This is a genomic window from Poriferisphaera corsica (genome assembly GCF_007747445.1).
In the GTDB taxonomy this organism is placed as follows: domain Bacteria; phylum Planctomycetota; class Phycisphaerae; order Phycisphaerales; family Phycisphaeraceae; genus Poriferisphaera; species Poriferisphaera corsica.
In genome coordinates, this window is the sequence record NZ_CP036425.1 from 3,055,764 (window position 1) to 3,113,434 (window position 57,671).

Here is a 57,671-nt window from a genome sequence, read left to right on the forward strand (position 1 = left end):
AGCTAACTCGTACAAACCGTGACTTCTCGCGCAACTCATCAATCGTACGTGTACCACAGTACCCCATACCTGCACGTAAGCCGCCAATCATCTGATAAACAAAATCGCCTAACGGGCCACGATAGGGAACACGGCCTTCAACACCTTCAGGCACAAGCTTATCTCTCTTGGTGACACCCTTCTGCGAATAACGATCCGCACTTCCCGCCATCATCGCACCCTGTGAGCCCATCCCACGATAGGTCTTGTATCGCCGCCCCGCATGAATCACCAACTCACCAGGTGACTCGTCAAGCCCTGCAAAAAGTGAGCCGAGCATCACCGTATTCGCACCAGCAGCAATCGCCTTTGTAATATCACCACTCTGCTTGATACCACCATCTGCCACAATCGGAACGCCTGAATCCTTAGCTGCCTTAACCGCATTAAACACAGCGGTAATCTGAGGCACACCAATGCCAGTCACAATGCGTGTCGTGCAGATCGAGCCGGGGCCAATCCCCACCTTGATCGCATCAGCACCAGCTTCAATCAAATCTCTTGCACCCTCTTCCGTTGCGATATTCCCTGCAATGATCTGAATGTCATAGCGTTTCTTTACCTCACGCACGGTTTCAATCACGTTCTCACTGTGACCATGTGCAGAGTCAACTGTAATCACATCCACCCCAGCTGCAATCATCGCTTCAACGCGTTCATATTGGTGAACACCAACAGCAGCCCCAACAAGCAACCTTCCACGCTGATCGCGGCAAGACCGCGGATACTGATTCATTTTCGCGATATCTCGCATTGTAATCAGACCCGTCAAGTACCCGTTGTCATCTACAAGAAGCAGTTTCTCAACCTTGTTCTTATACAAAATCTGCTCAGCATCCTTGAGTGTCGTGCTCGGTGCTGCCGTTACAAGGCGATCCTTGGTCATCACCTCCCGAATCGGACGGTCATCGTCCGTCAGGAACATCATGTCCCGCCTTGTGAGTATCCCAACCACTTTTCCATTCGGCTGCCCATTCTCTGTGATCGGCACACCTGAGATATTCTGCTCTTCCATCAACTCCCTCACCACGCGGCAAGTAGCTTCCGGAGCCAGTGTCACAGGATCTGTAATCACCCCATTGGCGCTACGCTTAACCTTCACAACCTCACGAACCTGCTCCTCAATCGCTAGATTCTTATGAATAATCCCAATGCCGCCCTCCTGAGCCAATGCGATAGCAAGCTGACTCTCAGTCACCGTATCCATCGGAGCCGAGATCATCGGGATATTAAGCCTAATTTTCCGGGTTAGCTGCGTCGAAAGATCGGTTTCACCCGGCACGACATCACTTCGGCCTGGCACGAGCAGCACATCATCAAACGTGATTCCATCAGCAATAATCTTCTGTTCCATGTATAAGCAATACCTGACCTACCCCCAAACGTCAAGTTCACCCCACCCTGAATACGACTTTCCCCACAATTCATCCCGCCAAACCGCCCCACAAAATAGACAAACCTCAAATCAATTCATGACATAAAACAAGCCAGCCACCTAAAAGGTGGCTGGCTTTTTCGATCTAGCACATTAAATGCCGATCAGCAGATTAATTTAACCCGCTGCTTAACACTTATGGGGCTTTGTTTTGATTGACATATTCTTCAAAATCGTGGAAGACCCATGCAGCCTGCGCATCTTCGTCATGCACATCGTTTGTCTTGTCTGAATTGACTGTGCCACTGAATGGAGCGTCAACCTGACCTTCAACGTCGCCATCAGCAAACAAGCTGTCAGAATCATTCTGATTGCCTTTGCCAAACTTAGTTACAGGACGCCAGTCAGATTCAAATGAAACGTGGTTATCGTTCCAAGCAACTGAACCTTTCCATTCGTCACCGTCTTTTTCAGTATGGATAGAACTGATACCAGAATCGTTATCTGCATCACCATCATCAACAGCAACTTTACCAGTGTTACGGTCACCGAGAATAGGTGCGAGCGTATTCAGGGTTTCTTTCCATTCAGCAGATACTTGCGAATAGCCGTCCCATTTATCACCGCGAGTATCACCTGATGTTTCAGCTTCTGCAATACGGAGCATCGCATATGAGAACTTATCTGCATTAACCAGATTATCTGCATCTGTCATGTCAGCGTTAGGATCAAATTCCTTCTTAACTTCAACAGGGCTGATCATGAACTCAGGTGCGAAGAAGTTACCTTCAATCAAAATCGCATAACGAGCAGCTGGATCGCCACCAAACTTGTCAGACAATTCTGTTTCAGGGTTCGTTGCATCATTACCCAGAGTGAGCTGACGCTTCGAGTTGATACCTGCAAACTGGCTGCGGTTCGACTGTGCGTGCACGACCATTGACTGGTGGATACCACGAATACGTGTGTTACTCTGCATCTGACGAGCTGTACGGCGGGCAGCACCGAGAGCTGGCAGAAGGATACCGATCAGCAAAGCAATAATGCTGATCACGACGAGAAGCTCGATGAGCGTAAATGCGCGACGTTTCATGTCTGCATCTCCATCTGTTTAGAATCCGTCACAATCAATCGCTTCTTAAATCCAATTTCTATCGCCGACCCCGGCAACAGCATGAATAATCAGATTTAGTCAAACAATCTCCTGTTACAAATCCTAAAAGCTTTAACGTGTCGCGCTCTTGAAATGTCTGTTTCGAAATCCCGTTGATTATAGATTAACCCCGCAGCAATACGCCACGAAGCCAAACAAACGGTTTTATATGATGAACGATTGCATATTCTCTGGAATTCACGAAACAAGCTAAATACAAGAACGCATTTCACAGAAGTAAACGCTACTCCTGCATTGATTAACCTCTTCAATATTGAAATGACTGCCGATGCTACGTCATTTCCAAACCCTCGCCCCATCATGATTAGCAGCCTCAGCTATTCGCTACAGTCAAAATCTCTCAGAACGAGTCAAAAGAACGATTGCTTACTTAACGTAAACCCTTGTAGCGACTTTACTTGCCAATCTCCAAGCGGCACTGCTTAAAATAATTTCAAAACAGAACACGCCTCAATGAGCCCATCTTAATCGCTCTCATCACCGACTGTCAAGGGTATATTCCTACCGGATTTAACTAATTATAACTCACTTTTTCATTGCACTTTACAAACACACAACCTCTCAACAACTAGCCCCTCCGACTCCCTTTTTTCACCCCCTCAATATCCCCTTGCCGATAGCCTGTATCAGCTACCCGCCTCGCGCAAATCAATACTAAACCGCCCATATGAGCCAAAAACTTAAATCCAGGTTTCTCATCATCGCTGCCATCTCACTGGCCTCGTTCATCTTATTCTTCGTATCGCCTTACATGATCCCAGTCAACGACTCCCCGGGTTTTACGTTCTTCTCCGCCACCGTCGGCCCGCTATCTGCAATCTTCCTCCTCACACTCTTTCTCCTCCCCTCACTCGGCCTCTCACTCTTTATTTCTGCAACCAACAACTACCTGACCGCGATCCTCATCCCAACCATCGCCCTCCTCTTCCTCACCTCTCATCTCGGCTCCCCCATCGGCTTCTTCCAACGCGCCATTCTTCCAGACCAATACGCCGCACTCATCATCGAATGCCTCATCTGGGGCACATTCCTCTTCATCAACCTCTACCTTATCCAGCTCTCCAGCAGCAGCCTACGCGCCTTCCTCCCCAAATCACTCAGCCCTCCCACCGCCGACGAAGCCTCCGAATCACCCCCACTTTTCGCCAACCTCAACACAAACACACTCATCGCCTTACCCATCACCGCCCTCATCGGCACCACCATGACCTACCTCACCATTCAATCTACCGACACCGCCCAATCAATTTGCAGCCTCATTCTTGCCTTTGCCATCGCATCCTTCATCGCACGCCTCGTCTTCCCAACCGCAAACCCCGCTATCCTCCTGTTCGCCCCGCTACTCACCGCCATATCAGCCTACACCTTCATTTGGCTTAGCCCCGCACAATACCCATCCTCCGATACCATCCTCAAGCTCATCTACACCGATCAATACCCACCGATCGCTTACCCACTCCCCATTTTCTACGCCTCCGCAGGCACACTCGGCATCATCATCGGCATCTCCATCTCCAATGGACTCGAAAACATCACCTACCAGCAAGCAACCACCTGACATCACGACTTTTGCACCGCCCTCCTTCATCTCACCCTCACTTACCACCCCTTATCATATTCCGTTATATTGTCCTATGAGCAGGCAACATACGCGATCCATTCGCCACACACATCGCCGCTCAATCTTTGGGTCACATCCTCACTCCATAACAAGACGAGGAAACAAATCCGCAGCTCGCTGCACCATCCCTGTTAAGCGCCACCTCCTTTGCCTGCCCATATCCTCTGCCTCACAGCTGCGCCAAGATACTTTCACAACCAAACACTCACCAGAGCGTTCCGCGCCATGAACCTGCACGGCAAGTCATCACGCAGCATGCTCAAAACCAACTAAAAGCTCGCCTAACCGCGATGCCTCGGCTTCACGCAGCCTCAATTTCCGCAATCATCTGTCCCATAAGCCAACTCACCCACGCAAAATCGCGCTGACAACCCTCTTTTACCGATAACCTTACTGTTATCCCTCACCACCACATCGCCACTCATCCCAAACGGCATAACATCAACACAATCCACTATGGCACACCTGATCCAATTCCGTAACAAATTTCACCGCACGATGGTCGCCGCCGGCTTCCAGCGTGACTGGTTCCTCATCCCCCTCGCCGCCGTCATCGGCTGCTTCTCAGGACTCGTTGCAACTGGCTTCGACCACATGGTCACCACCTCCTCTGCCACATTCTTCGGCGATATCGACGGCACCACCGACATCTACTTCCGACTCCTCCTCCTTCTCGTCCTCCCATCATTCGGCGGCCTCCTCGTCGGCGTCATCCAACAATTCATCGCACGCACAAAAGCCTCCCACGGTGTCCCCGAAGTCATGCTCGCCATGGCACGCAAACACGGTGATATCCCCCTCAAAGTCGGCATCTTCAAAGCCATCAACTCCTCGCTCACCATCGGCTCCGGCGGATCAGCCGGCGAAGAAGGCCCCGTCATCCAAATCGGCGCAGTCGCTGGCTCATTCATCGCACGTACCGCCAAAGTCTCACGCGAACACATGGCCACACTCACCGGTTGCGGCGCTGCCGCCGGCCTCGCCGGTATCTTCAACGCACCCATCTCCGGCGCAATCTTCGTTCTCGAAGTCATGCTCCGCGACTTCTCCATGAAGTCCTTCATCCCCATCATGATCGCCACCGTCTTCGGCGTCACAACCTCTCAACTCATCCTCGGCGGTGCCGAAGGCGGCGAAGCCATCTTCAACGTCCCCGCGGCTCTCAAAGACTACGACCTTCAAGCCATCGAAATCCTCCCATATCTCGGCCTCGGCGTCCTCTGCGGTTTCATCGGCGTCATCTACGCCAAAGGACTCAACTTCACCGAAACGCTCTTCGAAAAAATCAAAACCGCACCCTTCATCAAACCCGCCATCGGTGGCGGCCTCCTCGGCATCATGGGCATCATCTTCGTCCTCACATTCAGCCAGCCCTTCGAAGGCGTCTACAAACCACCCGCCTTCTACTCCAACGGCTACCCCGTCGTTGAAGCCATGCTCAACCCCGATTCATACGAACTAGAGCTTGAAAAACAAGCCGTTAAGCAGCAGATCAAAGAAGCCAAACGCGAAGGCAAACCCGCCTCCGAACTCGAGCAACTCAAAGAAGCCATGCCCACACCCGATACCTTCGAAATCACACGCAACTCCGACTACCCCGTCGGCAAACTCACGCTCTGGCTCCTCCTCGCTGCATGCGCATTCAAAATCATCGGCACCTGCCTCACCCTCGGTTCCGGCGGCTCTGGTGGCATCTTCGCGCCCTCACTTTTCATCGGCGCCACCCTTGGCGGCGCCTTCGGACTCTCACTCGAATATCTCGGCCTCCTCCCCGCCGACACCCCTGCCCCATTCGCACTCGCAGGCATGGCCGGTGTTCTCGCCGGCGCGGTCCGTTGTCCACTCACCGCCTTCCTCCTCGTCTTTGAGATCACCCAGGACTATAAGCTCATCCTCCCCACAATGCTGGTCTCCGTCCTCGCCACCATGTGCGCTCAATTCTTTGTCCGCGACTCCATCTACAACGCCCAGCTCCGCCACCTCGGCCTCCGCATGGGCTCCATGTCCGACATGACCGTTCTCCGCCGCCTTGAAGTCATCGACGTCCCACCTGTCCCCGCCATCATCGTCAACCCTGAAGAGCCCGCCACCAAGCTCATCGAACTCGCCAACACCTGCGCCGCCACCGATTTCGTCGTCACCGATGTCAACAACAAGTACCTCGGCATGATCGTCGGCCAAGACGTCCGTACAACCCTTCTTCAACAAGAAGCCATCCCCCTCATGATCTGTGGCGAACTCATGCATTCAGAAATCCCAACCGTCCACCACCGCGACACCCTCGACCTCGTCCTCGACAAGTTCTCCCAGTACGATTCCGCCACCTTCGCCGTCGTCGATCAGAACAACACCGTCAAAGGCGTCCTCACCCGCGCCCGCCTCTTAAAGAAATACCAACGCGCCCTCGACGAGCCCGGCTAAATCCCCCCCCGGAAGTAACGACTGCTTTCAACCAACACAAACTGAAAACCCATCAAGCCCCACACCGCCGGTGTGGGGTTGTTTTTTCATTATCTCGTCATCCCCTCTTCACTCTAATCCAATCATGCAATAAGCTATCAAACATGCCAAAAATCACCAGAGACATTGTCGGCGACTTCATAGATGCTTGTGAACTTGATCACGATAAAGCCACACGAATGGTTCAGGATTATCCAGGAATCATGTATTCAACCGTATTCATGAGCGAGACACCCTTTCATTTCCTCGTCACAGAAAATTTCATTAATGCCATCCGCTTCCTCATCGAACAAGGACAAGACATCAACGCGCTCGACGAATTTAAAAGCACCGCCTTCGAGACCGCTGTTCAAATTGATCGATATGAAATATCAAAACTATTACTCAAGCACGGCGCGGATCCCAATCAACCACCATCCCCTACAGGCGAATACCCTTTTGCCAAAGCCGTAATGAACAAAAACGATCAAATCGCTAAACTTCTACTCGAATACGGAGCCAACATAGATCTCTATGATTCATGGCATATTCTCTATTCGCTGGATGAACAAAACCGTGATTATCAACCCTTCTGCCAAGCAGTAAACCTACTCCCTGAAAATACCGACTTCGTCGCGTACACAAAACAACTTCTTGATCAGCCAACCATACCAATACCTAAAGTTTTCACATTCAAAACAACACTCATTTACTTGACGATCAATAATCATTTTCAAGCCATGAAATACCTGCTACAAACTGAGCAACATATCTATCAATCACAAGCCGACCTTGATACCGCACTCATATACGCAGCCAAAAACAATCACCTAAATCTTGCACGCCTACTCATCGATTCAGGCGCAAACCCAAACGCATGCGTAGTGGTATTTGATCACGATTTATCCTTCACATACACCCAAAACTGCCTCAACGAAGCCCTCCAAACCAACCACTTTGAAATGTTCAGATTCCTCCGCGATAGCGGCGCCAACATCGAGCATAGCGGCGACTACGGCAAACAAATCCTCCCCGATCTCGATCAAATCATCGAAGATTCAAGATCCTAATATAGCCCCAACCCCACAATTCCGCATTTGCCCAACATCCACAAAACTTCCCTCCCCCCTCATACTCAGTTAACCTATCTCACATGCCCCCAGCCCCCCACACATTCTCCTTCCCCCGCGCCCACCGCCTCAGTGGCAACAATCAATTTGCAGCCGTATACCAAGCCAAGATGCGCAAAAACGCCGGCCCCATCGCCGTCCTCACAAAACCCAACGACCTCCCCCACAACCGCCTCGGCCTTTCCGTCTCACGCAAAGTCGGCAACGCCATCATCCGCAACCGCATCAAGCGTCTCCTCCGCGATGCCTACCGCCTCACCCAACACGATCAACCCAAATCCTACGACATCATCATCGCTCCTCGCCCCACCCGAAAAGGTACCGATCCTAAATCTCAAATCCTCACACTCGTTGAATACCAAACCCACCTCCTCACTGCCCTCACCGAATCACATCAGAATTGGCAACGCCGCCTCAAGTGAAACAAACACAACACCTCACTACAATTCATATACCCACATAACCTCGCCGCTCCCACCTAACCCAGCACCAATCCCTAGCACTTTGACACCATGATCGCCTTCCTAAACAACCTCCTCTCTCGTTTCCTCATCTTCCTCGTCATGATCTATCGCTACACACTCTCCCCCGTCATGGGCCGCCACTGTCGCTATCAACCCACCTGCTCGCAATACATGATCGACGCTATCAAAAAGTACGGCCCATACCGCGGCACATACCGCGGCATCAAACGCATCTTTCGCTGCCATCCCTTCTCCAAACACGACCACTACGACCCCGCATAGCGACCCAGGAGATCCACTATGCTCACCCGTTACTTCAAATCGCTTGACCATCTAAACAACATGATGACCTTCTTCATCATCCTCTTCTATCTCAACCTCTTCCTCCTCCGCAACGACACACTATTCCTCATCAACCTCATCACCATACTCTTCATCATGCCCTTCCACGCCTTCCGCATCTACCAACGTGCACAAAGCAAAATCGACCGCCACTACGCCATCCGCCACATCATCCTCTACTTTTTCCTCATCATCCCCATCCCCTTCCTTGGCCAAATACTTATCCCACTTCTATTAAAATCCGACATCAAAAAAATCGCAGCACACAACAACTCTTCTGACTAATCCTAGACCTCCCCGCCAAAATCCCCGATACTAACACTAAGCTCATGCTATCCATGCGCTTATCGGAAACAACGACGCATTCAACCTAAACCCCAAACGCAATGCCCAACCTCACCAACATCCTCACCGCAATCAAGCGAATCCTCTCCACACCTGTGGATGAACTATCACGTGCACAACTCCACCTCCGCAACACCATTGACCTCGTCTTCTTTTGTGGCCGCAAAATGAAAGAGGACCGCGCCACACAAATGGCAGCCGCCCTCACCTACCGCACCATCTTCTCCCTTGTCCCCCTCACTGTCCTCGCCCTGCTCATCTTCAAAGCCTTCGGCGGCTTCGCCGCACTCGGCGACAACACTCAGGAAGGAATCTACAACTACCTCGGCATCGACTTCGCCACACAAACACATACCCCCCCTGATAAGACAGCAGCTTCCCAAGACGTCAACCAAACCCAACACCTCGACACCGCACCCTCACCACCATCTAATCAACCACTACACACCTCTTCAACGAACGCACCTCCCCCTCTAACCACAACAACCACGACTACGACGACAACAACGCAAACCGCACCGTCCAATCAAACTCAACAAACCGTCGTCACCTTCTTCGAAAACCTCGACGATCAGGTCTCCGATATCAACCTCGCCGGCTTCGGCGCCATCGGTATCGCCGTCCTCATCTGGGGTGCTGTCTCACTCCTCGTCACCGCTGAGCGTTCCTTCAACACCATCTACCAATGCCCCGCCGGCCGATCTTGGCACATGCGCATCACCATCTACTGGGCCATCATCACTCTCGGCCCCGTCCTCCTCTTCATCTCATTCTTCGCCGCAACGCAAGCTCTCGACTTCGCCAACTCCATCCCCGGCCTATCCACCCTCTTCTCCCTACTCTCAACATTCACCGCACTCATCACCACCTGGCTTCTCCTCCTCATCCTCTACATGCTCATGCCCAACACCCGCGTCGCCTTCCGCCCCGCACTCATCGGCTCACTCGTCGCCGCAACCCTCTGGGAACTCGGCAAGTCAGGCTTCCGACTCTACGTCACCAAAGCACTCTCTGCAGCTTCACTCAACGTCGCCCTCTACGGCTCACTCGGCCTCATCCTCATCTTCCTGCTCTGGATCTACATCACCTGGCTCATCATCGTCTTCGGCCTCGAAATCACCTCCACACTCCAACTCCTCCCCGGCCAGCGCCTCAAAAACCATCAACAACAATCTGACGCCAACGCCGTCCTCTCCACCGAACACCTCCTCCTATTCCTCGCCGCCACCGCACACAACTTCTGTCATGCCGAGCCCACGACCGCTCAATCCCTTGCCCAATCCCTCTCACTCTCAGCTCGATCTATCCAGCAGTTAGCCGACTTCCTCATCACTCACCACCTCATCCATCGCCTCGATACCTCCGACACATCCGTACGCGCCTTCTCACTCGCTAAACCACCACAAGACATCCCGCTCTCTCACATCATCGACCTTGCCCACGAACAAACCACCAGCCGCCTCAAAGACACCCCCGACTTCCCCACCTCGCGCTATCTCAACAAACTCATCAAAGCCCAAAAATCCGCCACTCATTCCCAAACCCTCGCCGACATCATCGCCCACAAATAAATCCCTCCCCCCCCTTCCCCCCTACTTCAGCATCTCCCACGTCATCTTCAAGCCTGCCACCGCCGGTGGCAGGGTGTTTGGAACATAAACAATCAAGAATTGCACAACGCCAATTGCATAAAAACATTTGATCAAAAAAACCGCAGACATCCGTCCACGGCTTCTTCTCATTCAAATCATTCTCAAGCTAATCATTCATGCTCATGTCCGTCCCCATCATCCCCATGCACATCATGCGTCTCTTCATCCATCTCTCTCGCCTTAAAATACAGTTCAAGTTTCAACTCACTCAGCGGCACATTCCCAAACAGCACCGCCATATCCTCATCATCCGGATCAATCATTAAGTCCACCACATCCCCCTTATCAACCGACTTCGTAAACACGATCCGTTCACCCCCAGCATCCACCAGATACACGTCGCCTCGCCCCGGCGCCACATATTCAATCGCAACACCACCACCCACCATCTCCGTATCATCTAAAAACGACTTCAGCTTCACGCCATCATCCGGCTTAAAGAACATCGCAAAATCACAGTTCTCAAACATCCCACCCCCAAACAATGTATCCACAGTGTGTTCATTCATACTGAAAGCTGAACCATGATTTGGAACTAAATATTCTGTTTTGATAATTTTTGCATGATTCAATTCCACAACATAAATCACCCCGCCAACACTAGATCGAAACACCATATTATACCCCCGCGCCACTTCCTCAGCCCCTTCAAGCACTTCTGGTATTGCTTGCGCATTCCACCCTTTCCCGATCGTCCTCCTACTGACTTCATGCTCAACCTTCTCAATCGGTTTCGTCTCTTTCTTCACCACCTCGACCCGATTCCCGACCTGACACCCACTCATCCCGCCTGCCATCAACCCCAAAACAATACTCATACCCACGATCTGCCCGCGTCTAATCATTGCCCGTACCTTTCAATTGATATGTAACAGGTGAAACACTCACCTCAGAGCAATCTAACCCCGCCTTCACAACCCCGCAAGACTTTTCTTCTTCATTACTAAAAGTTAAACCTCAATTTAGCTATCTAATCAACCGCTACAACCTTGATCCAAAATTCAATCACCATACAATCACACAAAATCCTCCCCGCATTAATCCCTCCAACATCCCCCCCCTAAATCATGCCACAAACAAGCACACCATCTACACCCTCCTCTCGCCGCATGCACTTCGGCCGCTACGACTACGCCGCATTCTCCGCATTCCTCGTCTACGCTGCCGGCTCACTTGCCATCCCCATTGCACTCGTCAATATCGCCGACGACCTCCATTTCCCTCTCGCCGAAGGCGGCCTCTCCGCTGGCGGCCTCCTCTCATTCGCACGCACCATCCCCATGATCCTCACCATGCTCATCTGCGGCTTTCTCGCCGGCCATCTCGGCAAACGCAAATCCCTGGGCCTCTCCGTTGCCGTCATGTCTCTCGGCATCTTCCTCTGCGCTTTCGCCCCGCAATACGCACTCCTTTTCCTCGCACTCGCTATCGCAGGCCTCGGCGAAGGCATCATCGAAGGACTCGCCACACCCTTCATCCAAAACCTTCACGAACACGATCAGCCCGGCCGCTACATCAACTTCGCACATGGCTTCTGGTCAGTCGGCGTCTTCTTCACCGTCACCATCGCCGGTCTACTCCTCACCCTCGGCGTACACTGGCGCATCATCCTCGCCTTCATCGCCCTCCTCGGCCTCATCCCCACCGCACTCTTTCTACTCCCCCAAACCCACAAAAATCCATACCCAGAATCCACCGAGCCTTACCACCCCAAAACCATCATCAATCACGCCAAACGCATCGTCAAAGTCCCACGCTTTTGGCTATACTTCGCCGCCATGTTCCTCGCAGGCGGCGGCGAATTCGGCCTCACCTTCTGGGCCGCCAGCTACATCCAACTCAACTTCACAACCACCGCACTCGCCGGAGGACTCGGCACAACCTGCTTCGCCGGCGGCATGATCCTCGGCCGAACAGGTTTCGGCTTCTACCTCAAACAACACCAACTCCCAAACCTCATCACCATCACCGCCGCACTCGCCGTCATCATCACACTCCTACTCCCCTACACCAACTCGCTTCTTCCCTTCATGCTCGTCCTCTTCTTCGCAGGCATCGCCGCCGCCCCACACTGGCCCTCCATCCAAAGCTACGCCACAGACCGGCTCCCCCATCTCAACACCACCATGATTTTCATCCTCCTCTCATGTGCCGGCATCCCCGGCTGCGGCACCGTCACATACCTCATCGGCTACATCGGTTCTCTCACCGGCTCGCTCCACACCGCATTCCTCATCATCCCCCTTTGCTTCCTCATCGTCACCCTCCTCATCGGCATCGATTGGCTCTTCTTATCTCCCAAAGATCTCACCCATCGCACGCCCGAACCTCAAATAAAAAACCCGCCACTCGCGTAACGGGTCTATCTCTTCAATCGTTATCTTCGCACTCAAGCGCGTTGTCTGCGGCGTAACAACATCGGCAGTAAAAAGGCACCCGCGCCTAACGCCGCAGGTGTCGGCACAACAACAGGTTCCTGCCCTGCAATCACTTCACCCAGTTCAATCTGAAACCGCGTATTCTCAAAACCCTCACCCGCAATTGTGAAGAAACCAATCCCCTCAGCCAATCCTGCAATAGGAACACTTACATCATCCCCAATCTCGATCGTGTCTGCTGGATACTCAAACTCCAAATCAACACGGTCACCACCTGCAAAAGTAACAGGATTAATCCTCTCACCCCACGCTAAAATCACTCGGTCATTATCGCCTTCTAAATTCGTTTGATCTTGCTGCAAAATATAGTTCGCACCTGAATCACTCAGATCAAACGTATACGAATCGCCGTTGATAGACAGTTCAATCGCTTGAACTGATGATGACGCTGTCAACCTTGCGCCGCCATCTAAATTCAGAACGTTGTCTGGATCCACCTCATAAACAAAACGTACGATTGCTTCGTCTCCAACTGTCGCATCGCCCGGAGCATAATTTGTGCTCCCATTACTTGTCAAAGATGTAATCCGACCACTTGTCTCTACATACACCGGAGCCGCTTCCGCAATGCCCGCAATGCCCACAAATGGGATCAGACCAAATGCGCCCTTGTACACATAACTTAGTGAAAATTCCATAGTGATTCTCTTTCTTAACCAATGCGTCTATCTGAAGTAACCAAAATCTCGTCCGACTGCGATGCACCGTAAACGTAGATGCAAGAACGTAGATGCAAGCGAACCAATACTTCACCACTCCGCGGCAACAATAGGCCCATACAATGACGCGACTCCAATGCATCTCAAACTTTCTTTCATACCCAACAATCTCACATCGCTCACAGCGTTCAAACGCACTTCCACTATCGCTTCACCTAACCGTTCAATGGATATCCATCGCGCGTGAGCATTTGAGGACAACAGAACAATTCAGACACAACCTACAACTATGCTCCTAAATAAAAGACTCATACTTTTAGATATGAGTCTTTTCATCTCAAGGACAATACGCCATCCGCTGTAAATCGACTCACCTCTGCATTAACTCAAACGTCACAGTTGACGTATTAATCAAGCTCATCCCATCCCCACAACCACGAAGTTGAAAGATAGTCATTCATCTCGTTCTCTAACGCCATTTCAGCATTAATGACAACAACAATCCAACCACACCAAATACTGTCGGCGTCGGTACAGCAACTGATGTATCACGATATATTCGATTAATCCTACCCCGATTTCACCACTCATATTTCGGAGCTTGCCCCTTTTTACCTTGTTTTACCGATCCTGTATCATTGAGCCATGACCAGAACGCTTACACCTGCCGCGACCCCCATCCCGCCACTTCTGCAATCGACCGCCCGGTTTTCAGATTGCCGCAAGTACCGCTATACGCTGCACCGAATCTGGGAACCTGAGAAACCATACTGCATGTTTGTCGGCTTAAACCCCTCGACTGCGGATGAGATACAGAACGATCCGACGGTGCGCCGCTGCATCGGATATGCCATCGACTGGGGGTTTGGCGGGTTGGTGATGACGAACATTTTTGGTTTTCGCGCGACTGACCCCAAAGATATGAAAGCTTGCCCAGAGCCGATCGGATCGCGTAATAATTATTGGCTTAAAAAAGTGTCTGCTGGCGCAGGACTTACACTTTGCGCGTGGGGGAATCATGGGTCACATCTGTCACGATCTGAAGATGTTTATCCGTTGCTTACGAATCCGCATGCATTGAAAATTACAGGTACAGGCGAGCCTTCACATCCACTCTATCTGAAAAAAGATCTAGAACCCATCCCCTATATCCGCGACTAATCTTTGCATCAATCCAGGTCGATATGAATACCTGCATTTAAGTCTTTATTTCTTAACAACGGTTTTGTGCGCATCAAACCGATCACTTGAAGATGCGCCTTTGTGCGCGGGCTGCCAATTCCGAGCTTAAGCGTGCATTTCTTGGGTCATTTCTTTCCGAAGTTCTTAATTTTTCCGGATTTTTTGATCAAAATGGGCTGTTTTTGCATCGCCCACTTTTCAGTTCGTATCATTTCACAACCCGCGTCGGCGTAAGCACTTGCTCAATGTTGCTCTTTAAAATAAGACGTATTTGCGCGCACAGTCAATATTAATGTGCGCACGTTTTGCTCAGTTTTCTGCAAGTCACATGCGCAATAAATCATCCACAGACCAACATAAATATTTGCGTGTGAATTAAAAATCAGATGATCGTAATTAATCGCCGACAGACCAGCGGTTGTCGTAACGCTGGGCGATAGGCATGCGGCGTCCGAAGCCGAAAGCGCGGCCAGTGATTTTGAGGCCCGGAGCGGCTTGCCTACGCTTGTACTCGTTAAGATCAATAAGCCGCACCATACGCAGGACGATATCTTTGTCGAAATCTGTCTCATCAATGATATGAGCTGCAGATTGTTCCTTTTCGACATAGCGTTCAACGATCTCGTCGAGGATTTCGTAATCGGGGAGAGAATCCTGATCTTTCTGGTCGGGGCGAAGTTCGGCTGATGGAGGTTTGGTGATTGTGTCTACGGGAATGACGGGGAGGTTGTATTGTTTGAGAAGCGGCGAGTCTGGAGAATCGTTGATCCAGCGAGATAGGTCGTAGACCATCGTTTTAGGAACGTCACAGAGAACAGAGAAGCCGCCACACATGTCGCCGTAGAGAGTGCAATAGCCGACAGCCATTTCAGACTTGTTACCGGTGGTGACAAGGAGTGCGCCAAATTTATTTGAAATGGACATCATGACGTTGCCACGGATGCGGGCCTGGATATTTTCTTCGGTAACGCCTTGCTGGGTGTCTTTGAACAAATCGGTGAGCATGGATTCCAAGGCGGTGTGGGCTTGCTCGATGGGGATGACGTGGAAGTCTATGCCAAGGTTAGACGCGAGGATTTCAGCATCGGAGACGGAACCGTCGGATGAGTAGCGAGAGGGCATGCCGATGCCGATGACGTTCTCTTTCCCGATGGCGTCAACGGCGATGGCGCAGGTGAGTGCGGAGTCGATGCCGCCGGAGAGTCCGAGGACGATTTTGGTGAAGCCGCATTTACGGACATAGTCGCGTAAGCCGAGGGTAAGCGCATGATAGACGGAGTTGAGGCCGGTCTTAGGTTGTTCGATGCGGCCTTCAAGGCGATCATTTTCACTATTTTTGTCCGGCAAATCGGCGATGAGCAGATCTTCTTCAAAGTCTTTGGCGTGAGCGATGATTTCGCCACTCGCGTTGATCACACAGGAGTTACCGTCGAAGACGAGTTCGTCGTTGCCGCCGACCTGGTTGCAGTAGACGATGGGTTTGTGGTGCTTTCGCGCGACGTGGCGCATGAGGTTGAGTCGAAACTCGTGCTTGCCGAGAACGTAGGGAGAGGCGGCGGCGTTGATGAGGATGTCGGCGCCGAAGTCGACGAGTTGGTCGACGGGGTTGAGATGATAGAGGGGGCGTTCGAAGACGTCGTGTTCGTTCCAGAGATCTTCACAGATGGAGATGCCGAGGTTTTGGTTGTCGATGGTGGTGAGGGTTGGGGTGTCGGCGGGTTCGAAGTAACGACGCTCGTCGAAGACGTCGTAGTTCGGGAGGAGGGTTTTGACGTGGTGATTTTGGATTTGGCCATCGGCGCAGACGGCGACGGCGTTTTGAAGGAGGTGGCCGGCACCTTTGGGTGAGGCGATGGGGTAGCCGATGAAGGCGGTGATCCCAGTGCAGGATTGAGCGATGTGTTCGACGAGGTCGGCACATTGCTTGATGACACGGGGCTTGAGGAGGAGGTCTTTGGGGGGATAGCCAATGAGGGCGAGCTCGGGGAAGATGATGATCTGGGCGTTGCGGTCTTTGGCGCGGCTGATATCACGAAGGATAAGCTTGGTGTTGCCACGGAGGTCGCCGACGGTGGGGTTGATTTGTGAGATGGCTATTCGCATGAGGGGTATTGTATTCGGGAATGGAGGAAATCTCATATTTCAGTGTGGATTTGGAGATGTTGAAGGGGATCTGTGTGGAGATGTGAAATGAGGTAAAGGGTAAGGGTTATGCGGTGATGGGATTTGGGATGAGGCGGCTAGAAAGGCAGAAAGTAGCACAATTAGGAAAAGGATCGTTTATGATATTGCGGTATGTAGTTCTGTGTTTTGAATGATGTCATAAGTAGTGCATGCCCGTTCGGGATTAAGGTTGAGCGTGATGAACAGGTCAACGGTTTTTTGGAAGCGTGGGGTGTTGGTGTGTGCGTTGTGTGGTGTGGTGATTGTGATGGGGATGAGTGTGGGCTGTGTTGCGAGTCAGGAAGAGCGTGAAGAGGCGCGGCTGTTGGCATCAGCGGAGAGACGGGCGGATGAAGCGGAACAGTACATGGCGATGGGGTATATCGACACGGCGCTGGCGGAATTTGGGATGGCGTTGGAGGAGAATCCGGATCTGATTGAGGCGCATATGGGGATGGGGGATGTCTACCGGGAGATTGGGAATTATGAATTAGCGAAGCGTGCTTATACGCGGGCAACGAAGGTTGATCCGAATCATTTCGATGCGCAGTATTCATTGGCGGTCATGCATCATTTGCTGTCGGAGTTTGGTGAGGCGGTGAAGGTATATTTGAGAGCGTTGGCGATTGAGCCGAGCTCGTTTGTGGCGAATCGTGATATTGCTGGGGCGTATATGCAGATGGAGCAGCCAGAGATTGCATTGAGATATGCGAAGCGTGCGACGGAGCTTGATACGGAACATCAGGAGGCATGGACAAATCTTGCTTCGATCTATGCGATGATGAAAGAATATCGTAAGGCGATTGATTGTTATCGTGAAGCGGCAGAGCTTGGTGATTTGAATGAGCGTGTGTTGCTGGGGCTGGGTGATGCACATATTCATTTGGGGAACTACAAGCGGGCTATCACTGTATTAGAGACTTATACATTGCGAGAGCAGTCGTCGACGGCTCATGAGCGGATGGGGTATGCGTACTTTAAATCGAAACGATTTGTGAAAGCGTTGGGACATTACCGCAAGGCGTTGGTGATTGATGAGAATGATACGGCGGCGATGAATGGGATTGGGGCGTGCTTGATGACGCGATATATTCAAGAGGGGCGCGAGAATAAATTATGGCGAGATGAGGCGGCGGAGATGTGGCGTAAATCGCTGAAGATACGGCCGGTGCAGCCGCATATTGCGGATTTGCTGTCGCGGTATAACCGGATGTAGAGATGGGCATGCGGAAGAAGTGAGGGTGGGATACAATGCGTTCTTTGGTGTATTTATTTGAAGGATGCATAAGCATTGCGTGAAGCACAGATACCCATTTATGCGGGACTAACTGACGAATTGCTGGAGCAGGCGGGGCTTGCGTATGCTGATCCGCGACAGGCGACGGCGCGGATATCGCAGCTTAGAAAGAAGTATGATGCGGATTCTGTAAGAGCGGCGATTGAGTTGGTTACGGCGAGGGCAAAGGCGAGGTTGAAGTTTCCTGAAATCAGTGAGAGATTTTACGGAGATGTGGCGGGAGTGGAGATGGCATCATCGTGGGCGGTGGGAAAGCATAAAGCGAAGCGATTTACGGGGCAGGCAAGGGTTTGGGATTTATGTTGCGGGATTGGTGGGGACATGTTGAGCATCAAAGGTGTTGCGGGTGAGGTGATTGGCTATGAGATGGATGCGCTTCGAGCGTGGATGTGCGAGAAGAATACGGGGTGTGCGGTAGAGGTATGTGATGTCATAGAGCGGCAGTGGGTGGATGGTGTATTTCATCTGGATCCGGCGAGACGGGAAAATGATTGGGGCGGGAAGCGGATGTGGCATTATGAAGATTTACAGCCGGGGCCGGAGTTTATTGAGAGATTGGTTGAGAAAAATCGTGGTGGGTGTATTAAGTTGGCGCCGTCGGTGTATGCGGAGGATTTGCCGTTTGAATGTGAGCTTGAGTATGTGAGTGAAAGGGGGCGATTGGTGCAGGGGATTGCTTGGGTGGGAGAGCTTGCTGAGTGCGAAAAACGGGCAACGATGGTGGATGGAGAGGAGGTGCATGAGCTATGTGGCGGAGAGGAGAGTCTAATCGCTGATTATATTGGTGGTGAGAGTCGATACTTATATACGGTTGATCCGAGTGTTGAACGTGCAGGGCTTATGAATGAGCTGGCTGAAAGAACGGGGTTGAAGGTTGTGCATGAGAAGTTGGGACTGCTAACGGGGAATGCTACAGTGAGCGATCCGTTTATACGGGGATTCGAGTTAATTGAAACAATGGGGTGGAAAGAAACACGAGTCAAGCGGTGGTTAGCGGCGCATGATGGGGGATTAGTTGAGGTAAAAACAAGGGGTAAAGTGGTCAACCCTGATACTGTGCAGATGCGATTACGAGGTAAAGGCGAAACAGTTTATACCGTGTTCATCCTGCGAAAAACGAAGCAAATTATTGCCTATATCACGCGGCGATTGGGATCGATATAAAAATCTGAAGAAGATTCATACATTTTTGGTAGCAGGTTACAAATTCACATCTTTCCAAATAAATCTAATGGATGATTAGTCCATGATTTGCCCAAAGCCAATATCGTAGCCGTCAAGATCCTGGATTCCGAATTCTTGGATGCCATAGGGTGTATTGGTGATACCGTAGTCGATCGTGGCTCCGCGTGATTGCATTTCGCTATAGAGTTGCTGAACGTTATCGACCCAGAAATACGCATTCCAAAGGCGATCGACAACGCGATAGTGAGGAATGATAGATTGTTTATCGTTGGTTTGACAGAGCATGATGGAGCAACCGTCACGGTGGATAATGCAGAAGTTGGCGGGCTTGCCGAAGAAAGATTCGTATTCGAAACCGAGTTTTTCACGGTAGTGAGCGGCGGCAGCACGAACGTCCTCAACTAAAAGTACGGGAGCAACACCGAGGAGGCGGGCTGATATGTCGACCTGACGGACTTCGTAGACCATGTGATATCTCCAGTTCGGATGTGACACATCGAGAACGTTGCTTGAGAAACTAACAATGGCGATTACGTAGTTGCGGCGGCGAGTTTATAGATATTCTAACTGTCTGATAGATTGAATATATATGTCAATGTAATTTAAACAATAAAAAGCCGACGATGCGAACGATGCATAGTTTGATTCATATGACTAGGTTTTATTATAACGCGTGACTATTTGGCTGGATAGACAATTGGCAATTCGATACTGGTGACGTTGTCGACATCACGTTTGGAGGCGGCTTCGAACTGATCAGGCGGCGTATCGAAGTACATTTCAGCTAAGCGTTTAGCGCGTTCCATTTTAGGGTAACGGACTTCACGGTAACCGCGGACGTCTTCGGGGACATTGAGGATTGAGAGCCAACGTTGGTAATCACGTTCGCCATGCCAATCGAGACGATCGACGAGTGTTTCGTACCAGTCACGGAAGGCTTTCTCGCGTTTATGCCATTGAGGCATAACGGATCGGAGGAAGCGGCAGCCGGACATGAGACGAAGCATCCAGTCACGTGTTTTGATTTCGAAAGAAATTGGACGGCCAAAGAGATCGAATTCGGGCTTGTTGTGGTGTTTGTAGACGATGCGGTCGCCGCGCTCAGGGTTGACGTTGAAGCGTTTACGATCGCGACGGTATTTCTCGGGGTTTGTGAGAAGAGCTGCGACGTAGATTTCGTCCTTGATGAGCATCACTTTGCCGAGATTGTGGGCAACGGCGCGTGTGATTTCAAAACCGTATTCGGGGTGATCTTTGTGGAAGATCTGCTGAAGCCTGAGGCAGTAACGCTCGGCGTACTCGATGCCGCCCCAGATGAGACAGTCGTAGGTACGGATGATGACGTCACGGAGGAGTTGATCGGGGACACGCATGCCGCGAGTTGCGCGGAAGGTGTGCTTCATGAGTACTCGGAATTGCTTGGAAAGCTTTTCGCCCTTCGAGCCTTTGAACCAGAGGCGGAGCGTGTTGACTTTACGTCTAAGCGCCTGTTTGGCAGACTCATATTCGTGGCGGGCAAAAACTTCGAACAGTTCGGGGTGCAGTGCGAGCTTGCGGCCAATGCCGAAAGCGCGGAGGTTGCGGTCGGCTTCTTTACCTGCGACTTTGCGGATGGCCAATTCGAGGGCGTCACGTTTAAGTGGGAGATAGCCAAGCTGGAAGGCGATGCCGAGCATCATGACGTTTGCGTAAACTTTGTTGTCGAGGACACGTTCACAGAGGTCGCCGATGCTGGCGGAGAAGAAGTGATCGGATTGTGAGTTATCGCGGAGAGATTTTTCGAGTTTCTCTTGATCAAGTTCGTCACGGCCCATCATGGCGAGAACCGTCGGGGTATCGGTTGTGTTGAGTACGACTGAAGTTTTGTCGGATGAAGCTACGCGGTATGGCGCTTTGGGGTCGATAGCGCGGCAGGCTTCGAGCATGTCGAGGCCGAGCAGAAGGTCGGCTTTGCCGTAGGGGATAACGGGAGTAGTGAACTGATTCGAGGCGCGGAGACGGAGGCCTGCGGTACCGTTGTCGACGACACCTTCACTTCGTGTGTAGACGAGTTGACCGAAAACGCCACCGGAGCGAATGGCCATACCCTTCTTGTCGAGGAATTGAACGTTGTAGCCCATTTCCTGACCTGCGAAAAGGAGGATCGCACGGCAAAGGCCGATACCCATACCACCAACACCTGCAAGGTGGACACGCCAAATATCTTGATCCGCGTGAACGGGTTTTGGGGGATCGGGAAGCGAATCTAGATCCACAAAGAGATCACCCATACGTTCTGGGGACTGACGAATGACGGTGACTTCTTCAAAGGATGGACAGGCGGAGATGCGTGCGCATGCACCGTCGTTCACACAGGTCGAGAAGTCGGTTTGGATTTTGGCGCCGTAGTCAGTGTCAACTTTTTTGAGTGCTGGACAGCCTGTGGTTGAGGTGCATTCGAGGCAGTATTCACAGACTTCTTCGGCAACATTCATGTAGGTTTTCTTGGAGAGGAAACCTTTCTCTTTGATTTCGGCACGTTCGGCGGTGCGAGCGCGGCGATGGTATTTGATGCCGCATTCTTTATCGGCGATGACGATTTTGACGCCATTGGATAGCACGGTCTGTTCGAGGAGATTGCGGTAACGATCACGATCGGCTGGGTTGATGCGAACGAGCTTAACGTCGTTGGTGATCTCTTTGGGGATGAGGCCTTTGATGATGCGTTCGATGTCGAGTGCGTTAGTGACGCGGCCCATGATGTCGGCGTCGTTTGATTCATGAGGCTGGTGGCCGGTCATGGCGGTGGTTGAGTTTTCGAGAATGATGTAGGTGATGTCTTGGCCGTTATAGATGGATTGACCGATGGCGACCTGACCGGAGTGGTAGAAGGTGCCGTCACCCATGAAGACGATTTGTTTGTTATCGATGAAGGGGTCGACACCCGCACCGGTTGCGCCCCCGAGGCCCATGCCGGAGTAGTTCTGCATGAGTGGCTCGTTGGGTGGGAACATGAGCATGGTGTAGCAGCCGGTGTCGCCGTGAGCGACGAGATCGACTGGCTTGCGGCGGTGATGACGTTCCATGTAGTCTGCGTCAAGGAGATCGGCGCGGAGCTCAAGCAAGACGTTGGATGAATCACGGTGCGGGCAACCAGGGCAGAAGGTTGGTGAGCGTGTGGGGAGATTTACTTTGATGTTGTTTGCGGCTTCGATGCGTTCGAGTTCTGTGGTGAGGTTGCCGTTGGTGAACTCAATGGGGAGAGTTGGGTGTGCGCGGAGAAGCGGGACGAGGATTTGGATGATGAGTGATGGGTTGAGGCCGCGTGTTGCTGGGAAACCATCGAGGCCGAGCGGGAAACGCTTGCCGTAGATTTCACAGTTGATGTTTTGTTCTTGACGGAGTTGGGCAGCGATGGCCTGAATGTGGTTCTCGACGAAGCCGCGGCGTTCTTCAACGACGATGGCCTGATCACATTGGCTGATAAATTCACCAACGATATTTTCACAGACAGGGTACGGCATGCCTAACTTAAGGATAGGGATGCGGCCGAGAAGGTTCATTTCGCTGAGCGCGTGGGCAAGGTAGCCATAGGCGTTACCGGAGGCGATGAAGCCGAGCGGAACGCGTTCACCACGCTGTGTGGGGTAGAGGATTTTGTTGACGCCGAAATCGCGGGCGGATTTTTTAACGGCATCGTGACGTTCGGTCATACGGATTTCTTCCAGCCATGTACGTGGCGGAAGCAGGACGGTGCGATCCACATTAGGGAGCACGTCTTCTTCGTATGAGAGAGCGACTTTGTGTTTTTCGTTGACGACGGGATATTGATTAGGCTGAACTTCAACGGAGCCGCCGCCGTCAGCTTGGGCGGTGGTGACGAGGAGGCCCATATAGATGCGTCCGGCTTGGCCGATTTTGAGACCAATGCTGACCCAATCTTTCATTTCCTGGCCACAACTTGGCTCAAGGATGGGCATGCGAACGTGTTCGGCGAGATAACGAGAGTCGGCAGGTACTTGTGTGGAGTCCGACCAAGGGTCGTCACCCGTGACAATGATGCCGCCGCCTTCAGGTTTGGTTTCGGCGAGGACGCCGAGGGCGAGTGCGTCAGAAGCAACGTGGAGGCCGACGCTTTTCATGAGAACCATACCACGACCCCCGACCATTTGCAGGCCGTTGAGCATGGCGACAGAGATTGCTTCATTTGCGCCGAGGCGCGCGACGATACCGTTTTCTTCGAGCAACTCGGAGAGGCTGCCCATGGTATCGAAGACGCCGCTGATCGGTGAGCCGGGATATCCGGTCACCAGATGCATCCCGCCTTCCACCTCAAGAGCGCCTTTAACCAGCAGCTCATTCCCCGTATAGACAGCGTGACCAGATTCCTTGATAAATCTTTGGTCGAACTTCATCAGCACCAAACTTTCATGTGTTAGGAGGAGGAGCAGTCAGCAGCATAGGCTGATTACCAGCAGATTCATCGCTACAAGTGAATCTGCTTGACGGTCGAATGGGCATCACACAGGCTTGTGGTGATTTGAGAACAACAGCGTATCCCCACCCGTGTTTGTTCTGGTTTAACGCTGCTTGCCGATTCATGACCGTCGGCTCCCGGGTCGGTCGATCCGACCCTTCCTCGTGTCAGTTAGGACATCCTGTCCGAACATGGCGACATTATAGTTGCGAGTTGCAACCCAGAGCAAAAGGAATTTCTTCACCTTTCCAATGAGTAAGATCGCAAATTCCACCTGTCGAAATAAACAGATGATCCGCGATAGTCTCACGCGTGAGAAGTAATACTCGGCTGGTTTATTAATGGTTCAGTAAATCCGCTACAATATGTGCCTGAGATGCTCAAACCGGGCATCTTCCCGCCCCTTGAATCACTCCAAAACAGGCTTTTTCGAGCAGTGAAGGCTGATTTCTGTAAAAATACTGAGTGTGAACTCCCCCGGATTGTGATTTCTGGCATGGGGTTAATAACGCCGCTGGGCTTATCGGCGTGGGAAAGTTTTCGATCGCTTTTAGCTGGCCGCACGCTTCCAGAACGGCTGGGCGAGTTACCCACAAATATCGCGCCGGTGGATCTTGTTCAAGCTGTCGGCAGTGTCTGTGTTGCCCAACATAACGAAATTGACCCTTCTTTGGAGCTGGCTGAACGGGCAGCGAGAGAAGCGGCGGCAGGTGCGGGAGTCCCTTTGGAGGGGTTGCCGACATATATCGCGACATCAAAAGGTGCGGTACATGCGCTGGCTAAGGCAACCAAATCACACGATGACGGGGTGCTTCTGAGCGGGAAACGGAAATATCCTGAAGTCTATTCAACCGCTGCAATGGGCAAGTCGGGTTTTGATTACCCATTGGCGGTAGCGATGGGGCCACAACAGTATTTGAATTACCACTTGGCACGTCGACTCAAAATTCGGCCGGTATCGCATACTGTCGCAGCGTGCGCGTCTTCGCTGACGGCATTACACTTTGCGAGGAACGATTTGCAGCATCGGTCGGAATTGCCGGATGCTTGTATGATTCTGACAGCAGAGGCAGCACTAACACCGCAGTTTATTTACTCGTATAAGCGGCTGGGTGTTTTAGCGAAAACAACAGTGGATGACTACCGGCAGACGCCGCTGAATGAAAAACGTGGTGGGTTTATGCTGTCTGAGTTTGGCGCGGCGATTGTGTTACGGAGATTGAAGCCGGGTGAAAAACCAAAAGCAGGTGAGATTGAGCTAACGGATACGGGGATCAGCGCGGCAGGGTATGACATGATCCGATCAAACCCGACCATGCCGGAACTCGCTCATGTTGCAAAAAAAATGTTTAAGGGGCGGCAAATCGACGTAATTCATCCACATGCGACTGGAACGCCTGATCATGATCCGGCTGAACTGGCTGCTCTAACCCATGCATTGAAGCAGACTGATCATAATCAAGACAAAATACCGCTATATGCGATCAAGGGCGCGTTAGGGCACGGATTAGGCGCAGCGGGGTTGGTTTCACTTGTGACGGCGGGGCTGAGCTTGCAGACAGGCAAATTGCCGCCAATGCCTTGGATTGATCAACCACTTCAGGTTGACGATGCACCTCTGCATATCACAGCAGAACAGAAAACGATTGCCAGAACAGGCTCGCATGCCGCATTTGCAGCTGGATTTGGTGGACATACCGCGGGTGTTGTTATCACACGGCACTAATCAATGAATAGAATTTAACAAAACAAAACCCCCATCATCAAGATGGAGGTTCGTTTTTGTGTTCAATTTCAAGACGATTTACTCTAACTCAACTTCAATCTCAACGATCTCAATTTCACGTTGAATATCTAGACGAATGACATCGCCATCTTTCAGTTTGTCGAGAATCTGCATGTAATCGCCAACGTTTTTAACGGGTTCACCATTGATTGCGGTGATGACATCGCCAATCTGCACCCTGCCCTGTTTACGGACAAGGCCGGTCAGACCCGCTGCTTCAGCCGTACTGCCTTCTTTGACTGCAAGAACCGCAACACCTTCAATGCCAAGCCGTCGTTGTATCTGAATATTAACACGTTGATCGACGGCAATCCCGAGCTGCGCCGGCTGATATTTACCGGTCTCAATGATTTGAGGAACGACACGCTGAACCGTGTCAATAGGAACAGCAAAACCGATGCCAGCACTTGACCCGCTGGTGCTTACGATCATGGTGTTGATGCCGATGACTTTGCCACGGCTGTTGAGCAGTGGGCCGCCAGAATTGCCGGGATTGATAGCCGCATCCGTTTGGATCACCCCGTCAATGGGCATACCGCCGGCACCGCGTATTTCACGGCCAAGCGCGGAGATGATGCCCGTGGTGAGCGTCTGATCAAGACCAAAGGGGTTGCCGATCGCAAAAACATCCTGCCCAACTTGAAGATTCTCGCTTAGCCCGAGTTCAAGTGTAGGAAGCGATTCACCTTCAGTGTCGATTTTCAGAACGGCAAGGTCATGGTTGGGCGATACACCGAGCAAATCCGCTTTGTATTCCGTACCGTCATTGAGAACGACTTTGGCGGATGTGGCTTGCCTAATCACATGATAGTTGGTGATGATGATCCCATCTTTGCTCCAGATAAAGCCGCTGCCCGATCCTTGGGGGACTTCGTATGCGCGCCTTGTCCAAAGATCGACTCTGCGTCCCATCGTATTGATGTGTACGGTGCCCGCGGATGCTTCTTTAAAAAGATTGACAACGTACTGTTCATCCGATCTCAGCGTTTCGGATTGCGTAAGCTCATCGCTAGCTGCAACGGCGGATTGAGTGAACATTGAGCGTTGCTGTGAGTTGCTGTTTGAGCTGAAGTGATGCCCCAGCATGCCGCCGATAGAAAGCAAACCGACGGTAACTAACACCTGAATAGACCTATTCATAAAATCATTCCTGTTGAGTGAAACGGGTTGCCCCTGTAAAGAATTTTTGGTTATTGTGGCTGCTGCTTCGCCATCATGATGGTTGCATCATGGCCGTTGGGGAAATAATCCTGCCGATAGCTGACGAGTGGCGTTTCGCTGAGCGCCCAATCGAGAAGCTTTAGAGCGGGTAGACGACGAGCGGGCCAACCTTGTTTGGGCGCATCTTTGCTCACACGGTCCGAGAGAAAATTGAAGAGAAGCGTTTGTGAGGTGGCATTCCATGCAGCATCGAGAACGCGTAACGCTTCCTTATCGCTCATGGTGTTGAGTGTGCCGGAGATTGTGATGACTTGAGGGTCATTTTGCTTGAACAGAGAGCCGTCTGCCACAAAATCACCGGCGATGAAGGTGGTATTGCCCAGCTTACGATTTTGAGCAAATTGAATGACATCTTCAATACCGTCAATGCCGGTGTAATGTGCGTAATGGAGTTCACGTTCTATGAGATAGGCCGCCAAATCGCCGCGGCTGCAGCCTGCATCAAGCACACGCTTGCCTGCCATATAACACATTTCTGTGAATACCTGAAATCGCAGACGCTGGGTTTTCTCGTTAGCCCAGAGCGTAACGCCGAAATCACTTCCACATTGTTGAGCAGCCTTACGGTAAGGCTTCAGATACTCATCTCTCATACAAAATCACTCACATTCCTTTTGATGCGTGTTTTGAGCAGATCGCATCGGTTATTGGCCACCAATATATCGTAGCGATATTCACGTGGGTCATAACAACTAACGTTAAAATAGCCAGTTTTGTTCGCCAATAATGGTGTGTGACGGAGAAGTTATGAAGTGGACTTGAGACAGCCGATAAAAACGCAATTTTTTGCAAAATTATTCATGATATCCCAGGTTCACGTCCGATTAAAACTACCAACAAGGATGAAAGTTTGTTCCCGGTTCATAGATTCTCCCTGCCTCGAGAGTCCAGGCAACTTGGCGTCGCATCTAGCCTCCCCCCATGCCTGAGCCACATCCCCATACATTGTGAATATCTGATTCGTTCGATGATCTAGTCGTCCCTCTCGGTTGATGTCTCGGCTTTTGCGGTGATTTTGCGTAAAATGACGTTCACGACACACCCACCAGTTGCATATCGAGCGTATGTTTTTGCTCGAATTTAGTTGTTCGATTCATATAAGTGATTCAGTAGTACCTGTATCGTGGTGCAGGGGGTCCAACCACGGGTAAAGAGCTTGGCCAAGCCTATTCGTACGCTTCGCCAGGCTCTTTTGCCATATTTACCGGAGCATCAGGCCCAACATCCACCCCCAAATCTTGCACTAAAACCTTCACTACTTGCCTATTTTTCCTGTTTTCCAGTCGAATCATGCGATAAATTCCACATTCGGAGGCTCATTTCGCTCCCGCCTGCAACAGCTAAAAACTTCGGATATCCTTGTTAGTATGAGTAAGAGCAAGAAGAAGGACGCTTCAAGCAAATGGGTTTACAACCTCCGATCCCGATTCATCGTCTTTGACGGCCCGGATGGATCCGGGAAATCTACGCAATTTCGCCGCCTATCCGAATTTGTGCATGACAATGGCATCGAGACTTGCGAAGTCCGTGAGCCTGGCGGGTCATCCATTGGCGAAAAAATCCGAGAAATCCTGCTCGATCCCGCGAACGATGAAATGGTGCTCCGCTGTGAGATGCTGCTTTATATGGCCTCACGCGCGCAGCTTGCGGAAGAGTGCATCAAGCCTTCAATGATGGACGGGCAACTGATCCTCGTCGACCGATTCATATCCTCCACACTCGCGTACCAAGGTGCTGCGGGCGGCCTTGATCCGTCTGACATTATGGCCGTCGGTGAGTTTGCGCTTCAAGACGTTTGGCCCGACCTAACGGTCATCTTCGATGTCGACGAACTGACCGCACAGCACAGACTCGTCGGCAAATCCAAGCGAAAGAAACATCTCGAAACCACACAAATGTCCCTGTTCTCTGATCGCATGGAGCTTAAGGGTGCAGACTACCATCGCAATGTACGGCAAGGATTCCTCGACCAAGCCGAAGCTAACCCAGATAAATATCTCGTCATTGATGCAACTAAAAAAGAAGAGGTTGTTTGGAAGAACTTCATCACGCAACTCAAAAAACGTGTTGAGACATGGTGATCACAACTAATTTATTTAGTAGATATGGCAGATAATTTAGTCCAAACTTTAGCTGTTTTTTTGCGACATAATCGGTTTACATTTCTAAGTATTAACCCATAATTATTAAGCAATATTTTGCGCTCTTTCCGTCAAGCACAATCTCAAAAAAAGAAGACTTGGGTTTACAGACATTATAAGTGGTTTTCATGCTATCTTGCGTGGTATTAATGAGATGCTGTGTTGGTCTCTTGGTATGGACAAAATCCATATTCAACAAACATGCAAATATGCTTCTTATTACGAGTTAACACGCCGCTTCTATCTTCCCAATCATCTCATACAGTGACACCTTGACGAACTTATACCGCTGAAATATTCTGCCAAAGGTTGATCTGTAGCCTGTATTCATTTTTTCTGCTCATATTTTTTATTGCTGCAATCACATGTTTGTTCACAGCACTCACACATTGAAAGTAGGGTCAAATGCTAACAATTATTTCGTTCATTTTTTTTACAGCTCTCGTAGCAATCATTACGTGGTTCATTACTCATAAAGATGATCACGCTAGTTCAAAAGGCTACTTTCTTGGCGGCAGATCATTGACCTTCCCCGTGATTGCAGGTTCATTACTTCTAACCAATCTCTCGACAGAACAGATGGTCGGCCTGAACGGTATTTCATTCCGTGATGGCATCTCCGTCATGTCGTGGGAAGTGATTGCCGTAGTCGCACTCGCGCTCATGGCCACCTTCTTCTTACCACGCTTTCTCAAAGCTGGTATCACAACTGTGCCTGAATTCCTTGAAAAACGCTACGATCGCGGCGCGCGCACCATAACGAATCTGATCTTCTTAGGTGCATATGCTCTCATCCTCTTGCCGATCATTCTTTACTCGGGTGCGAAAGGCCTTGTGGGCATGCTCAATATCGCCGAGATCACCGGCATACAAAGTGCTTCCGTAAACCTTTGGCTTCTCATCTTCATCATCGGTATCATCGGCTCAATCTATGCGCTCTGGGGCGGCCTTCGTACTGTCGCAGTCTCCGACACCATTAACGGCCTCGGTCTACTGGTCGGCGGTTTCATGATCGTCATCTTCGGCCTGCAAGCTGTTTCTGACGGCAACATCTTTCAGAATTTCCAAATACTTAAAGAGGCTGCACCACCAAGCACATTCAACTCCATTGGTGCGGCAACGCACGATACGCCTTTCGACACACTCTTCACCGGCGTCATCCTCCTCAACCTCTTCTACTGGTGTACCAACCAGCAAATTATTCAACGTACACTTGGCGCATCATCATTAAAAGAAGGTCAAAAAGGTGTTCTTCTAACAGGCGGTCTTAAACTGCTCGGCCCGATCTACCTCGTCCTCCCCGGTATCATCGCGGCCTATCTTTTCGCAGGTCAAGGTATCGCACAAGACGATGCTTATGGCATGCTCGTTCGCAAGGTTCTCCCTGCTCCACTCACAGGCTTCTTTGCAGCCGTCCTTGTTGGCGCCATCCTCTCATCCTTCAACTCCGCACTCAACGCAACCTGCACCCTCTTCTCACTCGGCCTCTACAAAAATACACTCCGCCCCAACGCCAACGAAAAGACCGTCGTTAAGTCAGGTAAAGTTTTTGGCTGGATCATCGCGATTGCTGCCATGATCGGCGCCGGCCTCCTGCAAGGCCAAGACAGCATCTTTGGCTACCTCCAAAAGATGAACGCCATCTACTTCATCCCCATCTTTGCTGTTGTCGTTGTTGGCCTGCTCACCAAGCGCAACCCGCCAATCGCAGCTAAGGTTGCACTCGTTGTTGGTCTGATCATGTTCTCAATCGGTTACTTCTTCGAGCCAGCCTCAACCTTCCTTCAAACATACCTACACAACTTCCACTTCATCGGCCTCGTCTTCGCTATTCTCGTTGTCCTCATGCTCATCATCGGTGCCATCGCACCGCTTAAGACGCCTTGGACATTAGAAGATTCCGGCGCGGTCGACATGACGCCTTGGCGTTTTGCAAAGCCCGTTGCTGTCTTACTCGTGATCCTCGTCATCAGCATCTATGCTCTCCTAGCCGACTTCTCAATCCTGCAAGGAGATGCCACAATTGAAACTGAGATCGTACCTCAGCCAACCTCAGAAGTAATTCAAACACCCACGCATGTCACATCCACAATTGATCACACACCAAATCAAGCCGCTCCTGTCATCGCAATGAGCAAGTAAGCCCGGACACACATCAATTGCATAAAAAAACTGCGAGCTATAAACGCTCGCAGTTTTTATTTTATTCATCTATTTGCTGCTTACTTCACAAACAGCATTGAAAGCAAACGCGGCTCTTCATCATCGTCTGCTTTCCAGTCATTCAGTTCGACAAATTCAAAACCAACGCCTTCAGCAGCCTTAGCAAATTCATCTTCTGTATGCGGATATGTCGGCAACGCAACCTGCTCACCTTCATCGTTCACATAAGTCGCGCCCTTGCCTTGAGCTTGCTTGTCTGGATGGTACTCAGCGATCAGCATGCCGCCACCATCTTTGAGCGCCCGGTGAGCTTCCTTGAAAACGTGCTTTACGTTCTCAATATGCTCGAGTACCAGATTGAAGACGATCACGTCCACAACGCCATCCTCGACCATCCACTCATCATTCAGGTCTTGCTGCAGAAGCACAACGTGCTCGCCATTGACCTTCTCTTGAGCAATCTCAAGCATCTTCTCAGAGAAGTCCACACCGACAACCTTCAGGCAGCGATCAGCAATCCATTGCGTCTTGTGGCCAGTGCCACAACCGCATTCCAAAACCACCGCATCCTCGAACAGATCTTCGTATTCTTCTAGAACCTGTTCGCCTAAATCTCGCGTTTTGTTCTCCTGTCCATCATACTTGGTGGCCCATTCTTCATAATTCTTCTTGATTTCGTCCATGTGCTCACACCTCTTGCTATACCCTCAGGGATCGACACCATCATAGCGAATTAAAAACAGTGGCTGTATTCTCACGGTCTCTAAAACGCAAGATTTTATCATTTTCCACCCTCACAATCCCCCTCAATTAACTCCACAATACCCCCATCCACCCCAATAACATCTTATAAACAGTGTCATTCACCCGGGATATAACTAATGACACCACTCCACGGACTGCTCGCAGTCGCATAAAGCTTCTTATCAATACGCCCCGCTAAATATGCATCACGCCCACCTTGCAGCGCCATTTTCATCGCTCGAGCCATCCGTATCGGCTCTTTTGCATGCGCAATACCCGTGTTTAACAAAACACCATCCGCTCCCAATTCCATCGCAATCATCACGTCGCTTGCCGTGCCAACACCCGCATCTACGATCACTGGATAATCTTCATCACCTTCTTTAAGCAACTCCAAAATGATCCGAATATTGTTCTGATTCAGCACGCCCTGCCCTGACCCAATCGGCGAACCGGCCGGCATCACACTCGCAGCACCCGCTTCCTTCAGCTTGCAAGCCATCACAGGATCGTCACTCGTATAACACAGCACCTTAAACCCGTCAGCCACCAATTCTTTCAACGCTTCAAGCGTCCCAACAGGATCAGGCAGCAATGTCTTCTTGTCGTTCAAGACCTCAAGTTTCACCCAGTCCTTACCCGGATTATCAATCTGATCCAAAATCTCGCGGCCCAATCGCGATACACGCACCGCATCCTCTGCTGTAAAGCAGCCCGCAGTATTAGGCAAAATCGTGTATTTATCCGTATCAATGAAGTCCAACAGCGAACGCCCCTCCGAATCCAACAACCGCTCACGCCTCACCGCAACCGTAATCACATCTGCACCAGAAACCTCAAGTGCATCCTGCATCTGTTCATAGTTCGCATACTTCCCCGTCCCCACAACCAGCCGGGATTTCAACACGCGGCCACCCACCACCAATTCTTTATCTGCAAATACATCGCTTTTTACTTCACTCATTTTGATATCCTTAATCGTGTTTGATCTCATCCCACAATCCCCATCCCAACCCGCTGACTTACCCACCACCCACCAATGTCACCAACTCCACCACATCCCCCTCATTCAATTCTTTTGCCTCATGCTCACGACGCGGCACAACGACCTTATTCACCTCCACCGCAACCGGCTGCTCACCCAAACCCAACTCAACAACCAGCCCACGAACCGTCGTGACATCCGTTACTTTTTCTTCACCATTAACAATCAGCTTCATACCAAAATCCTACCCCATTCACCCATCACAGGCGAACACCCACACTTTCCCCAATTTCAATAGCCCCAACCTCCCCAACGATCCTCTCCATCTCCCTTTGTTGATCTCATTTCCACCTCATCCTTAAACTCACCTGTCATTTCACGGAATAACATCCCCCCAACCGCTGGTTTATCAACTAATCACCCCACGCGGCCCGATATCTTTCAGGTCGATATTTTACCCTGCTCTTTCCAAGGAGAGCGAACGATGAAATTTCACAAACGATTTACTAATAAATACTTATCACTTTGTGTATTGCTAATATCAACCCTCACACTTACCGCCTGCTCAGGTGAATCCCAACCATCGCAAGCTGATTCTGCCAAAGGCGTTCCGCCCGAACTGCTTGATCAACCCGCTAAAACTGAAAATCAGCTCCCTGACATCTCCTCTGAAGGCCTGCAAGAGATCATCAAGAATGCCGCCGCCAAGAATCAGGTAGTTGTTGTCGATTTTTGGGCCACCTGGTGCGTTCCCTGCATCGAAATGTTCCCCAAAATCCATCAAGGCCTGCAACCCCTCGTCGATCAACAGAAAGTCCGCCTCATCACCGTCTCATTCGACGCCAATATCGAGCCATACCGCTCGCGAGCCATTGATTTCCTCAACAAAAACCATGCACTTCAAGACGCATACATCGCACCCACCTCCGATATCCAGGAATCCATCGTGGATGCCATGGGGGAAAACTGGAACGACCTCGTCGTCCCCGCTATTCTGATCTACGATAAACAAGGCAATTTGGCCTCCGAATTCATGCAAGGTGGTGTCGCACCACAGATCATTCAAACCGCGACAGATCTCGCCAATCAACCTGCCTCATGATTCGACCCGACCATCACTACAGAGATTCACCCCATGCCTAAAAAACTCAATATGAAGGAACGCTACTCTGCAAAGCTCTACGACCTCTGGGCTTCCTTCTACGATCACACCTTCGGCCAACTCGTTCACTCACGACAAAAACACGCTGTCAAACAAATCCGACCCAAGCCCGGCGAATTCATCCTCGATATCGGCGTCGGCACCGGCATGACGCTCCCCCACTACCCCAAAAACTGTACCGTCGTCGGCATGGATCTCTCCGGCGGCATGCTCGAAAAAGCAGCCGAAAAAATACAAGAAAATAATCTCACCCACTGCTCACTCGTTCAGGGTGATGCCATGTTCCCCCCCTTCGCCCCGCAATCCTTTGACCACATCATCATCACCCACACCATCTCCGTGGTCTCCGAACCCGCCAAGCTCCTGCGTTGGGCCGAAACCCTCATCAAACCCACAGGCCGCATCGTCATCCTCAACCACTTCCAATCCGCCAACCCCTTCATTGGATGGTGGGAGCACATCCTCAATCCATTCTTCCTCAAAATCGGTTGGCGTTCCGACCTCCCACTCGATGAATGCCTCGAAGACTCCAAACTCCACACCCTCTACCATTACAAAATCTCACTCTTTGACTTCTGGCAGATCGTGGTCCTTTCCCCCACCAACCGCCATGACCCCGAAGATGAACACGCCCCGCAATCGCAATCATCAGCTTTGTCTGATTCTCAAATCTCACCCTCGATCAACTAACCTCACCTGACATACGCTCATCCACCACCCCGACTCTTTGCATTACCGGACGCCCAACGCGCCCCTACCCCATCACAATCCACTCGTTCGATAATCTCTTTAAGTCCACCTACTTAACGAGATTCATTATGCGCACCCAAGCCACGACATCACCCAAGCTCACTTCATCCTCGCCAGCCCAATCATCACGTTGGCTCACCCTCATCACACTTCTGCTCATCATACTTCTCGCCCTCACCATTCGCATCGCCCTCACCCACCAGTTCGTCGGCCTCACCTCCCCGCCTGATGCCGGCGCTCAACCCGATCAACTCGACTATGAACTCTTCGCCCATCGCCTCGCAACCGGCCAAGGCTACACACTTCCCAACGACTCACCCACCGCCCGCCGATCGCCCGGCACATCTCTCACCCTCCTCCCCCCATACCTCATCTTTGGCCGCTCATTCGCCGTCGCACGCATTTGGCTTTCGCTTCTTTCCTCGCTCACCATCATCCCCATCTACTTCATCTGCCGCTACGCATTCAAACCCAAACTCATCGCATTCATCGCCGCACTTGCGCTCGCGCTCTGCCCAGCCCACGCCTATTACCCTCTCCACTTCGTCTCCGAAACGCCCTTCATCTTTTTTTTCGCACTCTCCCTCGCCCTCACTCTTGCCGCTATTCATAATCAGCAACACAACATCAAACCTACTTTGTCCCTTCATCTCACCGCTGGCCTCTCCGCAGGTCTCGCCATCCTCTCTCGTGGCCAGCTCATCTTCGCATATCCACTGTTCTCAATCTACATCGTCTACCTCGCCTATCTGTCGCATAGACACGAGCAGTCTCTTGCACCCATCCTCAAACCCGCCGCCACTCACCTACTCGCCCTCATGCTCATCCTCGCCCCGTGGGTCATCCGTAACACCATCCAACTACACAAACCCGCCCTCGCCACAAACGTTGGCCACACGCTCTGGGGCGCCAACAACAAACTCCTGATCAACGATTCCATCCACCAAGGCTCATGGCTCCCCACCTCCCGCCTCTCCGCCGAAGTCTCTCCACTCACCGGTAACGAAGTACAAACCGATCAACAAGCCCACAACAACGCCCTTACTTTCATCAAAAACAACCCCGCTTTCATCGCAAAGCTCTCAATTAAAAAAATCGCACACCTCATCATCCCCTTCTACACGTGGCCGATCACCGAAAACAAAACCACCGCCCTCGCCTTTGAATCCACTTGGCTCATCACACTCCTCCTCATCCTCATCGCCATCCCCGCACTTCTAAAATCCCCTCCCACACCTCTCACCATCATCACCCTGCTGATCCTGCTCTCACTCCTGTTCACCACACTCATCTTTTACGGCTCCCCCCGCTTCCGTGACGGCTACCTCCCGCTGACCATCCCCCTCGCGGCTCTTGGCTTCTACAACCTCATCGCTCATTTAATCCCCAAGCGTTTCACCTCCCATACGCCCCAATAACACCGCTCCTCCCCTCATCCCACCACCCCCAAATCCTCAAGGCGAAATAAAACCATCTCCCCAACAATTAAGCACTGGTCCAGTCTTACTCTCTCTCCATCCATAGGAGCCACCAGATGCGTTACATACTCCCTCTCCTGCCCGCCGCCTTCCTGATCACCTCTCTCACGCTCCTCATCGCCTCCCCAAACCTCACCGCAGGAGAATCCACCTCATCCCCAACTTCTTCATCACGCTCCTCTCACAACGCATCCAACAACTACAACTCCCACATCGATCCCAAATCCTCACCCGGCTCCGATGAACTCCCTAAAAAACAAGAAGAGCGTCCCCCTTCACCAGCCCGGTCCAACGTCTACACCTCCACCACTGAAGGCTCTCCCGCCCCATTCGCCCTCGTCCAGCTCTTCACCTCAGAAGGCTGCTCCTCATGCCCACCCGCCGACGCGCTTCTTCAGCAACTCGCCGACAACGCCAAGAAAAAAAATCGCCCCCTCTACCCCCTTTCTTTCCATGTCGATTATTGGGACCACCTCGGCTGGAAAGATCCATTCTCATCGCACAACTTCTCTGAACTCCAACGCCAATACGCCCGCGCCTGGAACGCCTCCACCGTCTACACCCCTCAAATGATCGTCAACGGCATGAACGGCTTCGTCGGATCAAACCAACGACTCGCCAATCGCCAAATCAAAGTCGCTCTTACAACCATGCCTAATTTCCAGATAAGCCTCACCGCGCAAACAAACCCTAAAAATTCTGACAAAACACTCGTCTCATTCAAAATCATGCCGCTCCCCAATTACGATCCCGAAAGCTATCGCCTCAACCTCCTCATCGCCTCTGCCGAAGACGCCATCACCACCAAAGTAGAAGCAGGCGAAAACGCAGGAAAAAGCCTCCCCCATTGCGCTGTTGTCCGAACTTACAACACCATCCCATTCTCCGAGCAGCACCTCGACGGCGAGCTCGTCATCAATCTCCCCAATGACGCTAAACCCATCAACACCAACATCGTAGCCTACATCCAAGACCCGCGAACCCTTGGCATCCTCGGCGCATCACACATCCCATTCCCCATTGAACAAGATCCCGATCAATCATCAACCGACTAACCTTCCATTAGACCGATTCAAGATCCAACTCACCCCAACAGCAACACACACATTCATCGCCAACCCATACAACCCAGCATGTACATCAAACAGCCGCCCATCCTCCAGCATGACCCGCAGCGCCAGCATCACAGCCAACCCCGCGATAAGCCCAGCCAACACCCCCTCCGAGCGAAGCCCTTTCCAATGCATCCCCAACATGAACGCGGGAGCAAGCTGCGCCAACCCTTCCAATTTCAAATCCAGCAAATCGATCAACGTTAAATCTAAATCAGTCGCCTCAAGTAGTAACGCACCCCCCCCAAGCAACACCACCAATACCCATGCTGTCACCTTCCCGATCCTCATCAACGTTGCCTCTTTTAAGTCATATTTCCCTAGAAAATCCTTCGTAATCATGCTCGACATCGTCAGCAGCGCCGAATCAGCCGTCGACATAATCGCCGCCACGACCGCACCACTCAGCAAAACCGACAGACAATATCCAACAAACCCGCTGCCCTGTATATCACCCAAGATCACCGCAAAAACTTTGTCCGCGCTCGCCCCGCTCAGGCCTTCATACCTATCCGTCGCATAGACCCCAATCACCACCATTACCAGCGTTGTAAACAGCGGCAAAAACACCATCACACACAAACTTTTTTTCAAAACAGCAACCTGCTTCGCCGCATAAATCCGCTGAATTGCCTGCGGATATAGTGATGCCCCAATCCCCGCCACCAGCACATAACTCATCCACCTCAGATTCCCACTCACCCCCGGCGGCAGCACCTTCAACTGATCCATCATATCTCCCGACATCATCCGTTCCGTCACAGCGCCCATCCCACCAAACTTCCAAACAATCAACACCATCACACCACCAAATCCGCACAGCATCACCAACCCCTGAATCATGTCCGTCCATGCCACCGCACGAAACCCGCCCAGTGTCTCATAGATCAACATCACGAGCGCCAGCCCCACCACTCCCAACAAAAACGTCCAACCGATCCCCGCATTCGCACCTGTTTCCATCATGCCCCAATCCCCCAACACTCCTTCAAACGCCCTCCCCATCGCCGTCATCTGCGCCAGCATAAAATTTCCAAGCGCATACAACATCACCACTGACCCCGCCAAACTCATCACGCGACTCTCATACCGCATCTCCAAATAATCACTCGGCGTCACAAACCCCTCTCGCCTTGCCAACGGATACAACTTCGGCGCATACAACAAATAAAACACCACCACCATCATCATAATGTAAACAAACTGTAACCAAACCCATCCCTCACGATACGCACCCCCAACCAAACCAAACAACGTATTACCGCTGTACTGCGTTGCATACAGCGTAAACAACAACACAAAAAAACCAACCCCGCGCCCGCCCAGATAGAAATCGCTCAGCGTCTTCTCGCCTCGCTTCAAATACCCCCAATACCCAACCAACAGCAGCGACAGCAGATACGCCACCATAAACACAACCCCGCCCACACCATACCCACCTTGATTCACACCTCCCATCAGCCGCCCCTCCTCAAATCTTCTGACTCGCCCACCTCATCATCTAATGCCTGATTAGTCCACAGCGTATAGGTAACCCAAACCGTCCACCCCGCCAATCCTGTAGCCGCCAGCACACTCACCAACACCCACATCGGCACCCCAAAAACGACATCCATACCACCCCCCACCCACCGCCAATACCACGGCAAGCCGATCCCCAAAAACACCCCATAACCTATCACAGCCCATCGTACATTCATCACTCCTACCTTATCGTCCTGCGTCCCCCATTTCCCAAATTATCTCACCCACCCCATTCACCGCGTCTCCCTCTTTTTCGCATCCCGCAACATCTCAACCAAACGCCTCGGCGACACCACCTCAACATCATCACCCAATAACGCCGCACACCGCACCGCCGCCTCATACCCCGCAACACCACCACCAAAATCACTCCACGCATGCACCGACACCCAAGTAAACCGTTCCCATCCTCGCTTTTTCTTTTTCGATGCCCACGCCTCAATCGTCTTCGCCACATGCTTCGGCGACCCCTCATACTCATTCTCCCACGGCAACTTCCATATCGACGTTAGCGACGACAACACCGGCACAATCCCCCTCTCTTTCCCTTCTTTAATACCCCTCTTAACCCCTGCTTCACCTCCAACAAAAATCACACGACCCTGCCCCGCCGCATACGGCGAATACTGCACCGCAAAAATCCCCTTCAGCCCCGCATTCACCTTCGCATAGATCTCATAACTCCGCTTCGCCGCCTCGGAATCCCATCTCTGTGAGAACAACCCCACATGCTCAACACCCGTCACTGCCGACGTTTTAGCAAAACGCTTCGCCAATTTCTCTACCCCTTTGCGCGGCATACGATCCACATAAAAATAACCGCCCCCATTCTGATCCACCACCGTCTCATTCTCCTTTAATCGCTCAATATTCTGCCGCCATACCGCCGGGCTCGCCTCAAGCAAATCGCGGCTACACATCCCCCAACCAAACGGGATCGCTCCCCGGTTCTTCGCGCCATACCATTTCTCATCCGACGTAAACCCGCCCATCATCCAACACAAATTATCCCCATCACTCATCATAAATGCCACGTAATGCTTCCCCGCCTCATCCACAACCGCCTCAGCACGCTCAACCTCATCAACCCGCAATACATCCTCAATCTTCAATGCCCCCGACGCAAGAATCGGCATATTCAACGAATGATTCGCCGCAGACACACGCATACCAACCTTCGAACAAGCCTCAACAAAAACACTCTCCTCATTCAATCCCCAACCAAACATCATCCCACCCGATTCCGCTCGCTTCAATGCTTCATGCATTCCTCCCTTATTTGTATCAATACCGATCATCGCTCTACTCGTAATTCCCATCGCCCGGCTCGTATGCAGATCCGGCGGCAGCATCATCAAATACTTTCGATCAAACCAATCACCATACCGCTCATACAACCAACCCATATCCTTATCCCGACAATCCACCAGTCGCTGCAAACCCATCGCTTTCACCCGCGATTCATCACCCGCCTCCACCGCAACCGCATTCAAAACCCCGCACAACCCCGTCGCAATATTCACCGACAAATCCCCAGCATCTTCTGCCGTCGCTACTGTCTTTGTTTCTGAATACAGCACATACCCCTTCACCAAACCCGCTTCGTGATAACGCCGCATCAAATCCCAAACACTTTGCTCGCCTTCCTCAATCGCAGCCCCCGTTCGCTCGGCCCAAATCTGTAACCACTCCTCATACACCTCAATCCCAAACTCGATCCATAACCCATCCCACGACGCACCGCGCTCTCGCCCCTGCAAAGCCAACAATCCACTCAATGTTTGCTGCACAACAATCTCCCCCTGTGTGCTCGGCCGAATCATCCTGATCACCCGCGCTGGCTTGGGAATCGCCAGCCAGTCCAACTTCTCATACACACCAACACGATCTTCACCACCCAACCCTTCATCCGCCCAACACACCTCAGAACCAAAACTTAAACCCATCGCAATCAACACAAGCAAACACATCAATCGATTCATAACCCGAACCTTTACACTTTCTTTGTCCAATTTTTGGCACAACATCACACCAACCACAACATAACACGGCCTTGCCAAATCAGCACCCGGCAACCCGTTGGTGCCAACAGCACGCCACATGCCAAATCTGCCGTTTGTCACAAAAAATCTTCACGCGCGCACAAAAGCGACTTTTCCCGACACAATCCACAGCGTCTTTGTGTTATAACGCGACACTTCGACTCATTCTCTACCCGCTTCTCACCAAACTTTGGGCAAAACCAACGTATTTTTGATCAGTATAAATCCTAAGTTTTTCCATTCTGTGCGCGCAGCCAAGCTTGCTTTTCCAAAACCCCACCTATATCCTTCCCGCATGGCTTTTTCCGATCAAATCAAATTCCTTGCCGCGTTCATACGCAATCCAAAGCACGTTGGCGCGATCGCTCCAAGCTCACCCGCACTCGCAAAAGCCATGGTTGATGACCTGCAAGTCCCTGATACACATACCATTGCGGAATTCGGGCCCGGCACAGGCCCATTCACCAACGCACTCAGCGACCGTTTTAAACGCGAAAACCGCCCCGCACACTACCTCGGCATCGAGCGCGATGAGAACTTCATCCAAATCCTCCGTAACCGCTTCCCTGACATGAATTTCGTGCACGGCTCCGCGGAACACCTCCCCACATACCATTCCCAATCCAAACTACCACCTATCGGCGGCATCGTCTGCGGTCTCCCATTTGCCTCACTCCCCATCGTAGTGCAAGACTCTATCACCAGTATGCTCAATGACTTACTGCAACCTGGGACGGTCTTTCGTACGTTTCAATATGTGCATGCTTACCCACTTCCCACTGCGATTCGATTCCGCAGACGCATGAAAAACATGGGTTTGCAAATGCAAAAACGCAAAGTCATCTTCAATAACATCCCCCCTGCCTACGTCCTCACATGGACCCGATCTGGCAAACTTGCACCGATCAACACTGATCCGCAAAGAGAATTAGCAAAAGCCTAGCTTAAATCACTTATTATCAAGTCATTAAATCAACGCGTTGGCACGGGCAACATACCTCTGCGGCGTGCATCTTCATGAATATCGATGGGCTGATCCTTGTCAGACGGTTCTGTGACACGCGGTTTTTTCACAGGTTTTTCATCACCCACTCTCTCATCTGACACATCCACCAACTCATACGCTTTGAGATGATCCAAAACGATGCGGTTGCCGCGAATGAAAGCCACACGTCTCCCTGTTTGATCGATCGTAACCACTTTTACTTGTTCATCTTGCGAATCTGAAACCCAGATCACTTCTGGCCGCTTTGAAATGGGTTGTGTATCGATCAGCATAATGAGCTGCTTCTTATTTGCGTGCAGCGGAGTCATGTACTCGATCGTCGCGGCAAGAAATCGGCCATGAATCGACCTGAGGTCAACGGACTTCACATTGCGCGTTGAAATACGCCGAGTTGTGATCTTCGGATCAATGATCCCGATGCGTTCAAAGGGCGGAGCAAGGCTTGTGAATCTCATGTAGGTGGTTGATGGGTCATAGCTTACGTGCTGATGACTTTCAGCGACAATCACAGACGCTTCGAGCAAATTAGTCTGACTCGCCATCGCGATTGAATCGGTGTTCGTGAGTACCGTACGGCTCGGCAATTGCCCGCTGAAGAAACGCGAAAGCACTGAGTCATTAGCAAGGTTGTTTGGAACTGATTGATTGACAGAGGATTGCGCGGTTTCTTGGAAAATATCCTCAGCTTTCAGAGGCTGTTTTTCTCTGGATTCCGCTTGATGGAGCAATTCGGGTTGTGCGTTTTCGAAGGAGACAACCGTCATGGCTGGCTCGGGCCAATCCAGACGTTCAACTTGGTTTTGCCCACGAGAAATTCGATCGTAGCTGACGTTGGTTTGTTCAATGTGGGGCGCTTGCGGTAACTCGATCATTGCCAGACGTTTGCTGTTTTCAAATGTCAGGATGAATGCACTGTCATTTGAGAATGTAATCTGAGGATTGGTGAGGGTGGTCTGCAATTCAAAGCGGCTGATCAAAGTGGGTTTGAATAAGTCCTGTGAATCGTAAACACTGAAAATATAGTGTGTTGCGTTCGGAGGTAAGACAGGATCGTCGATCAATATATCGTTGGTGGTTTGAGCAGCTTCACTCTGAAAGGTGCGTAAGGTTTGAGGTGTATCAACTCGTATGAGTCGTTGGTGATCGGCACGAAGTTGCCAGGCAAGCGCGTTTTTGACGGCGGAAAGGTAATAATCGGGCAGCGGCATATCAGGAAACAACGACCATAACTTTTTGTGTCTCAGTTTGTTACCGCGGCGATATCGGCTGACGGATTGAAATTTCTCGGTCTTAAAATCAAAGATTCGGCAGCCAAACTTCTGGTCAGACATTGATTCGATCAATTGCTGCGTTTGCGTTCTCGTGAGCGTCGGCATGTCTGAAGTAGATAGCTGCTGCTCAGTTAGCGAATCTGACTGCGGCTTCTGAATTATGGGGGTAAAAACAAGCAGTTGTTCGATGTCGGAGGTTGGGAATTCAAGACGATCGATGCGTTCGAGCCGTTCCTCGGGCATGTGGATGGAAAACTGCTGATTTGTTTGTAATGTTGCTTGAGGCGCTGCGAGGAGGGGCGCGCACGAAAGCAAAGGAACGACGAAAAGCAATAGTCTGCGAAGAGTTCGTGAACGCATGTTGTTTTTCCCGGAAAAACAAGGTGTTTTATAGTTCTTGCGAGGCGGGTATGTGTTTAGGAGGGGCAGTGGTTCAATGAGGGATGAGGGCTTTGGAATGGGTTGGTTCATGATACGTGGGGATGGGAATTTACGGCAAGAGTTTTTATAGGGTAAGCTGGGATGATCAGAATTCAGCATGCTTCGCGGTTTGATTGCCATGATGCAAATTGCTGCTGAAGAAATAGATTGTGGGCAATCGGAAAGGATTATCTATTTTGCTTAGGTTTTTTTAAGATAGGTGCCATAAGGATTTCGGAATCACATCGTCGCTTGTCTGAGTAGCTATGGATGCGGGTGTTGATGAGGTTTTGATTGGGTTGTTGGCGAAGTGGCGGGCTGGGTATTTGGTTGAGGTGTATTAAAGAAATGGTGGGGGAAGGGACGTGGACGTTTGGCTCAGGAAATCAGCAGGAAGTGAGACGCAGTCAGGATGATAAAGCGGCATATAACGGCTTGGATGTGTTTATGCAGTGCAGGTTTGATGGTCACCGCCCCACAGTTGGCGGAGATCTGCTATGCGCAGCAAGATCCGGGACGATATGAAGGTGTGATTGATGAGGTTGAGGGGGATCTGAAAAAGAAGCCAAATGAGGAATCGTTCAGCGAGTTGGAAGACTTGGGTGCGCCGACGAATTTGGATGCACGCCAATTTAGTGATTTGGAAGCACCGTACGTTGATGGGGTAAGGACTAACACACCATTAGGCGAGCCGGTATTGTCGTTGGATGTGAATCTGGCGGCGAAGCGAACGCGGGTCTGGAATGAAGGTGGCAATCAGGTTTTGCTGCTGGAGGAGGATGTGAAATTTTGGGTGGGCGCGTATTCGTTTCGGGCGAAGGGTGCAGTCGTGAGGGTGGCAACGGAAAGCTTGCCGGGGCGTGAGATTAAGCACGTTGCGGTGTATTTAGATCATGCGACGCCGGGGAATGTGCCGGGGAGTTTGGATGGGCCAGTGGTTGCCAGTGCACGCAAACTGCTGGTGACGGTGAGTTCATATGGGAAGATGAAGCTGCTGACTGATTTGATGCAGGAAGGTGTTGAGAAAAGTGAGTTGGTGGAGAAGGCGGAGACGCGGTTTGCGCGTTATGACGCGAGCCAAGAACAGGTGTTGGAAAGAACGAAACTTCGGCCGGTGTTCAGCCCTGAGCAGTTTGCGATCAGGAATGCGCGGCGCAAAGCATTGGGTGTGGAGATTTCGGAGGCAGACAAAGAGTTCATTCGATTGGCTAATGCACAGTTAGAGCATGAAGTACTCAGCAGACAAGAGATTGAAAGTGGAGATCGTGAGATCGCGACGATTGCGAAGCCGGAAGTGGCGGCGGCAAGAAGAGAACGGATCAGAGCGTTAGAGGGGGCGTCACCTGAGCCAGCGATTTTACCGGCGCAGGGATCGCTATCGTACGGGCCGATCAAGATTTTCAGCTCACAACAGATTGGGGAACCGGGCTCGGGACAGAGAGCATTAATGTTCTTGGGTGGTGTTGATCTGACGTATGAAGACTATGCGAGAAGCTTGTCGGTTTCATTGCGTGCACAGAAGGCTGTGATCATTATTGATGAGAACAAGCTGCGTGGCGGGGATGATGACGAAGTGAATGCGAGCGTAGGCGGGGAGCTTGCGGGCAAGGGGATTTTGGGGATCTATCTTGAGAATAGTGTGCAGATAAGTGATGGTGATTATACGATCCGAGCTCCGCGGGTTTATTACGATCTGATGGAGAATAAGGCGTTGGTGCTTGATGCGGTGATGTATACGTATGATGATCAGATGAAGTTGCCGTTGTATGTGCGTGCGGAGGCGCTGAGGCAGACTAGTGCGAATAGTTGGAATGCTGAGGAAGCGCGTTTTACAACGAGTGAGTTTGGGGAACCGCACTTTGCGATTGCGGCGGGAGAGGTGACGATTGACAGGCGTGAAACACCGGGTGGTACAGATCGGTATTTCTTAGCATCGAAACATAATCGTGGCGAGGTATTTGGGACGCCATTGGTTTATTTCCCGTACATAGCGGGTGAGTATTATGATGTTCCGTTGCGTGATGTGAGGGGTGGTTTTAACAGTCGATTTGGTTTATTTTTTGAGACGGGCTGGGACATGTTCTCGCTTTTCGGGAAGGAGAAGCCTGAGAATGTTGATGCGGTGGGTAAGCTTGGGTATTTGGGTGTACATAATTTGTCGTTGGGATTGGATGCGGATTATGACACGGAGACGATGTACGGTGAATTCAAGAGTTATATGATCCCGATTGATGGTGGTGAGGATGTCTTAGGTGAGGGGCGCCGAGATGTGAATCGTAGTGGTGATACGCGTGGGTTTGAGACTTGGAAGCACAGGCAGTATTTGCCGGACAATATTGAGCTGTCATTGCAGGCGTCATGGGTTTCTGACAATACGTTCTTAGAGGAATTTTTCCCGAGAGAAGCGTATGAAGCGCAGCAGTATCAGGCGAGTGGATATGTAAAGACGAATGAAGATAATTGGCTGGTGAGTGGTGTTGCGAAGACGAATTTGAATAGTTTTACGCCTCAATTGACGTATTTGCAGGCACCGGGATATGTGGTGGACAAGTTGCCAGAGATTCAGGCAACGACGGCTCCGTTTACGTTGTTTAATGAGACGGTGAATTGGTATAGCCAATCGAGTTTGAGCCGCATGCGTGTGAGGGCGGGAACGGATACGCCGGAAAGCCGCGGCTTTGAGCAGGTGCCGAGTGAGGAGATTTTCGGGATACCGCCGAACCAGACGTTTAAGAGTTATATTGAGGGTTTGGGTGTGCCGACGAACTATGTGCTGCGTGCTGATACGCGGCATGAGTTGAGTATGCCTGTGGAGATAAATGAATGGTTGAACTTTGTGCCTTATGTTGTGGGTCGCGTGACGGCGTACGACAGGACGTTTGAAGAGTTTAATGATGGGAATGGTGCGAACGATACGGTGAGGCTGTGGGGGATGGTCGGGGGCCGCCTTAATACGGAGTTTTCGAAGGTTTGGACAACACGGAGCAATCCGGTGCTGAATACGAATGGTATTCGTCACGTGTTTGAGCCTTATATGAATATTTGGACAGTGGGAACGACGATTCAGGATCAGGATTTGCCAATCTTTGATTATGACGTTGAACGAATTGACCAAGGTACGGGTGTGGCGGTTGGTGCAAGAAATACGTTGCAGACGAAGCGTGGCGGGCCGGGGCGTTGGCGGGATGTGGATTGGATTATGTGGGATGCTCGGTATGTACAGCGATGGGATGAAGGATTCCCAGAGTTCAGGATTCCGAGGTACTACAACTATCATCCGGAGTATTCGATTGGTGGGAGTCACTTCTATAGCGAATTGCTATGGATGGTGAGTGATAATGTGGCGATGATGGGTGAGCTGACTTGGGGGAATGAGTTTGATGAGGTGGTGCAGTGGCGTGTGAATGGGACGATCAACCATACGCCGCGGTTTGGAACGTTTGTGAACTACGAAGAGATTCCGGTGTTGAGTAGCCGGCTGCTGACGTATGGTTTTACGTACAGGCTTGCGACGAAATACATGGTGCATTTCTTGCAGCGGTTGGACTTGGATAATGATGAATCACGGCGAATTGGTGTTAATTTGGACAGAAAGCTGCCACGCTTTGTGTTCAGGGTGAATGTGATCCTCGACGTTGTGGATAACGAGCAGTTGTTCAATGTGCAATTGATTCCGGACGGATTGGGCGGCCAAACGAATTGGGCGGCAACACCGCTGCAATTCTAAGGGAAAATGAGGATGTAATAGGGGTGCAAGAGAGTGGGTTGGACGAGAAGAACGTGAGTCAAGCAAGCCTGCGAGTGAATCGTGGGCTTTTTTTATGGTTTAGGGGGGAATGGATGGCTTAATGGGGTACTGGGCGGTGATATTTTTGGGCAAGTTCGATATACTGAGTGGTCATAATAAAGCGATTTTGGTCGTTGTGAACACGTTGGCCGTAAGGTCTATGAAGCAAATTCAGGAATTGATTATTTCTGACGATTACAGATTTGCGGCGTAACGAGTGATTCACACGTCGATTGCTGCTCAGGTCACAAGCCACAACTGCAACTGGAGATAGCTGTAGTGTTTAAGTTCTTTAGGATTTACAACAAGTTTATTTTGGCGGTCGGCGGCAGTTTGCTGATGATCGCGTTTTTGGTGGGTAGCTCACTCCAGTCGTTGGTCGGGCCGAGCATTCCTGTGCAAGGAACGCTGGATGGCGAAGATATCACGGTGATGGATACTCGTCATGCTTCTAATCAGCTTGAGATTCTGAAGCGTTACGTACCACAGTTGTACATTATGACGCAGACGATGCTGAAGGCTGAGAATGATTATGATCGCAGCTTGCTGTGGTACATGATTCAGTACGATGCTGGTCGGCTTGGCATTGGCGCGAGTAATGCTGAAGCGTTTACGGTGTTGAATGTCATCGGCATTGATGAGACAGGCGTGAAGCGGATCGCGAATCAGATGAAGCAGCAGGAAGGCGTTGTGCTGGATGCAGTGAAGAGCTGGGTCGTTGCTGAGATGTACTCCGAGCTGGTGCTGGGTAAAGGACATGAATCGGTTTACGCACGCTTGCAGAAATTTGTAGGCACAGCGAATGCGTATCAGCAAATGTTTGGGCAGCAAGTTGGGCCACAGTACGTGTATCAGTTGGCAGCGCTTTCAAGTGAAGATCCGTATCGTGTCAGCAAGCCGTTGATGGAGCATTTTCTGCAAGATCAGAATGCACGCGTTGGTGGCGAAGCGGTTGTGATACCGGCTGATCTTTACTTAGAAGATGTGGCTGCACCCAGTGAGACTGATCTGAATACATTGTTTGAAAAGTATAAGAATGATTTGCCGGGCAAGAGCGAGCCGTTTGGTTTTGGATACAAGATCGCAGATCGTGTGAAGCTTGAGTACATCAGCATTCCGATTGACGAGTGCTTGAAACAAGTGACGGTAGAAGAAGCGGAAGCGTATGAGTTCTATAAGAAAAACGAAGCGAATTTCGTGGAACGTGATGAGCAAGGGCAGCCTAAAGAAGGCGGCAGCATTCAGCCGTATAGCGCGGTTCGTGAGCAGCTGATCACCGAGATGAAACGTAACAAAGCTTTTGAGTTGGGCCAAACGATTGCCAAGACGGCGCTTGCTGAATTGCAGAAGCCGCTTGCGAGCGTGAAGAAGGTGAATGGCTACTACAACTTAGGTGATGATTATCAAGGCGAGCCGATGCGTGTTGTCGCTGATGATATTTTCCGTGAATTCAAGGTTCGCCCTCAACAATTCAATGCTCAACGAGAGAAATGGATTGAAGTTGATCGCGTACAGGAGTTGCCGGGGATCGGGATGAGCTTCGTGGGTGGTCAACAGAATGCTCCGTTTGCAACGTATGTTGCGAGTGCCAAGCAACTCGATCCGAGTGAAACGAATCCTTTGATTGCTTTGTATCTACAGGAGAATGTGCCGAGCGATATTATGATCGGGTTTGATGGTTCGATGTTTATCTTCCGTCTGACTGCGGCGGAAGCAGCTCATGCACCGGAGTCGATTGATTTGGTGAAAACCCAAGTTGAGACTGATGCGAAGTTACAGATGGCGTTTGAGAAGCTTAAAGATGAGCGAGCACAATGGCTTGATCTTGCCAAGCAATCTGGGCTAGAGGCTGTTGCAAAGCAGGCTAAAGTTGAAGTAAAGAAGACAGGACTCGTACCACGCGTTGAGATGCGTAGTGCTGCGGGTGGAGATCAGACACCTGAGATTGCTGGCATTGGCAAGAGTCAATTGCTTGTTGATGCAATGTACAAGACGGCTCGTGATACGGGCAAGAATGGTGACTTGAAAGATATTGCAGCAATGGATCGCATGGGCGAAGCTGATGTCGATTCCAAGTTGGCGCTTGTTGTGTTCCGTGTCGATGATTACAACTTGATGACGGAATCTGAGTATATTCAAAACGCGAGTAAGTTTATCGAAACTGCAGGGTCGATGAACTACACCTTGTTCTTGAGTGAAGAGCCAAATGTGATCAGTTTTGAGATGCTCTCAGAACGCTTGAAGTGGGTGCCAGAAAGAAGTGACGAAGAAGACATGGAATCTGCAGATCAAGTATCTGACGAGGCCGAAGCGGCGTAAGTCGTAACTGTATTGAAAGACAAAAAAGAAAAACCCGCTTTATGCGGGTTTTTTTGTGTCGTATTAGGGGTTCTACGGTCGTTTATTGTGATACATATGTCATGTTTACGGTTGAAGCGATCTAGTAGGATGCTTGGGCCGTAGATTAAGTTGAGTAGGTTGCGATTATCCGACGGATGAGCCTGGAGCGATCGGCTTGCCGGGAGTGAGAAGGATAACTGAACGGTCATCATCATCGCCTGCGGAAGCGGCGAGGAGCATGCCGTTGGATTCTTCACCGCGGATTTTACGTGGTGCGAGATTGGCAACGACGATGATTTGCTTGCCAACAAGTTCTTCTGGCTCGTAATGGCCTTTAATGCCAGCACAAATCTGGCGTTTTTCTTCACCAAGATCGATCTGAAGCTTGATCAGACGATCAGCATTGGGGTGGAGTTCAGCTTCAAGAATGGTTGCAACACGGAGGTCAATCTTCATGAAGTCGTCAAAAGTAATTTCTGGCTTGGTTTCCATCGTGTGGTCTCCGAGTCCCCAAAGGTAAGAACCTGGGGTGTTCAGGATAATAATTGGGTCTTGAGTGTGGATGATATCAAGGTTGGCAATGGATTGCAGCTTGCGGGTGAACTTGAAGAACTGAGGTGGTGAAAAAGCAGGTAAACCTGTCACGAGAAGGGGTTGTCGCCTAGAATGGCGGGCAACACTGAGACGGCCAGACGCAGGATGTGGTCGATAAATCTGCGGTAGACAGGGTATTAATTACAGGAAGCGAGATTGAGGGAATCATGGGGATTAATTCGTGATGAATGAGGCATTGGCTTGTCAAAACTAAGAAATCTAAAAGGTAGCTTGAGGCAACGAGGTGGATGGAAGCAGAAATTTCTGTGGGGTGTATTGCTGTGCATGGTGGTCTTGGGTTCCGCACTGTTTTATCTGACACGGCCAGAACGCTTAGGGCGGATCTGTACATTGTTTTTGGAGCAAGCAACAGGGGCGAGAGCAACGATCCGCGAAGCATCGATTACACAGGATTTGCGAATTGAATTGTCGGATGTAGATATCCGTGTACCGGGGCGTGAGGATGCGGTTGGTCGCTTGATGTCGGTGGAGGAAGTGGAGATTGACCCGAGTATTTGGTCAATTTTGACAGGAAGCTTTCAAGCGGAAGCTGTGCGTCTCGTGCAGCCAACCGTTTACGTTACTGAAGATCTTGATTCGGGATTAATGAATTTTCAGATCCTGGCTGACAATCAAGACCAAGGTGAGGGTCAACAACGCGAATTGCCAACAAGTATTCCAGTGCTTTCGATCCGAGATGCGAAGGTTGTTCTGGGTGTCTATGAAGGCGGTGAGTATGTTGTTAATGAAGAGATGGAGATCGAGGGGCGGATCAATCGAAAAAGAGGTTACGAAGATGGGTATTACTTTGTACTAAGAGAGATGGCGGGGCCAGAGACAAAAGCACCGAAGTTTGAGGGTGAATTCAATTTAGAGAAACAAACTTTTTTAGTGAATTTGTCGGGGTTTGAGTTCCAACATCGGCAACTCATGTACCTGCCGATGGATGTTCGAAATTGGTGGGAAAGATTAGGTTTAAGGGGCGATGTGCCGACAATGAAGATCGGATACGAGCCGATCAAGGGTGTGTTTGCGGATGTCGAGCTTACGGATGGTGAGGTGAAGATCCCGTTTGAAGAATTTCCTGCAAAGCTATCGCAGGTTGATTTGCGTATGCAGATCGAAAATGACCGCGTTCATATCTCACGGCTGACAGGCGAATTGCAGGCTGGCGAGATGACGCATGTACGCTACAGCATAACGGGGGATATGTATGGATTAGAAGCATCGGCTCCATTTGAATTGCGGTTGAATACGGACAAATTTGAGGTAGCAGACGACCCAGAATTTATTTTTGGCATGCCGCCTGAAGTGCAGAAGCAGTACAGCCTGTTTACCCCGCGTGGTTTGTTTAGAGCGAGTGCGCGAATCAGTAGAAAAGAAGCTGGTGGAGATATTGCTTATCGCGGGACTGTAGATTTGCTGGATGTAAGAGGTGAGTACAAGAAATTTAAATTCCCACTTGAGAAAGCCAGCGGTGAAGTTCTGTTTGAACGCAACCTTATTACGCTGCAGAACGTGCGAGGTAAAGGATTGGACGGTGGGGACGTGCTGATTAATGGCACGATCAAGAATCCGGGGCCTGCGGCTGAAAGTCAGATGAAAGTTCATGTTGACCAGATGCCGATCAACCAACGCATTTTTGATGCAATGAAAGAAAAACATCGAAAAATGGTCGGTCAGTTCGTGTTCATGCCGGCAGCAGATAAACTCGCGAAGGATGGACTGATCCGTCTAAGCGCTGATGAGACGGGTGATGCTCCGGTCTTTAAGCCAGGTGGCAAGGTGGATATGGATATTGATATCTATCGGCCGGGTGTGAAGGGTGCGAAACCGCAGATCAGAACAGATATTGCGATGCGTGGTAGTCGTGTATTGTTTAAACATTGGCCGTACCCCGTGATTGCGTTGGGCGGGCATGTGATCGTCGATGATACGGGAACGTTGCTAAAAGATTTGAAGTTCGCAGGGCTATCAGGCGGTGAGATTGAGGTTGATGGACGGATCACGAAAAAGCCTGAAAACAAGGCTGATGTTGATGTTCGGATCACCAAGTTCAATGTGCCAAGTGATGCGTATTTAGTCAGTTCAGTACCTGAGTCCAAGAACGAATGGCTCAAACGCATGCGTGTGGGCGGTATGCTTCACGGTGAAGGTTTGGTGAAGTTTGAACTGCCAGCAAAGCCTGCGTTCACGTTTAAACTGGGCTTTAAAGGGATGGAATTGAACCCGTTAGATAGCGGGTATCTGATTAAAGATATGAGTGGGCAAGCTGATCTGACGCAGCAAGGAATAGTTTTCAGAGATATCAAGGGCACACATGAGGGCGGCGAAGTTGAAGTCAATGGTGAAGTGGATTGGTCTGAAAAACCTGCAAAAATGGCGTTTGATATTGAAGCTCGAGATCTTGTAATTGAACGTGCAGTGTTGAGTGTGCTGCCACCTGAAGCAGATGAAGCAAAAGAAGGATTAGGCGAGTTATTTGACACATTCGAGTTCGGGGGGCGGGCAGATTTGAATGTAGCTGTGAGTAATAAAAATGAACTGAAGAAGTTAGCGGTTGATGTAAGCTTGAAGCCGTATGAGCTTTCATTTGATTACAACAAACATCGGTTTGAACTGACTGATATGAGCGGCGTGATTCGAGCAGAAGAAAAACGGGCTATCTTTGATAAGCTTGGTGGTAAGTTTAAAAATGGAGAGTTCGAGGTATCTGGTATTCGTGAGTATGGGGAATACGAAAACGAAGTTATTGATTTCAAGATTAAGTCTGCTGCGATTGATTTGACCACGAGAGCATTGTTGCCTGAAAACATCGTTGAAATGATCGATGATTACTCGATCAATGGCAGCTATGAGGTTGAAGATGGACGGCTGATCGTGCGGGATGAGAACACGGATCGGCCAAAATATGAGATTGAATCAACCATCAAGATGACGGGGGGGATGGCGAAGCTGGGCATGCCGATTACAGGGTATGAGGGCGATGTCAAAGTGAAAGTGATTGGGTATCGTGGACAAACTTACCCATGGGTCGACTTGCAACTTGATGCTGAGCGATTCTTCGTGATGGATAGACTGGTTCAACCATTCGAGATGCAAATGACCAGTGGCGAGGCAACCAACCAGTTGATTATGAGGAAATTGCGGGGAGATATTTACGGCGGAACCATTGTTGGCGATGGCGAGATTCTGCTTGGTGATGAAGGAGATTATCGCTTTGATGTGAAGGTTCACGATGCGAATGTTGATGCGGTGCTTACTCCTAAAGAATTTAATAGTCAGATTATCGCTCATGATGAAGGCGCAGATAATGGGATTTATTTGCCGATGCCTGAGTTCAAAGAAGGAACACTTTCTGCGAGCTTGTTAATCGAACAAAACTTTGGGGATGTATCAAGCCGATGCGGTCGTGGCATGCTGCAAGTGAGAGATGCTAAGCTTTATAATCAACCGTTAGGGCTAGCGTTATTACAAGCTGCCAGCTTCACGCTGCCAACCGCACAATCATTTGATTCTGCGAATGCTAGATATGTTGTTGATGGCGATACGGTATATGTTGATTCGCTGGCAATTACATCTGCAGGATTTGAAATGCGTGGCAGTGGCGAGATTGGCCTGCCTGAAATGAATCTGGATTTAACGATGTATACAAAGAATCCGAACGCAATTGATATTGGGCCATTGGGCAGCATCATCGATATGGTTAAGAATGAATTCATCGCGGTGCAGGTTGGAGGAACCATGTCGGATCCACAGGCAATGATTGCACCATTCACAGGCTTCCGGAATTCGTGGAACGAGATCTTTGGCTCGAAGCAGGCGCGACGCCAATGGGATGATATCGATAAAACTGGACAGTAACACGGATGCTCGTGATCTCTGAAAACGCTGTAAATATTCATGTTTTTGATAGATTTAAACCAAAGGCTTAGATGCTGCGAAGTATGTCGACCAGTTAATCGATGCGGCATGATCTAAAATTTTCGAATCGATACGCCCAAGATTTGGTGTTACTAATTCAGGTGCTGCCGCGGGCATTTCAGTAATGATCGGAATACCATTCATTTTTTCTAGCCACGCACGGTTTAATGCGATAGACGGATCATCTGCGGTAAATCCACCTTGGTAGTGGTTCATGACTATACCAGCAACTTTTAAGCCGCGTTCTTGCAGTAAACGTATGGTCATGGACGTATGGTTGAGTGTGCCTAGCGTTGCACGCGTCACTATCAATACTGGGTAGCCCATTGCCGCGGCAAGATCTAACACCGTGATATGAGGGTTCTCTCCATCTAACGGAACAAGTAACCCCCCTGCCCCCTCGACAATAATCTTATCTGAATCTTGGTCTATCAACTGGATAGCATCACGCACCGCGTTCCAATTGACCGGTTCATTGGCTTCAGCAGAAGCCACACCGGGTGCGAGCGGTGGTACGAATCGAACAGGGTTGATTGTTGTCAGTGGATGGCGTTTGTTGGTGAAATGATGCAGAGCCGCTGTATCAGGATTCACATATTCACCGTCAATGAGATCACATTCAGAAGCAAGTGGCTTGAATGCTGCGATACGATCTTGAGGGGATTGACTGAGAAGTGCATGGGCAATTGCACAACTCACGATGGTTTTACCAACTGCTGTATCCGTTGCAGTCACGAACAAACCGGGTGTTTTTAGATTCAGTTTCAGATCGAGCATGGGGTAATGATAGCACGATCAGAGTTGAGATATGAATTTATCACATTAAAGCGCTTGTTTAAGATCAGCGAGCCTCGCTTTATTGCGGGTGTTCGACCAGATCGATGAAAGAAGATGGAAAATCACTTCAATACACTCTTGAAGAGGTGATCCTTGCGCCTCGTCCAACAACGTTGAGGCTCGCTGCATAACTGTCCAAACGCGACGTTCAGAAAGTGTGCCCGCGAGTTGCATGGAACGGAGCTCTTCCAATTGCGTTTGCAGATCCTTGATGTCGTTGTCGTGAACCATACATCTCCATTCGTTAATCGATCAGTATGTGTATTGAAGCAGAGTGGGGGCGATAATCAAGATGCGATGTGGTGAAATCGCGGTAAATGTGTAACTGGCAGGAATCTAGAAAGGTTTGTAGGGGTTATGAAAGTTTGCGAATGTAAGGATGGGCAAAATAGAGGATTTCGTGGTATTAGATGTAGATATGGTAAGCAATTATTGGTCTTTGCAAGAAAGTTGGAAGTTGCCCCTCGATATTGCCGAGAAGTTATTTAGCAGCAACCGATAAGCACGGATTCGGTTGATAAGTACAACTTCAAGCGTGAATACGGAGTATGAATCGTGGTAAAGCAGAAAGATGTTGATGCGTTGTTAGCGGAACTTGAGCATGCACGCCGGGTATTGAAACAAAGCCGTGAAGCTGTTTATCCGCAGATTGATACGCTTGTTGAACGTGCTGCAGATCTTCATAAAGAATCTATCGGCGGCAAATTCGAACCTGCATTAAGCAGTGTACATTATCTGCTTGATTCGATGCGCCGTGGCATACAAGCCAAAGAAGTGCTGAATCAAAGCATGGCTGCATAATGAGCAATAATCACTGAAAATCAGTGATGCCCAGATATCTCTGAGATTTCTCGGATAAAAGCCCATACAAGTGGGCTTTTTCTTGTATCGCAAGCGGCTGGATTCCTCATCACCACAAACCGATAACATCAGTATCAACTGCCCTTCTGAGGAGTGATTGTTTGTCTGTTTTGCATGACAATCCATGTCTTGATGTCACCAGCATGAAAGCTGTCGCGATTGGTATTAGTACCGGCGGTCCGAAAATACTTCGACAAATCTTGGTTGGATTGCCTGCGGATCTCTCGGTTCCGATTTTTATTGCTCAGCACATCCCGCCCACATTCAGCAAAACACTTGCAGCGTCACTAGACCTACTTAGCCCATTAACTGTTGTTGAAGCTGAAGACGGTATGCCTGTGTTCCCAGGCACTGTTTATCTTGGTAAAGGACGTCAGCATCTCCGTGTCCGCAAAGGCTCACAGCTCGGCTCTGCTCGCATTGAGGTCAATAAAAAGCCAGATGGGCTGTTCTACTATCCTTCAGCTGACGAGCTGCTTAGGTCCTGCTCGGAGGTCTATCATGGCAAGGTTCTTGGCATCGTTATGACAGGTATCGGGAAAGATGGGACCCTTGGTGCTGAAACCATCAAATCGATGGGGGGTCTGATTGCATCTCAGGATGAAGCGAGCTGCTCGGTCTATGGCATGCCTCGAAGCGTTGAAGAAAGTGGCCTTTCTGATGCAGTCTTAACACCTGACGAGATGACTCAGCTACTCATGCAATTCTCTTCCAGCTATCCTCCACCGTGCCTGAAACGATAGCCATGACAATACATATCAGTCATTAAATAAGCATTTACATCTATCAAAACCATATGTCATTTGGGTTCATTTTGATAGTTTATCGCTCATTCTGAGATCAAAATTACGCAAATCTTTTATTTATAGCTATTTGCAGTGTTATACGCAGGGTCGTGAATTCTGGCATGGAATATGCATATAAAAGGTACTCAACCCACCCCCGGAAGCGCGGCGAGTTTGCATTCTGCAACTCGCCGTGTTTTATTGTATCCACTTCATATCACGTCATTTATCACAATAGTCGCAATACTTTTAACTGCTTATTTCATTAAAATTACACTCCTTAAGCGATTGATTGGCCTTGTTTTACAAGCTAAGTTGAGATACTTTTATATGCATGACCAAAAATCTATTTAACCGTTTTACCATTATTTCCGGGCTCGTCTTAGCTCTATTAATCGGTACCACGAGTTTGAAAGCAGAAGACGTGAATCTTACTCCTACCAACACGATTCGTTTTGTTGTACGTGTTCCTGAATCTACTCCCAAAGGTGCTGCCATTGATATCTCCGGGAGCCTTGAGGAACTGGGGATGTGGAATTCCGGCTTAGAACTTCAGCAAGATGTGGACGGCCTATATCGTGGATCCATTACCACTGCGGCTACTGGCAAAATGGAGTTTAAGGTGAGACGCGGCGGCTGGGCAAACGTGGAAAAAAATAGTAACGGCGAAGAAATCGCCAATCGTTCAGCCATCATTCATGACAATACAACAATCAACATCAGTGTAGAGGCATGGGCTGATGAATTCGCACTCGCTCAATCCGACAAACCAAGTAC

Annotated in this window: 44 protein-coding genes (2 of these 44 cut by a window edge); 25 read left to right on the plus strand and 19 right to left on the minus strand. The window is 50.4% G+C overall.

Features of this window, described 5'->3' with window-relative positions; translation table 11 throughout:
- Positions 1–1,393 carry the 5' portion of an IMP dehydrogenase gene (guaB, locus tag KS4_RS12575; protein WP_145078627.1) on the minus strand. Its footprint begins 98 nt before the window's first position, so the window shows 1,393 of its 1,491 coding nt (coding positions 1–1,393); it begins with the start codon at positions 1,391–1,393; the stop codon falls past the left edge of the window.
- Positions 1,394–1,610: 217 nt separating this feature from the next.
- A complete protein-coding gene (locus KS4_RS17665; protein WP_200761228.1) occupies positions 1,611–2,507 on the minus strand; it encodes a type II secretion system protein in 897 nt (298 codons plus the stop codon).
- 832 nt (positions 2,508–3,339) lie between these two features.
- Between KS4_RS17665 and KS4_RS12585 the strand changes: the two genes are divergently transcribed.
- The 7 genes from KS4_RS12585 to KS4_RS12615 all read left to right on the plus strand — a co-directional run bounded on the left by KS4_RS12585 (position 3,340) and on the right by KS4_RS12615 (position 10,500).
- The gene (locus KS4_RS12585; protein WP_145078631.1) at positions 3,340–4,146 is read left to right on the plus strand and encodes a hypothetical protein; all 807 of its coding nucleotides are present in this window, start codon (positions 3,340–3,342) and stop codon (positions 4,144–4,146) included.
- A 519-nt stretch (positions 4,147–4,665) separates the two neighbouring features.
- Entirely contained in the window at positions 4,666–6,630 is a 1,965-nt protein-coding gene (locus KS4_RS12590; RefSeq protein ID WP_145078634.1) for a chloride channel protein, read from the plus strand.
- Positions 6,631–6,773: 143 nt separating this feature from the next.
- Entirely contained in the window at positions 6,774–7,718 is a 945-nt protein-coding gene (locus KS4_RS12595; protein WP_145078637.1) for an ankyrin repeat domain-containing protein, read from the plus strand.
- Between the two features lie 83 nt (positions 7,719–7,801).
- Complete coding sequence (gene rnpA, locus KS4_RS12600; protein WP_145078640.1) at positions 7,802–8,200, plus strand: ribonuclease P protein component; 399 nt, start codon at positions 7,802–7,804, stop codon at positions 8,198–8,200.
- Between the two features lie 90 nt (positions 8,201–8,290).
- Complete coding sequence (gene yidD, locus KS4_RS12605) at positions 8,291–8,524, plus strand: membrane protein insertion efficiency factor YidD (protein WP_145078643.1); 234 nt, start codon at positions 8,291–8,293, stop codon at positions 8,522–8,524.
- Between the two features lie 18 nt (positions 8,525–8,542).
- Complete coding sequence (locus KS4_RS12610; RefSeq protein ID WP_145078646.1) at positions 8,543–8,869, plus strand: hypothetical protein; 327 nt, start codon at positions 8,543–8,545, stop codon at positions 8,867–8,869.
- 101 nt (positions 8,870–8,970) lie between these two features.
- Positions 8,971–10,500, plus strand: coding sequence for a YihY/virulence factor BrkB family protein (locus tag KS4_RS12615; protein ID WP_145078649.1), 1,530 nt, complete (start codon positions 8,971–8,973; stop codon positions 10,498–10,500).
- A gap of 191 nt (positions 10,501–10,691) precedes the next feature.
- Here the strand turns inward: KS4_RS12615 and KS4_RS12620 are convergent, their stop codons facing one another.
- Positions 10,692–11,426, minus strand: coding sequence for a hypothetical protein (locus KS4_RS12620; protein ID WP_234698803.1), 735 nt, complete (start codon positions 11,424–11,426; stop codon positions 10,692–10,694).
- Positions 11,427–11,648: 222 nt separating this feature from the next.
- On the opposite strand from KS4_RS12620, the gene KS4_RS12625 reads away from it, so the two are divergent.
- A complete protein-coding gene (locus KS4_RS12625) occupies positions 11,649–12,938 on the plus strand; it encodes an MFS transporter (protein WP_145078655.1) in 1,290 nt (429 codons plus the stop codon).
- 32 nt (positions 12,939–12,970) lie between these two features.
- On the opposite strand, the gene KS4_RS12630 is transcribed toward KS4_RS12625, so the two are convergent.
- Positions 12,971–13,657 (minus strand): hypothetical protein, encoded by a 687-nt coding sequence (locus KS4_RS12630; protein WP_145078658.1) that lies wholly within the window; start codon positions 13,655–13,657, stop codon positions 12,971–12,973.
- Between the two features lie 666 nt (positions 13,658–14,323).
- Here KS4_RS12630 and KS4_RS12635 point away from each other — a divergent pair.
- Complete coding sequence (locus KS4_RS12635) at positions 14,324–14,839, plus strand: DUF1643 domain-containing protein (protein ID WP_200761229.1); 516 nt, start codon at positions 14,324–14,326, stop codon at positions 14,837–14,839.
- A gap of 417 nt (positions 14,840–15,256) precedes the next feature.
- Here the strand turns inward: KS4_RS12635 and KS4_RS12640 are convergent, their stop codons facing one another.
- Complete coding sequence (locus KS4_RS12640; protein WP_145078661.1) at positions 15,257–16,963, minus strand: NAD+ synthase; 1,707 nt, start codon at positions 16,961–16,963, stop codon at positions 15,257–15,259.
- Between the two features lie 259 nt (positions 16,964–17,222).
- On the opposite strand from KS4_RS12640, the gene KS4_RS12645 reads away from it, so the two are divergent.
- Together KS4_RS12645 and KS4_RS12650 are read left to right on the plus strand one after the other, a co-directional pair.
- Positions 17,223–18,239: a tetratricopeptide repeat protein gene (locus tag KS4_RS12645; protein ID WP_145078664.1), complete on the plus strand. Its 1,017-nt coding sequence runs from the start codon at positions 17,223–17,225 to the stop codon at positions 18,237–18,239.
- Between the two features lie 75 nt (positions 18,240–18,314).
- Positions 18,315–19,484 carry a THUMP-like domain-containing protein gene (locus tag KS4_RS12650; RefSeq protein ID WP_145078667.1) on the plus strand — a complete coding sequence of 390 codons (1,170 nt, stop codon included), beginning with the start codon at positions 18,315–18,317 and terminating at the stop codon, positions 19,482–19,484.
- A 75-nt stretch (positions 19,485–19,559) separates the two neighbouring features.
- Here KS4_RS12650 and KS4_RS12655 read toward each other — a convergent pair whose 3' ends face one another.
- Together KS4_RS12655 and KS4_RS12660 are read right to left on the minus strand one after the other, a co-directional pair.
- The gene (locus KS4_RS12655) at positions 19,560–19,973 is read right to left on the minus strand and encodes a VOC family protein (RefSeq protein WP_145078670.1); all 414 of its coding nucleotides are present in this window, start codon (positions 19,971–19,973) and stop codon (positions 19,560–19,562) included.
- Positions 19,974–20,182: 209 nt separating this feature from the next.
- Positions 20,183–23,899, minus strand: coding sequence for a DUF6537 domain-containing protein (locus tag KS4_RS12660; RefSeq protein WP_145078673.1), 3,717 nt, complete (start codon positions 23,897–23,899; stop codon positions 20,183–20,185).
- A gap of 438 nt (positions 23,900–24,337) precedes the next feature.
- On the opposite strand from KS4_RS12660, the gene KS4_RS12665 reads away from it, so the two are divergent.
- Complete coding sequence (locus KS4_RS12665; RefSeq protein ID WP_145078676.1) at positions 24,338–25,687, plus strand: beta-ketoacyl synthase N-terminal-like domain-containing protein; 1,350 nt, start codon at positions 24,338–24,340, stop codon at positions 25,685–25,687.
- Positions 25,688–25,765: 78 nt separating this feature from the next.
- Here KS4_RS12665 and KS4_RS12670 read toward each other — a convergent pair whose 3' ends face one another.
- Both KS4_RS12670 and KS4_RS12675 read right to left on the minus strand, forming a co-directional pair.
- Positions 25,766–26,887 (minus strand): S1C family serine protease, encoded by a 1,122-nt coding sequence (locus KS4_RS12670; protein WP_145078679.1) that lies wholly within the window; start codon positions 26,885–26,887, stop codon positions 25,766–25,768.
- A gap of 50 nt (positions 26,888–26,937) precedes the next feature.
- Positions 26,938–27,561: a methyltransferase domain-containing protein gene (locus KS4_RS12675; protein WP_145078682.1), complete on the minus strand. Its 624-nt coding sequence runs from the start codon at positions 27,559–27,561 to the stop codon at positions 26,938–26,940.
- A 774-nt stretch (positions 27,562–28,335) separates the two neighbouring features.
- Here KS4_RS12675 and tmk point away from each other — a divergent pair.
- Together tmk and KS4_RS12685 are read left to right on the plus strand one after the other, a co-directional pair.
- Positions 28,336–29,049, plus strand: a complete 714-nt coding sequence (tmk, locus tag KS4_RS12680; RefSeq protein ID WP_145078685.1) for a dTMP kinase — start codon at positions 28,336–28,338, stop codon at positions 29,047–29,049.
- Positions 29,050–29,514: 465 nt separating this feature from the next.
- Entirely contained in the window at positions 29,515–31,251 is a 1,737-nt protein-coding gene (locus KS4_RS12685) for a solute:sodium symporter family transporter (RefSeq protein WP_145078688.1), read from the plus strand.
- An 80-nt stretch (positions 31,252–31,331) separates the two neighbouring features.
- On the opposite strand, the gene KS4_RS12690 is transcribed toward KS4_RS12685, so the two are convergent.
- From KS4_RS12690 to thiS, 3 genes are all read right to left on the minus strand, one after another.
- A complete protein-coding gene (locus KS4_RS12690; protein ID WP_145078691.1) occupies positions 31,332–31,955 on the minus strand; it encodes a class I SAM-dependent methyltransferase in 624 nt (207 codons plus the stop codon).
- 176 nt (positions 31,956–32,131) lie between these two features.
- Positions 32,132–32,980 carry a thiazole synthase gene (locus KS4_RS12695; RefSeq protein WP_145078695.1) on the minus strand — a complete coding sequence of 283 codons (849 nt, stop codon included), beginning with the start codon at positions 32,978–32,980 and terminating at the stop codon, positions 32,132–32,134.
- Between the two features lie 58 nt (positions 32,981–33,038).
- Positions 33,039–33,236, minus strand: a complete 198-nt coding sequence (gene thiS, locus KS4_RS12700; RefSeq protein WP_145078698.1) for a sulfur carrier protein ThiS — start codon at positions 33,234–33,236, stop codon at positions 33,039–33,041.
- A 249-nt stretch (positions 33,237–33,485) separates the two neighbouring features.
- Here thiS and KS4_RS12705 point away from each other — a divergent pair, with 249 nt between their 5' ends.
- The 4 genes from KS4_RS12705 to KS4_RS12720 all read left to right on the plus strand — a co-directional run bounded on the left by KS4_RS12705 (position 33,486) and on the right by KS4_RS12720 (position 37,446).
- A complete protein-coding gene (locus KS4_RS12705; protein ID WP_145078701.1) occupies positions 33,486–34,103 on the plus strand; it encodes a TlpA family protein disulfide reductase in 618 nt (205 codons plus the stop codon).
- Between the two features lie 33 nt (positions 34,104–34,136).
- A complete protein-coding gene (locus KS4_RS12710; RefSeq protein ID WP_145078704.1) occupies positions 34,137–34,853 on the plus strand; it encodes a class I SAM-dependent methyltransferase in 717 nt (238 codons plus the stop codon).
- Between the two features lie 128 nt (positions 34,854–34,981).
- Positions 34,982–36,331, plus strand: coding sequence for a glycosyltransferase family 39 protein (locus KS4_RS12715; protein ID WP_145078707.1), 1,350 nt, complete (start codon positions 34,982–34,984; stop codon positions 36,329–36,331).
- A gap of 116 nt (positions 36,332–36,447) precedes the next feature.
- On the plus strand, positions 36,448–37,446 hold the full coding sequence (locus tag KS4_RS12720) for a DUF1223 domain-containing protein (RefSeq protein WP_145078710.1): 999 nt from the start codon (positions 36,448–36,450) through the stop codon (positions 37,444–37,446).
- On the opposite strand, the gene KS4_RS12725 is transcribed toward KS4_RS12720, so the two are convergent.
- From KS4_RS12725 to KS4_RS12735, 3 genes are read right to left on the minus strand one after another with little or no spacing between them, the layout of a single operon-like run.
- A complete protein-coding gene (locus tag KS4_RS12725; protein ID WP_145078712.1) occupies positions 37,435–38,961 on the minus strand; it encodes a sodium:solute symporter family protein in 1,527 nt (508 codons plus the stop codon). The two genes, KS4_RS12720 and KS4_RS12725, sit on opposite strands and share 12 nt — an antisense overlap.
- On the minus strand, positions 38,961–39,203 hold the full coding sequence (locus KS4_RS12730; RefSeq protein WP_145078715.1) for a hypothetical protein: 243 nt from the start codon (positions 39,201–39,203) through the stop codon (positions 38,961–38,963). Before KS4_RS12730 ends, KS4_RS12725 begins: the two co-directional genes overlap by 1 nt.
- Positions 39,204–39,260: 57 nt before the next feature.
- Positions 39,261–41,150: a GxGYxYP domain-containing protein gene (locus KS4_RS12735; protein ID WP_145078718.1), complete on the minus strand. Its 1,890-nt coding sequence runs from the start codon at positions 41,148–41,150 to the stop codon at positions 39,261–39,263.
- Between the two features lie 214 nt (positions 41,151–41,364).
- Here KS4_RS12735 and KS4_RS12740 point away from each other — a divergent pair, with 214 nt between their 5' ends.
- On the plus strand, positions 41,365–42,012 hold the full coding sequence (locus KS4_RS12740) for a class I SAM-dependent methyltransferase (protein WP_145078721.1): 648 nt from the start codon (positions 41,365–41,367) through the stop codon (positions 42,010–42,012).
- A gap of 29 nt (positions 42,013–42,041) precedes the next feature.
- On the opposite strand, the gene KS4_RS12745 is transcribed toward KS4_RS12740, so the two are convergent.
- Entirely contained in the window at positions 42,042–43,706 is a 1,665-nt protein-coding gene (locus KS4_RS12745) for a hypothetical protein (protein WP_145078724.1), read from the minus strand.
- A gap of 523 nt (positions 43,707–44,229) precedes the next feature.
- Here KS4_RS12745 and lptD point away from each other — a divergent pair.
- Positions 44,230–47,493 carry an LPS assembly protein LptD gene (gene lptD / locus KS4_RS12750; protein WP_200761230.1) on the plus strand — a complete coding sequence of 1,088 codons (3,264 nt, stop codon included), beginning with the start codon at positions 44,230–44,232 and terminating at the stop codon, positions 47,491–47,493.
- Between the two features lie 339 nt (positions 47,494–47,832).
- Positions 47,833–49,872 (plus strand): hypothetical protein, encoded by a 2,040-nt coding sequence (locus KS4_RS12755; RefSeq protein WP_145078729.1) that lies wholly within the window; start codon positions 47,833–47,835, stop codon positions 49,870–49,872.
- Between the two features lie 165 nt (positions 49,873–50,037).
- Here KS4_RS12755 and metG read toward each other — a convergent pair whose 3' ends face one another.
- Positions 50,038–50,385: a methionine--tRNA ligase subunit beta gene (gene metG, locus KS4_RS12760; RefSeq protein ID WP_145078733.1), complete on the minus strand. Its 348-nt coding sequence runs from the start codon at positions 50,383–50,385 to the stop codon at positions 50,038–50,040.
- Between the two features lie 303 nt (positions 50,386–50,688).
- On the opposite strand from metG, the gene KS4_RS12765 reads away from it, so the two are divergent.
- Positions 50,689–54,351, plus strand: a complete 3,663-nt coding sequence (locus KS4_RS12765) for a hypothetical protein (RefSeq protein WP_145078736.1) — start codon at positions 50,689–50,691, stop codon at positions 54,349–54,351.
- Positions 54,352–54,405: 54 nt separating this feature from the next.
- Here KS4_RS12765 and bioD read toward each other — a convergent pair whose 3' ends face one another.
- The gene (bioD, locus tag KS4_RS12770; RefSeq protein WP_145078739.1) at positions 54,406–55,188 is read right to left on the minus strand and encodes a dethiobiotin synthase; all 783 of its coding nucleotides are present in this window, start codon (positions 55,186–55,188) and stop codon (positions 54,406–54,408) included.
- A 45-nt stretch (positions 55,189–55,233) separates the two neighbouring features.
- A complete protein-coding gene (locus tag KS4_RS12775; protein WP_145078742.1) occupies positions 55,234–55,479 on the minus strand; it encodes a hypothetical protein in 246 nt (81 codons plus the stop codon).
- Between the two features lie 324 nt (positions 55,480–55,803).
- On the opposite strand from KS4_RS12775, the gene KS4_RS12780 reads away from it, so the two are divergent.
- From KS4_RS12780 to KS4_RS12790, 3 genes are all read left to right on the plus strand, one after another.
- The gene (locus tag KS4_RS12780; protein WP_145078745.1) at positions 55,804–56,049 is read left to right on the plus strand and encodes a hypothetical protein; all 246 of its coding nucleotides are present in this window, start codon (positions 55,804–55,806) and stop codon (positions 56,047–56,049) included.
- Positions 56,050–56,210: 161 nt separating this feature from the next.
- Positions 56,211–56,852 (plus strand): CheB methylesterase domain-containing protein, encoded by a 642-nt coding sequence (locus tag KS4_RS12785; RefSeq protein WP_145078748.1) that lies wholly within the window; start codon positions 56,211–56,213, stop codon positions 56,850–56,852.
- A gap of 376 nt (positions 56,853–57,228) precedes the next feature.
- Positions 57,229–57,671, plus strand: partial view of an alpha/beta hydrolase-fold protein gene (locus tag KS4_RS12790; protein WP_145078751.1) — the 5' portion only. 835 nt of this gene lie beyond the right edge of the window; the window shows 443 of its 1,278 coding nt (coding positions 1–443); its start codon is at positions 57,229–57,231; its stop codon lies off the right edge, out of view.

Bases quoted from the DNA above. Each gene is read 5' to 3' on its own strand.
- KS4_RS17665 (WP_200761228.1), bottom strand. From the start codon at position 2,507: ATGAAACGTCGCGCATTTACGCTCATCGAGCTTCTCGTCGTGATCAGC.
- KS4_RS12585 (WP_145078631.1), top strand. From the start codon at position 3,340: ATGATCCCAGTCAACGACTCCCCGGGTTTTACGTTCTTCTCCGCCACC.
- KS4_RS12590 (WP_145078634.1), top strand. From the start codon at position 4,666: ATGGCACACCTGATCCAATTCCGTAACAAATTTCACCGCACGATGGTC.
- KS4_RS12595 (WP_145078637.1), top strand. From the start codon at position 6,774: ATGCCAAAAATCACCAGAGACATTGTCGGCGACTTCATAGATGCTTGT.
- rnpA (WP_145078640.1), top strand. From the start codon at position 7,802: ATGCCCCCAGCCCCCCACACATTCTCCTTCCCCCGCGCCCACCGCCTC.
- yidD (WP_145078643.1), top strand. From the start codon at position 8,291: ATGATCGCCTTCCTAAACAACCTCCTCTCTCGTTTCCTCATCTTCCTC.
- KS4_RS12610 (WP_145078646.1), top strand. From the start codon at position 8,543: ATGCTCACCCGTTACTTCAAATCGCTTGACCATCTAAACAACATGATG.
- KS4_RS12615 (WP_145078649.1), top strand. From the start codon at position 8,971: ATGCCCAACCTCACCAACATCCTCACCGCAATCAAGCGAATCCTCTCC.
- KS4_RS12620 (WP_234698803.1), bottom strand. From the start codon at position 11,426: ATGATTAGACGCGGGCAGATCGTGGGTATGAGTATTGTTTTGGGGTTG.
- KS4_RS12625 (WP_145078655.1), top strand. From the start codon at position 11,649: ATGCCACAAACAAGCACACCATCTACACCCTCCTCTCGCCGCATGCAC.
- KS4_RS12630 (WP_145078658.1), bottom strand. From the start codon at position 13,657: ATGGAATTTTCACTAAGTTATGTGTACAAGGGCGCATTTGGTCTGATC.
- KS4_RS12635 (WP_200761229.1), top strand. From the start codon at position 14,324: ATGACCAGAACGCTTACACCTGCCGCGACCCCCATCCCGCCACTTCTG.
- KS4_RS12640 (WP_145078661.1), bottom strand. From the start codon at position 16,963: ATGCGAATAGCCATCTCACAAATCAACCCCACCGTCGGCGACCTCCGT.
- KS4_RS12645 (WP_145078664.1), top strand. From the start codon at position 17,223: ATGAACAGGTCAACGGTTTTTTGGAAGCGTGGGGTGTTGGTGTGTGCG.
- KS4_RS12655 (WP_145078670.1), bottom strand. From the start codon at position 19,973: ATGGTCTACGAAGTCCGTCAGGTCGACATATCAGCCCGCCTCCTCGGT.
- KS4_RS12660 (WP_145078673.1), bottom strand. From the start codon at position 23,899: ATGAAGTTCGACCAAAGATTTATCAAGGAATCTGGTCACGCTGTCTAT.
- KS4_RS12665 (WP_145078676.1), top strand. From the start codon at position 24,338: ATGCTCAAACCGGGCATCTTCCCGCCCCTTGAATCACTCCAAAACAGG.
- KS4_RS12670 (WP_145078679.1), bottom strand. From the start codon at position 26,887: ATGAATAGGTCTATTCAGGTGTTAGTTACCGTCGGTTTGCTTTCTATC.
- KS4_RS12675 (WP_145078682.1), bottom strand. From the start codon at position 27,561: ATGAGAGATGAGTATCTGAAGCCTTACCGTAAGGCTGCTCAACAATGT.
- tmk (WP_145078685.1), top strand. From the start codon at position 28,336: ATGAGTAAGAGCAAGAAGAAGGACGCTTCAAGCAAATGGGTTTACAAC.
- KS4_RS12685 (WP_145078688.1), top strand. From the start codon at position 29,515: ATGCTAACAATTATTTCGTTCATTTTTTTTACAGCTCTCGTAGCAATC.
- KS4_RS12690 (WP_145078691.1), bottom strand. From the start codon at position 31,955: ATGGACGAAATCAAGAAGAATTATGAAGAATGGGCCACCAAGTATGAT.
- KS4_RS12695 (WP_145078695.1), bottom strand. From the start codon at position 32,980: ATGAGTGAAGTAAAAAGCGATGTATTTGCAGATAAAGAATTGGTGGTG.
- thiS (WP_145078698.1), bottom strand. From the start codon at position 33,236: ATGAAGCTGATTGTTAATGGTGAAGAAAAAGTAACGGATGTCACGACG.
- KS4_RS12705 (WP_145078701.1), top strand. From the start codon at position 33,486: ATGAAATTTCACAAACGATTTACTAATAAATACTTATCACTTTGTGTA.
- KS4_RS12710 (WP_145078704.1), top strand. From the start codon at position 34,137: ATGCCTAAAAAACTCAATATGAAGGAACGCTACTCTGCAAAGCTCTAC.
- KS4_RS12715 (WP_145078707.1), top strand. From the start codon at position 34,982: ATGCGCACCCAAGCCACGACATCACCCAAGCTCACTTCATCCTCGCCA.
- KS4_RS12720 (WP_145078710.1), top strand. From the start codon at position 36,448: ATGCGTTACATACTCCCTCTCCTGCCCGCCGCCTTCCTGATCACCTCT.
- KS4_RS12725 (WP_145078712.1), bottom strand. From the start codon at position 38,961: ATGGGAGGTGTGAATCAAGGTGGGTATGGTGTGGGCGGGGTTGTGTTT.
- KS4_RS12730 (WP_145078715.1), bottom strand. From the start codon at position 39,203: ATGAATGTACGATGGGCTGTGATAGGTTATGGGGTGTTTTTGGGGATC.
- KS4_RS12740 (WP_145078721.1), top strand. From the start codon at position 41,365: ATGGCTTTTTCCGATCAAATCAAATTCCTTGCCGCGTTCATACGCAAT.
- KS4_RS12745 (WP_145078724.1), bottom strand. From the start codon at position 43,706: ATGCGTTCACGAACTCTTCGCAGACTATTGCTTTTCGTCGTTCCTTTG.
- lptD (WP_200761230.1), top strand. From the start codon at position 44,230: ATGGTCACCGCCCCACAGTTGGCGGAGATCTGCTATGCGCAGCAAGAT.
- metG (WP_145078733.1), bottom strand. From the start codon at position 50,385: ATGGAAACCAAGCCAGAAATTACTTTTGACGACTTCATGAAGATTGAC.
- bioD (WP_145078739.1), bottom strand. From the start codon at position 55,188: ATGCTCGATCTGAAACTGAATCTAAAAACACCCGGTTTGTTCGTGACT.
- KS4_RS12775 (WP_145078742.1), bottom strand. From the start codon at position 55,479: ATGGTTCACGACAACGACATCAAGGATCTGCAAACGCAATTGGAAGAG.